Here is a 55,998-nt window from a genome sequence, read left to right as displayed (position 1 = left end):
AGTGCCGCTGCGCAGGACGCGTCGGCACCGGCGGCAGCCTCCGCGCCCGCAACGCCGGCCTCTGCCCCCCATGCGGCAGCGGCGGGGCCGCTGTCGCAGGCGACGCTGGCGCCCCTGGCCAGTGACGATTTCGATGCCAAGTCTGCGGCACTCGATGCGCTGCTGCAGGCTGCCCCGCACGATGCGGCGGCGCGCAAGCTGCTGCAGGCCCTGCAGAACGATGCGGTCTATGTGGCCGGAGCCTCGCACCGGCTCCTGATTCAGGATGGCAAGGCCTATGTCGATGCGGCCACGGGGCAGGCCGCGGCCGATCCGGGCAACGATGCCCAGGGCGTGCTGCTCAACAATGCCCTGCGCAGCAAGGTGGAGGGCGTCATGGCCTCGCTGCAGCTGCTGGATGCGGACCGCGCGGTGCGGGCCAAGGCGATCGGGGCATTGGCGGATTCGCCCGATCCCAAGCTGCTGCCTTTGCTCGATCAGGCGCTGCAGCAGGAGAAGGATGCCGAGCTCAAGACCCGGCTCGAAACCATCTGGGCGCTCAGCGCCCTCAAGGGCAGCGACCGCACCCTGCAGATCAAGGCCGTGACCCTGCTGGGCAAGGGGCAGAATCCGCAGGCACCGGCACTGCTGGAGCCGCTGGCGCGGCAAACCGACAACCCCGAGCTGGCGGCGGCGGCCAGGCAGGCGCTGCAGGACATCCACAGCAAGCAGCGCACGGGCGAGGTGCTGGGCAACCTCTTTCAGGGGGTGTCGGCAGCGAGCATTCTGCTGCTGGCGGCGCTGGGGCTGGCCATCACCTATGGGCTGATGGGCGTGATCAACATGGCGCATGGCGAGTTCCTGATGATCGGTGCCTATGCGACCTACTGGGTGCAGGGCATGTTCCGCCTGCATTTTCCCGGGGCCATGGATTACTACGTGCTGGCGGCACTGCCGGTGGCCTTTGTGGCCGCGGCGCTGGTGGGGGTGGTGATCGAGTGGGTGGTGCTGCGGCACCTCTACAACCGGCCGCTGGAGACCCTGCTGGCGACCTTCGGGGTGAGCCTGCTGCTGATTCAGGCCGTGCGCACGATCTTCGGAGCGCAGAACGTGGAGGTGGCCAACCCGCGCTGGCTCTCGGGCGGCTGGCAGGTGCTGCCCAATCTGGTGCTGCCCTACAACCGGATCGCCATCATCGTGTTCTCGGCGATGGTGCTGGTGCTGGCGTGGCTGGTGATCAACCGCACGCGGCTGGGGCTGTTCGTGCGGGCCGTGACCCAGAACCGGACCATGGCCGGCTGCGTGGGGGTGCGGGTGCCCAAGATCGACCGCTACGCCTTCGCCTTCGGGGCCGGCATTGCCGGGCTGGGCGGTGTGGCGCTGAGTCAGGTGGGGGCGAGTGTGGTGCCCGACATGGGCAAGGCCTACATCATCGACTCCTTCATGACCGTGGTGCTAGGCGGCGTGGGCCAGCTCGCGGGCACCGTGACGGGAGCGCTGGGGCTGGGCATTCTCTCGAAGCTCATCGAGCCGTACTGGGGCGCCGTGCTGGCCAAGATCGCGGTGCTGGTGCTGGTGATCGTGTTCATCCAGCGTCGTCCGCAAGGCATTTTTGCCCTCAAGGGCCGTAGCGTGGAGGCCTGAGACATGGGACAAGTCCTTTCCCCAACATCCTTTTCCCTGCAGGTGCCGATGCGCGAGCCGGTGCTGGGGCGGCGCGGCTGGGTTGCGCTGGCGCTCATCGTGGCGGCGGTGTGCATCTACGTGCCGGTGGCAGCCCTGGTGCTGCCGCCCGACAGTGCGCTGGCCCTGTCGGCCTACAGCCTCACGCTCATCGGCAAGATCCTGTGCTATGCCCTCGCAGCCCTCGGGCTGGGGCTGGCGTGGGGGTACTGCGGCATTCTGAGCCTGGGGCACGGGCTGTTCTTTGCGCTGGGGGGCTATGCCTTTGGCATGTACCTGATGCGCGAGATCGGCCGCGACGGCGTCTACGGCAGCGATCTGCCGGACTTCATGGTCTTTCTGGACTGGAAGTCCATGCCCTGGTTCTGGCATGGCACCGAGCATTTCTGGTGGGCGGCCCTGCTGGTGGTGCTGGTGCCGGGGCTGGTGGCGCTGGTGTTCGGCTTCTTTGCCTTTCGCTCCCGCATCAAGGGGGTGTACCTGAGCATCGTGACGCAGGCGCTCACCTTTGCGGCCATGCAGCTGTTCCTGCGCAACGAGACCGGCTTCGGCGGGAGCAACGGCTTCACCAATTTCAAGCGGGTGCTGGGCTTCGATATCACCTCGCCGGTGATGCGGGTGGAGCTGTTTCTGGCGAGTTTTCTGGCACTGGTGGGCGGTTACCTGCTGTGCCGCTGGGTGGTCACGAGCAAGCTCGGTCTGGTGGTGGAGGCCGTGCGCGACGCCGAAAGCCGGGTGATGTTCTGCGGCTACGACACGCTGCCCTTCAAGCTCTTCGTTTGGGTGCTTTCTGCCGTGCTGTGCGGGGTGGCCGGGGCGCTGTATGTGCCGCAGGTAGGCATCATCAACCCGAACGAAATGGCCCCGATCAAGTCCATCGAAATGGCCGTGTGGGTGGCCGTGGGGGGACGCGGCACGCTGATCGGGCCGATGGTGGGGGCCGTTCTCGTGAACGGTGCCAACACCATCTTCACCACCCACTGGCCCGATTACTGGCTGTTCTTCCTGGGGGCGCTGTTCGTGGCTGCCACTCTGTGGCTGCCGCAGGGCATCATGGGGCTGGTGCGCATGGGGCTGGCCCGGAACCACGCAGGGCAGGGGGTGTCGGTTTCTGTGAATTCCCCTGTGATTGCCGTAGGTACAGGTACAGCTCCTACGGGGGACTCCGCACGCACGGCAGCCGCCGAAACAGGGGCAGCCGGAGCCACTTCCGCGAAAGGAGAAACGGCATGAGCGATATTTCCGCAGAGGGGCGTCTGCTCGAACAGGGCAAGATCGACACCCTGCACGGTGCCATCCTGTACGTGGAGGAGCTGAGCGTGGTGTTTGACGGCTTCCGGGCCATCAACAAGCTCAACCTCAGCATCGACAACGGGGAGCTGCGCTGCGTGATCGGCCCCAACGGAGCGGGCAAGACCACACTCATGGATGTCATCACCGGCAAGACCCGCAGCCCCATGGCCGACATCAGCGGCAGCGTCTTTCTGGGGCAGACCATGGATCTGCGCAGGATGAACGAGGCTGCCATTGCGCAGGCCGGCATCGGGCGCAAGTTCCAGAAGCCCACGGTGTTCGAGGAGCACCGCGTGTGGGAGAACCTGTACATCGCCATGGCCGGCAACAAGCACTGGCTCACCACCCTGCGTGCCCGGCTCGATGCGGCCGGCAAGGCGCGCATGGAGCAGGTGCTGGCGCAGGTGCGGCTCGAATCCGAGGCCTATCAGATCGCCGGTACACTGTCCCACGGACAGAAGCAGCGGCTCGAAATCGGCATGCTGCTCATGCAGCAGCCGCAGCTTCTGCTGCTCGACGAGCCGGTGGCGGGCATGACCGACCAGGAAACCATGGAACTCGCCGAACTGCTCAACCAGCTGCGCGGCCACTGCTCCATGATGGTGGTGGAGCACGACATGGACTTCGTGGCGGCCCTTTCGGGCGACACGGGCAAGGTGACGGTGCTGGCCGAAGGCAGCACCCTTGCCGAGGGGACGCTGGCGCAGGTGCGGCAGGATCCGAAGGTGATTGAATCCTATCTGGGGCGCTGAACCATGCTGACCATCGACCATCTCAACCAGTACTACGGCGGCAGCCACATCCTGCGCGATGTGTCGCTGCAGGCTCCCAAGGGCAAGCTCACGGCGCTCATGGGCCGCAACGGGGTCGGCAAGAGCACGCTCCTGAAGTGCCTGATGGGCATTCTGCGGCCCCGCAACGGCAGCGTGAGCTGGGAGGGCCATGCCCTCGACCGTCTGGCTCCCTGGGACCGCGTGCGGCAGGGGCTGGCCTATGTGCCCCAGGGCCGCGAGATTTTTCCCCGCCTCACGGTGGAGGAAAACCTGCTCATCGGCGCCGCAAGCAAGCGTGCCCCCAAGGGGATTCCGTCCCACATCTACACGCTGTTTCCCGTGCTGCAGGACATGCGCCACCGGCGCGGGGGCGACCTCTCCGGCGGGCAGCAGCAGCAGCTCGCCATCGGACGTGCGCTCATGAGCGAGCCGCAGCTCCTCATCCTCGACGAACCCACCGAAGGCATCCAGCCCAACATCATCCAGCAGATCGGGCGCACGCTGCGCCAGCTGGTCGACGACATGGGCATGACCGTCCTGCTGGTGGAGCAGTACTACGATTTCTGCGAGGAGCATGCCGACCACTACGTGGTGATGAGCCGTGGCAGCGTGGTCGCCAGTGGTGACGGCGCCGACATGGCCGCCCACGGCGTGCGCGAGATGGTGACCGTCTGATGGCAGCCATGGCGCTGCCCCAGCCCGTGCCTCTGCCGGCCTGTGCGGACGCCCCGTGGGCCTGGCCGCCGGGGGATGCTGATGCCGCCTCGGGCGGCTGGCAGGCGGCGCTCGACCTGCGCGTGGAACACCGTGCAGGGCAGGGGGCCGTGCTCGCCCGGGCCCGCCACCAGGGGCCCCTGCGCGTGCAGAAGCCCCTGTACCCCGAAGGCCCCGACATCTGCCACACCGTGCTGCTGCATCCGCCCGGCGGCGTCGCGGGCGGCGACCGGCTGCACATCGCACTCGATGTGGGCTCCGGCGCCCATGCGCTGCTCACCACCCCGGGTGCCACGCGCTGGTACAAGGCGCAGGGCCGACCCGCGGTGCAGAAAGTCTCGCTGCGGGTGGCGCAGGGCGGCATTCTGGAATGGCTGCCGCAGGAAAACATGCTGTTTGCCGGCGCCCACGCCAACCTGGAACTGGACGTGCATCTCGAACCCGGCAGCCGTGCCATCGGCTGGGATGCCGTGGTGCTGGGCCGCTACGGAGCGGGCGAGCACTGGGCAGCGCTTTCCCCCCTGCAAGACGGCAGCGGCATTGCGGCCGGCGCGCCTCTCGCCCCCTCGCAGCTGACTCTGCACAATGCGGTATGGTGGCGCGATGTGCCTCTGTGGATCGAGCAGGGCCGTGTGCAGGCCGGCGAGGACGCCCTGGGCAGCCCCGCCGCCTGGGCGGGATTTCCCATCAGCGCCGCCGTGTGGGCCAGCGGGGAGGGCTGTACGGCCGCCCTGGCGGAAGCCCTGGCTGACGACCTGCCCTGGCAGGACGACGTGCGTGCCGGCGTGAGCCTGCTCGCCTCCCGCACACCGGGTGCCCCGGCCGTGCTGCTCGTGCGGGTGCTGGCCCGGCGCATGGAGGTGGCACGGGCCGTGCTGCTGCAGACCTGGCAGCGGGTACGGCCGGCCATGCTCGGGGTACCTGCGCGCCCGCCGCGGCTGTGGGCCACCTGAAGGACTGGAATCAAAGGACGAATCGCATCATGGAACTGACCCCCCGCGAAAAAGACAAGCTGCTCATCTTCACCGCCGCCCTGCTGGCCGAACGGCGCAAGGCACGCGGACTCAAGCTCAACTACCCCGAAGCCGTGGCGCTCGTCACGGCGGCCGTGCTGGAGTGGGCGCGCGACGGCCGGAGCGTGGCCGAGCTCATGCACCTCGGCACCACCGTGCTCACGCGCGACGACGTGATGGAGGGCGTGCCCGACATGATTCCCGACATCCAGGTCGAAGCCACTTTTCCGGACGGCACCAAGCTGGTGACCGTGCATCATCCCATCGTCTAAGGTCTAAGGAGTGTCCTCATGCACAAGCGTTTTCTCTCCGCACTGGTCCTGCTGGGCATGTCCGTGGGCGCCCAGGCGCATCCCGGCAGCGCGGCCCACCTGCATCTCGTCGACGGAAGCACGGCCCTGCTGGCCGGTTTCCTGCATCCGCTCACGGGGGCGGACCATCTGCTCGCCATGGGGGCGCTCGGGCTGTGGTGTGGCCTGATGCTGCGCCGGCAATGGCTGCCGCCGCTGGCCTTTGCGGGCAGCATGGCTGCCGGACTGGCCCTGACCCAGACGGCCCTGCGCCTGCCGGCCGTCGAGCCCATGGTGGCGGCCTCGCTCCTGGTGTTCGGGCTGCTGCTCGTGGCGCGGCGTGGCATGTCCCTGGCCTGGGCCATGGGGCTGGCAGCCGTGTTTGCGGTGTTCCACGGATATGCGCACGGGGAGGTGTTCCCGTCCGTGCTGCCGGCGGGCGTGTTCTCGGGCTACATGATGGGCATGGTGGCGGCTTCCCTGCTGCTGCATGCAGCCGGGGTGGCCAGTGGGCTGTGGCTGCGCCGCCGTGCGCCGGCGCCGTGGCAGGTCTGGGGGGCGCGGTTCGCGGGCGTCGTGACGCTGGGGTACGGCGCCGTGGTGCTGGGTGCATGAGGAGACGCCCATGACGCAGATCACATCCCCTTCCCGTCTGATTCCCGGTGAGCTGATGGCCGAGCCGGGCGAGATCGTGCTCAACGCCGGGCGGCCGGTGCAGACCGTCACGGTCGTCAACATGGGCGACCGCCCGGTGCAGGTCGGCTCGCATTTCCATTTCTACGAAGTCAACGACGCCCTGCAGTTCGACCGCGCCGCCACCCGGGGCTGGCGGCTCGACATTGCCGCCGGCACGGCCGTGCGCTTCGAGCCCGGGCAGGAGCGCACCGTCGAGCTGGTCCCCGTTGCCGGGGATCGCATCATCTATGGGTTCCAGGCCCGGGTCATGGGCAAGCTCTGAAGGACACACAGCATGGCAAGCATTTCCCGACAGGCCTATGCCGAGATGTTCGGCCCCACGGTGGGTGACCGGCTCCGGCTCGCGGACACGGGCCTCGTGATCGAGATCGAGAAGGACCACACCCTGTACGGGGAAGAGGTCAAGTTCGGCGGCGGCAAGGTCATCCGCGACGGCATGGGCCAGAGCCAGCGCCTCGCGAGCGACTGTGCCGACACGGTCATCACCAATGCCGTCATCATCGACCACTGGGGCATCGTCAAGGCCGACATCGGGCTCAAGCACGGGCTCATTTCCGGCATCGGCAAGGCGGGCAACCCGGACATGCAGCCGGGCGTGAACATCGTCATCGGCCCCGCCACCGAGATCATCGCCGGCGAAGGCATGATCGTCACCGCAGGCGGCATCGACACCCACATCCACTTCATCTGCCCGCAGCAGATCGAGGAAGCCCTCATGAGTGGCATCACCACCATGATCGGCGGCGGCACCGGCCCGGCCACTGGCACCTTTGCCACCACCTGCACTCCGGGGCCGTGGCACCTGGAGCGCATGCTGCAGGCGGCCGACAGTTACCCCATGAACATCGGCCTGCTCGGCAAGGGCAACGCGAGCCTGCCCGGGCCGCTGACCGAGCAGATCGCCGCCGGCGCCATCGGCCTCAAGCTGCACGAAGACTGGGGCAGCACCCCGGCCGCCATCGACAACTGCCTGTCCGTGGCCGATGCCACCGATACCCAGGTCGCCATCCATACCGACACCCTCAACGAAGGCGGCTTCGTCGAAACCACCGTGGCCGCCTTCAAGGGCCGCACCATCCACACCTACCACACCGAGGGAGCCGGAGGCGGGCACGCCCCAGACATCATCAAGGTCTGCGGCGAGGCCAACGTGCTGCCGTCCTCCACCAATCCGACGCGACCCTACACGGTCAACACCCTCGACGAGCATCTCGACATGCTCATGGTGTGCCACCATCTCGACGCCTCCATCGCAGAGGACATCGCCTTTGCCGAAAGCCGCATCCGCCGCGAAACCATCGCCGCCGAAGACATCCTGCACGATCTCGGCGCCTTCTCCATGATCTCCAGCGACAGCCAGGCCATGGGGCGCGTGGGCGAAGTCATCCTGCGCTGCTGGCAGACCGCCCACAAGATGAAGCAGCAGCGCGGCAGCCTGCCGCAGGACACCGCCCGGCACGACAATTTCCGCGTGCGGCGCTATGTCGCCAAGTACACCATCAACCCCGCCCGCACCCACGGCATCGGCCACGTGGTCGGCTCCATCGAAGTGGGCAAGCTGGCCGATCTGGTGCTGTGGCGCCCGGCGTTCTTTGGCGTCAAGCCGAGCCTCATCCTCAAGGGCGGCTCCATTGCCGCTGCCGCCATGGGCGACCCCAACGCCAGCATCCCCACCCCCCAGCCGGTGCACTACCGCCCCATGTTCGCGGGCATTGGCGACGGCATCGCCCCGTCGAGCGTCACCTTTGTCTCCGCCATGGCGCAGGAGGCCGACGTGGCCGCACGCTACGGGCTGCGCAAACGCACTGTGGCCGTGCGCGACTGCCGCACCGTCGGCAAGCGCGACATGGTGCTCAACGACCTGCAGCCCCACATCACGGTCGATCCCGAAACCTACGAAGTGGTGGCCGATGGCGAGCTGCTCACCTGCGAACCCGCCACGGAGCTGCCGATGGCGCAGCGCTATTTTCTGTTCTGACCCGCCGCTTCCATTTCCACACCCATTCCTTCATGCTCCTCGTATCCAAGCATCTGCCCCGTGGCCGGGGACTGGCTCCTGCCCTCGTGCGCCGCGCCGCGTACATCGCCCTCGACTGGGACACCCGCCAGAAAAGCCGCTTCTCCACCACCGATTCCTCCGGGCGCGAACTCGCGCTCGTGCTGCCCCGTGGCACCGTGCTCCGGGGCGGAGACGTGCTGCTCGCCGATGACGGCAGCCTCGTGGCCGTGCAGGCTGCCGCACAGGCCGTGCTGCGCGTCACGGCCGAGGCACCGCTCGGGCTGCTGCGTGCCGCCTACCATCTCGGCAACCGCCACATCCCGGTCGAAATCACGACCGACCACCTCCAGCTCGAAGACGATCCCGTGCTGCACGACATGCTGACCCGCCTCGGGGTTCAGGTCGCGCTGGTACAGGCGCCCTTCGAGCCCGAGGCCGGCGCCTACGGCGGCGGGCATCGCCACGGCCATGATGCCAGCTTTGCCGAGGACCAGGCCCTGGCCCAGAGCGTCTACGCCCTGCATGACCACGACCACGTCTCCGCACATGCCCATTCCCACGATCATTCCCATGGGCATGACCACGACCACCCTCACGGGCATGACGGTGAATGCGGCTGCGGCCATACCCACTCGCACCCCCACCCGCATGGCTGATCTGCGGGGGCTTTCCGACGCTGCGAGGGCCGATACTGCAGCCCCCTGCGCTCCCACATCGCGCCCAGCGGGAGAAGCGGACACGCCGCCAGCTCCCACCTTGTCCGCACTCTGCGCGCTCCTGCACCTGGCCTCCCCGCAGCTTCCGGTGGGCGGCTTCAGCTATTCGCAGGGGCTCGAAGCCGCCATCGCACATGGGCTGGTCACCGACGAGGCCTCGGCCCGTACCTGGATCGCGCAGGTGCTGGAGCTCGGATTCGCACGGTGCGAGGGCCCCCTGTGGCTTCTGCAGTGGCAGGCCTGGCAAGCCCACGACATGAGAGCCCTGCGTGCCTGGAACACCTGGTTTCTTGCCAGCCGGGACAGCAGCGAAGCCCGCGCCGAAACCCTGCAGATGGGCTGGTCGCTGCAGCGGCTCCTGCTGGCAGTGGAGTGGGGCGGTGCCTCCTTTGCCCCCACCCGCGCCGCCCTGGCCGCACTCCCCGATCCCGAGGAAGGCGTGGCCTACCCCACCGCCTTTGCCTGCGCATGTGCGGCCATCGAGGCAGCACCTGCACATGCCCTGGCAGCCTATGCGTTTGCCTGGCTTGAGAACCAGGTGGCCGCCGCCATCAAGGCCGTGCCCCTGGGGCAGGTCGCCGGGCAGCGCATCCTGCTCGCCCTGCATCCCCTGCTCGACCGCGCCGTGGCCGAAGCCGGTGCCCGCGCCGCGCACAGCCCCCCGCAGCTCGACACGCTCGCTCCCCAGTGGAGCGTGCTGCAGGCCCGCCACGAAACCCAGTATTCCCGCCTTTTCCGTTCCTGAAGGACACCCATCGCCATGAGCACGCCATCCCGCACCAAATCCCTTCCCCCGCTGCGCGTCGGCATCGGTGGCCCGGTCGGCTCCGGCAAGACCACTCTGCTGGAAATGCTCTGCAAGGCCATGCGCGACCGCTATGACCTCGTGGTCATCACCAACGACATCTACACCAAGGAAGACCAGCGCCTCCTTACCGTGGCCGAGGCGCTGCCCCCCGAGCGCATCATGGGCGTCGAAACCGGCGGCTGCCCCCACACCGCCATCCGCGAAGACGCTTCCATCAACCTCGAAGCCGTCGACCGCATGCTGCGCCAGTACCCCGATGCCGACATCGTCTTCATCGAAAGCGGCGGAGACAACCTGGCCGCCACCTTCAGCCCGGAACTGAGCGATCTCACCATCTACGTCATCGACGTGGCCGGCGGCGAAAAAATCCCCCGCAAGGGCGGCCCCGGCATCACCAAGAGCGACCTGCTGGTCGTCAACAAGACCGACCTCGCCCCCTACGTCGGCGCCAACCTGTCCATCATGGAAGCCGACACCCAGCGCATGCGCAGCCACCGCCCCTACGTCATGGGCAGCGTCAAAAGCGGCCAGGGCCTGCAGCAGGTCATCGACTTCATCGAGACACGCGGGCTGTTCAAGATGGCTGGGGATTGAATCCGCCTGGCTTTCACGATCGGAAAAGGCGTTTCAGGCACAAAAAAGCCAACCTGCAAGGTTGGCTGTGGTTCGCGGTGTCCGGAATCGGATGGCATGGCATCCGGAAGGCCAGACTGGAGAAGGGGGCTGGAGCAGGAGAAGGGAACGGAAATTTCAATCCAATCCATTGATTTGTAAAGAGTTTATCCCATGCTGATAGCGAGAAGACGCCACATCGTGTACTGGTTTCTCGCTCGCTGGCGAGCGCTAGGCACTCGTTTCATATTTCGCTATTATGGACAAATTCATTGAATTTTGACTTTAATAGCAAATATGCCTCGCAAGCCACCCGTTGTCTTTCCACGTGAACAGCGCCTGCTCTCCGAGCTGGGCGAACGGCTCCGCCTTGCCCGCAAGAGACGCAAGCTGAGCAATGCGGTGATAGCGCAACGCGCAGGGGTTTCCAGAACCACCGTGTACAAGGTCGAGGCAGGCGATCCTGGCGCTACCCTGGGCGCCTATGTCCGGGTACTGGCCGTGCTGGGTCTCGAAGGCGATCTCAATCTGCTGGCAGCCGACGACCGGATCGGGCGCAAGCTGCAGGATTTGGCGCTGGAGCCCTTACCCGGTGCCAGGCACCGAAGGGGCGATCCATCACCGACCCAGAATCGCGAGGGGTCTGCATGAGCAAACAGGACAACACGCTGGAAGTCTGGCTGGACGATGGCTTGGGCCCAGCATGCCAAGTCGGCACGCTTTCCCATGACCGAGGACAGATCCGCTTTCGCTACGAACCGGATTGGCTCAGGGATCCCCGCGCCTTTGCGCTGGACCCCGACCTCTCCCTGGACGAGCACCCCTTTTTCCCGAAGCCGGAACTGGGCAACTTCGGGGTCTTCCTGGACTCATCGCCGGATCGCTGGGGCCAGACACTCATGAAGCGTCGTGAAGCCTTGCAGGCGAAGGACGAGAAGCGTCCGCCTCGTACGCTCTACGCCTGGGACTTCCTCATCGGCGTGCAGGACCAGACCCGCCAGGGCGCATTGCGCTTTCGTCGGCCGGACACGGACACCTTCCTCGGTGACGAGAAGATGGCTGCTCCGCCAGTGACGACCCTGCGCGAACTGGAAACGGTCGCCTATCAGCTCAGCAACCGGCGCATGGATGACCTCGACGCCCTGCGCAGGTGGCTGGCCGTGCTTGTCGCTCCGGGGGCATCGCTGGGTGGGGCCAGGCCGAAGGCCAACTTCACGGAGACTGATGGCTCGCTCTGGATCGCCAAGTTCCCCGCGCGTGACGATGACCGGGACGTTGGGGCTTGGGAATATGCTGTTCACCAACTGGCCCGGAAAGCCGGCGTGGATGTCCCTCCGGCCAGGCTGATCAGGCTGGGCAACGGCTTTCACACCTTCTGTGTGCAGAGGTTCGATCGCGTGCAGGGTGCGCGATGCTTCTATGCCTCGGCGATGACGCTGCTGCGCAAGACGCAGAGCGAAGGCGCGAGCTATCTGGAACTGGCCCAGTTCATCCGGTCCCAGGGCGACGCAGAGCGTGCGGATGCGGACCTGGCACAGCTATTCCGTCGCGTGGCGTTCAATGTCGCGGTCGGCAACCGTGACGATCACTTGCGCAATCACGGCTTCGTGCTTGGCAGGACGGGATGGCGCCTTGCGCCGGCGTTTGATGTCAATCCGAACATCGACAAGGCGGAGCATGTATTGAACATCGACGATGTCGACAACCGACCGAGCCTGGAGACGGTTCTCGGTACGGCGGTGTTCTACGGGCTTGGCGACGCCCCTGCTCGGCAGGTGGTGGAAGAGGTAGCGACAGTGGTGGATGGCTGGCGGGATGCGGCGCGCAGGGCTGGCATCTCAGGTGCCGACATTGACCTGACGGCGGGGGCTTTCTCGGCCCATGCGGAGTTTCGTGCGCTTGCAGGCCGGCCCTGACGTCTGCTCACTTCAGAGCCCCGCACTGCCATCGGTCTCCTCATCGGGATCGGCACTGTGGACTCCTGTATTTTCGATGATGGAGTTCGATTACTCCCCGGGCTGCGCAGTTCATTGCTTCTGGGCGAACGCAGCCATGGAAGCCATGGCAATGGCAATCTGGGAATGGAGGCGGTGTTTCAGGCACAAAAAAGCCAACCTGCAAGGTTGGCTGTGGTGCGTGCGGTGTCCGGACGCAGATGGCATGGCATCCGGAAGGCCAGACTGAAGAGGGGGTCTGGAGCGGGCGAAGGGAATCGAACCCTCGTATGAAGCTTGGGAAGCTGCCGTTCTGCCATTGAACTACGCCCGCAGCGATCGCGCTATTGTAGCCTGTCTCCTGGCCCCCTGCGCACGGGGTGTCTGCAAGGGGGCACAGCCGCAAGGCCCGGCCTGGGGGCGCGGGTCTTGCGCGTGTGCAAGAGGCGGGTGGGGGCTCAGGCGTCGGTGGCGGGGCGGATGTCGCCGATGCACACGAGCTTCATTTCCAGGTATTCGTCCATGCCGTGGTGGGAGCCTTCGCGGCCGAGGCCGGACTGCTTGACGCCACCGAAGGGGATCTGCTCGCTGCTGATGAGGCCGGTGTTGACGCCGACCATGCCGTATTCCAGCGCTTCGCTCACGCGCGTGATGCGGCCGATGTCGCGGCTGAAGAAGTAGCTGGCCAGGCCGAATTCGGTGGCGTTGGCGGCGGCAATGGCTTCGGCCTCGGTCCTGAAACGGAACACGGGAGCGAGCGGCCCAAAGGTTTCCTCGCGGGCGCAGCGCATGTCCTGCGTGGCGTTGGCGATGACGGTGGGAGCGTAGAACTGGCCTTCCAGTGCCTGGCCTCCGGTGACGACGCGGCCGCCCTTGGCCACGGCATCGTCGATGTGGGCCTGCACCTTGACCAGGGCGGCAGGCTCGATCATGGGGCCGACGCTCACGCCCTTGGAGAAGCCGTTGCCGATCTGCAGCTTGCCGACTTCGGCGGCGAGCTTCTCGACGAAGGCGTCATACACCCCGTCCTGCACATACAGGCGGTTGGCGCAGACGCAGGTCTGGCCGGCGTTGCGGTACTTGCTGGCCATGGCACCCTGCACGGCGCTGTCGAGGTCGGCATCGTCGAACACGATGAAGGGGGCATTGCCGCCGAGCTCCAGCGCGAGCTTCTTGATGGTCGGGGCGCACTGTGCCATGAGGATGCGGCCCACTTCGGTGGAGCCGGTGAAGCTGAGGTGGCGCACCACGTCGCTGTCGCACAGGACCTTGCCGACGGCGACGGCCTGGTTGCTGGTGATGAGGTTGAGCACACCGGCCGGAATGCCGGCGCGTGCGCCCAGCTCCACGGCGGCGGTGGCCGTGAGGGGAGTGAGTTCGGCGGGCTTGACCACCACGGTGCAGCCGGCGGCCAGGGCCGGGGCGACCTTGCGGGTGATCATGGCGAGCGGGAAGTTCCAGGGGGTGATGGCGGCACAGACGCCGATCGGCTGGCGCAGCACGGCCAGACGCTTGCTGTTGTCGAAGGTGGTGACGGTTTCGCCGTTGCAGCGCTTGGCTTCTTCGGCAAACCATTCGACAAAGCTCGCGCCGTAGGCGACTTCGCCCATGGCTTCGGGCAGGGGCTTGCCCTGTTCGGCGGTCATGATGCGGGCCAGGTCTTCCTGGTGGGCCGTGAGCAGGTCGAACCAGCGGCGCAGGATCTGGCTGCGCTGCTTGGCGGTGAGGCCGCGCCAGGCGGGCAGGGCGGCTTCGGCGGCGTCGATCGCGTGCTGGGTGTCGGCAGCCGTCAGGTCGGCGACCTGGGCGAGTTCGAGTCCCGTGGCGGGGTCGATCACGGCAAAGGTGGTCTGTCCCTCGATCCACTGGCCGTTCACGTAGCCGGCGGTCTTGAGGAGGGTGGGGTCCTTGAGAAGCGAGAGGGGAGAGGAGGGGGTAGCGGTCATGGTGGGTCTGCAATCGGTACGGAAGAGGAAAGGAGGGCGGCAGGGAGACTGCCGCCCCGTCCTGGCGGTGGCGGGGTGGGCCAGCCCCGTGTCAGCCGCCGGTATGTGGCGGGTGAGGGGCTGCCCATCCGCACCTCATTCGGTGACGGGATGGAGCACGACCTCGGGAGGGCGGCGTCCGGTGCCGATGCCGAACTTCTGGGCGATGACACCCATGGTCACGATCACGGCGGCCAGGATCGAGGTATACACCACTTCGGTGCGGTAGGTGCCTTCTGCCACCATGATCACCAGGGCGACCGCGATGAAGCCGATGACGGCATAGGTGAGCCAGGGGAACAGCCACATGCGGAACTCCAGCTTGCGGCCTGCGGCCTCGAACTTCTGGCGCATGCGCAACTGCGAGAAGGCGATGGCCATGTACACATACAGGGCGACGGTGCCGGTGGCGGACATGAGCACGTCATAGACGTCCATCTTCTCGGTGGCGGTGAGGTAGATGGCCACGAAGGCGAACACGCTCGAAATCAGCACGCTCACCCATGGGCTGCCGGTGTGCTTGCCGGTGACGCCCATGATGCGGTGGGCATCGCCACGGCGGGACAGGGAGAACAGCATGCGCGAGCAGGTGTAGAGGGCCGAGTTGAAGCAGCTGCACACGGAGGTCAGCACCACGAAGTTGACGATGTCGCGGGCATGGGGGATGCCGAGGTTCATCAGCGTGACGCTGTAGGTGCCGTAGGTCGGGTCCTTGAACAGCGGGTCGGTGTAGGGGATCAGGCAGGCGGCGATGAAGATCGAACCCACGTAGAACAGCACGATGCGCCACACCACCGACTTGGTCGTCTTGACGATTTCCTTGCTCGGGTTGGCCGACTCGGAAGCCGCCACCGTCACGATTTCCGCTCCCATGAAGGCGAACATCACTCCCAATAGCGCGGTGACCAGCGCCCCGAATCCGTGAGGCATGAAGCCCTCGCTGGTCAGGTGCGTGAAGCCGCTGGACGAGGGGGTGCCCCAGGGCCAGAGGTGCATGATGGCCAGGCTGCCGATGATCAGGAAGACCACGATGGCCACCACCTTGGTGAGCGCGAACCAGAACTCGAATTCGCCGTAGTTCTTCACGTTCATCAGGTTCACGCCGATGAGCGACACGCTCACGATCAGCATGTAGCCCCAGATCGGGATAATCGGGAACCAGTTGTTGAGGATCTTGCCGGCCACGTAGGCTTCCCAGCCCATGAGCAGGGCCCAGAAGTACCAGTACAGCCATCCGATGGTGAAGCCGGCCCAGCGCCCGATGGCGCGGTCGGCGTAGGTGGAGAACGAGCCCGTGTCGGGGTGCGCCACGGCCATTTCGCCGAGCATGCGCATCACCAGCACCACGAGGATGCCGCCCGCGAGATAGGCCAGCACGGCAGCCGGTCCGGCGCTGGCCAGAACCTTGCCGGAGCCGATGAACAGGGCGGCGCCGATGACGCCGGCAATCGAGATCATGGTCAGGTGGCGCGGCTTGAGGCCGGCCTTGAGCGCGGTGCCACCTGATTCCGGAGTATGCGCAGTCATGGCAGTTTCTCCTTGTCTATAAGGAAGGAATGGAAGGGAAAAGGGAGTGAAGGTCAAGAGCCCCCGGCATCACGGCCCGGAGGGGCCGGCCGGGAGCAGGGGGAGCCGCTGCGCCACGGGGGCAGGCGGCTCCGCCCCGGGCATCCCGCATCGGGACGCCCCGCAGGGGAGGCAGGTGCCTGCCGCTCAGCGGTCGAGCGCGTCGAAGCAGTCCGACAGGATGGACAGCCCTTCGTCGAGTACCGCATCGCTGGCCGTGAGCGGCACCAGGAAGCGGATCACGTTGCCGTAGGTGCCGCAGGTCAGCAGGATCAGCCCGCGACGGCCAGCCTCGGCCGCGATGGCCTTGGTCAGATCGCTCATCGGCTGCTTCATGTCCTTGTCCTTGCACAGCTCGATGGCGAGCATGGCGCCCAGGCCGCGCACTTCGGCAATGACGGGGTGCCGCACGGCCAGTGCCTCCAGACCCTTGCGCAGGTGGGCGCCCACGGCCTTGCTGCGTTCGAGGAGGTTGTCCTGTTCAAAGGCGTCGAGCACGGCCAGGCCGGCTGCGCATCCCAGCGGGCTGCCGGCATAGGTGCCACCCAGGCCGCCGGGGCCGGGAGCGTCCATCATCTCGGCACGGCCCGTCACGGCCGATAGCGGAAAGCCGCCTGCCATCGACTTGGCGGTGGTGATCAGGTCGGGAATCACGCCGGTCTGCTCGATGGCATACCAGGTGCCCGTGCGTCCGGCGCCGGTCTGCACCTCGTCGACGACCATCACGATGCCGTGGCGGTCACAGAGTTCGCGGATGTGGGCCAGCAGCTCCTTGGGAGCGGGGTTGAAGCCGCCTTCGCCCTGCACCGGCTCGATGATGATGGCGGCCACGCGGCTCGGCTCGATGTCGTTCTTGAAGATCAGCTCCAGCGAGTGGATCGAATCCTCCACCGTCACGCCCCGGCTGGGAACCGGGAACAGGGCGTGGTACAGCTCGGCCGGGAAGGGGCCAAAGCCAGCCTTGTACGGCACGACCTTGCCCGTGAGGCCCAGAGTCAGCAGGGTGCGGCCGTGGTAGCCGCTCGTGAAGGAGATCACGCCGCTGCGGCCGGTGTGGGCACGGGCGATCTTGACGGCGTTTTCCACCGCTTCGGAGCCGGAGGTCAGGAACACCGTCTTCTTGGCGAAATCGCCGGGAGCCTTGGCATTGAGGCGTTCGGCCAGCGCCACATAGGATTCATAGAGCAGCACCTGAAAGCAGGTGTGCGTGAAGCGCTGCATCTGGGCTTCGACGGCGGCCATCACGGTGGCGTTGCGGTGCCCGGTGTTGAGCACGGCAATGCCGCCCGCGAAGTCGATGTAGCGACGGCCTTCCACGTCCCACACCTCGGCGTTTTCGGCACGGTCGGCAAAGATGTGGTACGAGTGGCCCACCCCGCGCGGCACGGCGGCTTCGCGGCGGGAGTACAGGGCGGCATTGGTCTGAGCGGTGGTCTCGGTCATGGTGGAAATCACTCCTTGGAACGGAAAAAATCGACACCCCCAATGTAGAAAGCCCTCCCTCCGGCCAACATATACACTTGCCCATCCTTGAAACCGTGGCTGTGTTGGCGGGTGCCACGGTACGGTCGTCCCGGGTGACGCGGCATGCCTCAAAAGCGTGTTTTTGGCACCAGTTATGCTTGTGTACGCTCCATGTTTGTACTTGACTCCAGTTACGGCACCTCTTTGGTGCAGCAGATCGTCAACGGCTTCCGGCAGTCGATCGAAGACGGCTCGCTGCGTGCGGGCTCCAAGCTTCCCTCCATTCGCCAGTTTGCCCAGACGCACGACGTGAGCGTCTACACCGCCGTCGATGCCTACGACCGGCTGGTGGCGCTGGGCTACTTTGTCTCGCGCCCCAATCTCGGCTTCTTCGTGCGCCGGCGGCAGGCCACGCCCGGCCCCGTCGCCGTGGCCGGGCCCTGCGACGCCTTCGACGCCAACTTCTACATGCGCCGCATCTTCGAGCACCGCAGCCTCAGCCTCAAGCCGGGCTGCGGCTGGCTGCCCGAGGAATGGCTGTTCGGCGAGGGCGTGCGCCGCAGCCTGCGCACGCTGGCCGCAGGCGACATCAGCATCAGCGGCTACGGCGAGCCCAAGGGCTATCTGCCCATGCGGCAACTCGTGCGCGACCTGCTGGCGGAGCGCGAGATCGCCGTCACGGCCGAGCAGCTCCTGCTCACGCAGGGCTCCAGCCAGGCGCTGGATCTGATCGCGCGCCGTGCGGTGCGGCCGGGCGACAAGGTGCTGGTGGACGATCCGGGCTATTCCAACCTGTATTTCGCGCTGCGCTTCATGGGCGCCGAGCTGCTGGGCGTGCCCCGGACCGAGGAAGGCTACGATCTCGAACAGCTGGAGGCCCTGATCCTGGAGCACCAGCCCAAGGTTTTCTTCACCCAGCCGCGCCTGCAGTGTCCCACCGGCATGTCGGCCACCCTCTCGCACATGTACCGGGTGCTGCAGCTCGCCGAGCGCCACGACCTGCTGGTGGTCGAAAACGACATCTACGCCGATCTCGACGACCGGCCCCGCGCCACCCTGGCAAGCCTCGACCAGCTGCGGCGGGTCGTCTACATCGGCAGCTTCTCCAAGACCATCTCTCCCAACCTGCGGGTGGGCTATCTGGCTGCCCATCAGGAACTGGTGGAGGAGCTCGCCCAGCTCAAGATGATTTCCGGGCTCACCTCCTCCGAATTCTCGGAGCGGCTGGCCTGCGGTGCCCTCATCGACGGGCGCTGGCGCAAGCACCTCAAGAACCTGCGCGAACGCCTGGCCGACGCCCACAGCCGCGTGTCCGCCCGCTTTCTGGACATGGGCTTCGAGACCTTCGCCACCCCCAAGGCCGGCATGTTCCTGTGGGTGCAGCATCCGTCGATCGACAATGCCAACGTGCTTGCCCTGCTGGCTGCCGAGAACGACATCCTGCTCGGCCCCGGTCATCTGTTCTCGCCCAGCTTGACGATGAGTCCGTGGCTGCGCTTCAATGTGGCGTTCAGCGAGGACGAGGCCGTGCTGCGCTTCCTGCGCCAGTACATCTGACCCCTCGGCCATCGGCCCTCCGGGCAGGCCGTTCCCGCTGCTGCATCGCCTGTGTCCGGCTGGCCACCGGGGCCCGCACTCCTATAATCCGGGCAGCATTCCCTTTTTCCCGTACCGAGAGCGCCCCCCGGGGCGTTTTTGCCGCATGACCACACCCATGACCGTTGCGGAAATCCGCAAGACCTTCCTCGACTTCTTCGCCAGCAAGGGCCACACCATCGTGCCGTCGAGCCCCCTGGTTCCCCTGAACGACCCGACCCTCATGTTCACCAACAGCGGCATGGTCCAGTTCAAGGATGTGTTCCTCGGCACCGACAAGCGTCCCTACCACCGCGCCACCAGCGTGCAGGCCTGTCTGCGTGCCGGCGGCAAGCACAACGACCTCGAGAACGTCGGCTACACCGCCCGCCACCACACCTTCTTCGAGATGCTCGGCAACTGGTCCTTCGGCGACTATTTCAAGAAGGAAAGCATCACCTGGGGCTGGGAGCTGCTGACCCAGGTCTACGGCCTCCCGGCCGACAAGCTCACCGCCACCGTCTACCACGAGGATGACGAGGCCTACGACATCTGGACCCAGGTCATCGGCTTGCCGCCCGAGCGCGTGATCCGCATCGGCGACAACAAGGGCGGCAAGTACAAGAGCGACAACTTCTGGATGATGGCCGACACCGGTCCCTGCGGGCCGTGCAGCGAAATCTTCTACGACCACGGTGCCGACATCGCCGGGGGCCCTCCCGGCAGCCCTGACGAGGACGGCGACCGCTTCATCGAGATCTGGAACCACGTGTTCATGCAGTTCGAGATGCACGAGGACGGCAGCCTCACGCGCCTTCCCGCCCCCTGCGTGGACACCGGCATGGGGCTGGAGCGTCTGGCCGCCATCCTGCAGCACGTGCACAGCAACTACGAGATCGACCTGTTCCAGAACCTCATCCGGGCCGCAGCGCGCGAAACCGGCTGCACCGATCTGGCCAATCCTTCCCTCAAGGTCATTGCCGACCACATCCGTGCCACGGCCTTCCTGGTGAGCGACGGCGTGCTGCCCGGCAACGAAGGGCGCAGCTACGTGCAGCGCCGCATCATCCGCCGCGCCATCCGCCACGGCTACAAGCTCGGCTGCAAGAAGCCTTTCTTCCATCGGCTCGTGCCCGATCTGGTCGCGCTCATGGGCGATGCCTATCCCCGTCTCAAGGCGCAGGAAGCCGAAATCGCCTCCGCCCTGCAGGCCGAGGAAGACCGCTTCTTCGAAACGCTCGAAAAGGGCATGAACATTCTTGACGAGGCCCTGGCCGGTGACCGCCAGACCCTTTCCGGCGACATCGCCTTCAAGCTGCACGACACCTACGGCTTTCCGCTCGACCTCACGCAGGACGTGTGCCGCGAGCGCGGCGTCACGGTCGACGAGGCCGGCTTCGAGAACGCCATGCAGCACCAGAAGGACACGGCCCGCGCAGCGGGCAAGTTCAAGATGGACAAGGTGCTGGAGTACGAAGGGGCCAGCAACACCTTCACCGGCTACGAGCACCTCGAAGAGGAGGCACAGGTCCTGGCTCTCTACGTGGACGGCGAATCCGTGTCCCAGCTCAGGACCGGCGATCAGGGCGTCATCGTCCTCGACGTGACCCCCTTCTACGCCGAAAGCGGTGGCCAGGTGGGCGACCAGGGCCTGCTGCGGGCCCCCGGGATCGAATTCCAGGTCACCGACACGCACAAGATCAAGGCCGACGTCTTCGGCCACCATGGCGTGCTGCTGCAGGGCGTGCTGCGCGTGGGCGACCGGGTGCGAGCCGAGGTCAGCCACGACCTGCGCTTCGCCTCCATGCGCAACCACAGCGCCACCCACCTTCTGCACAAGGCCCTGCGCGAAGTGCTGGGCAGCCATGTGCAGCAAAAGGGCTCCCTCGTCACCCCCGAGCGCACCCGTTTCGACTTTGCCCACGGCGCCGCCCTGACGCCCGCCCAGATTGCCGAAGTCGAGCACAAGGTCAATGCCGAGATCCTGGCCAACACCGACACCCGTGCCCGCGTCATGCCCATGGAAGACGCCCGCCAGACCGGTGCCATGATGCTCTTCGGCGAGAAGTATGGCGACGAAGTGCGCGTTCTCGACATCGGCTCCAGCACCGAGCTGTGCGGCGGCACCCATGTGGGGCGCACTGGCGACATCGGCCTGTTCAAGATCGTCACCGAAGGCGGTGTGGCCTCGGGCGTGCGCCGCATCGAGGCCGTTACCGGCGCGAATGCCCTGGCCTATCTGCAGGGGCTGGAGCACACCGTCTCCGAGGCGGCGCAGGCGCTCAAGACCCCGCCCTCCGAGCTGCTCGGCCGCATCGGTCAGCTGCAGGAACAGACCCGGCACCTCGAAAAGGAAATCGCCGCGCTCAAGGGCAAGCTCGCTTCGAGCCAGGGCGATGAACTTGCCGGCCAGGCTGTCGATGTCAAGGGGGTGAAGGTGCTGGCGGCTCGCCTCGAAGGCGCCGATGCCAGGACCCTGCGCGAGACCATGGACAAGCTCAAGGACAAGCTCAAGAGTGCTGCCATCGTGCTGGCTGCCGTGGAAGGAGACAAGGTCCAGATCGCCGCTGGCGTGACCAAGGACCGCACCGCGGCCCTCAAGGCCGGCGAGCTCGTCAACTTCGTGGCCCAGCAGGTGGGGGGCAAGGGTGGCGGCAAGCCCGACATGGCCATGGCAGGCGGCACCCAGCCCGCCCACCTCGACCAGGCACTCCAGGGCGTGCAGGCCTGGGTGGCCGAGCGGCTCTGATCGGCGCTCCACCCCTGTCAGGAATTTTCCATGCCCATCACCATCGTCACCGCATTCTTCGACATCGGTCGTGGGCAGTGGAATTCCCGGCAGGGGGGTAACCAGCCCTTCCTGAAAAGAACGACGGACACCTATTTCCGGCGTTTTTCCCATCTGGCGTCGCTTGACAACGAGATGGTCGTCTTCACCTCGCCGGATCTGGTGGACAGGGTCCGGCGGCTGCGCAAGGGCCGTCCCGGAGCCGTGATCGCTGTGGATTTCCCCCGCGAGTTCTCCGCACTGCGCGATCGCATTGCCGCCATCCAGCAATCGCCCGAATTCCAGGCGCGCATCAGCCCCGATCAGGTGGCCAACCCCGAGTATTGGAGCGCCGAATACGTTCTGGTGAACCTGCTCAAGACCACCTTTCTGCGGCGTGCCATCGAAGGCGGTCATGTCCATCACGAGATGGCCGCATGGCTCGATTTCGGGTACTGCCGCAAGGCCAGAACCCTGGCGGGCGTGGTGTCCTGGGACCATGACTTCGATCCCGAAAAGATCCATCTCTTCAGCATCCGGAAATGGACGCAGCCGCTGCCTGACCGCTCCCCCCGTGCGCTGGTCCGACACCCGGCTCTGCAGCATGTCATGGCGCACAACGAGGTGTACGTCATCGGCCCTTCCATCGTGGCCAGCCGTGCGCAGTGGCTGCATCTCGACGCGCTCTACCAGACTGTGCTCGGAGAGCTGATGCAGAACGGCTGGATCGACGACGACCAGTCGCTTTTTCTGGTGGCTTCCCTGGCGGAGCCTGAGCACTTTGCCATCCATGAACCCACTGGATGGTTCGAGATTTTCCGGCAGTACGCAAGCAGGTCCCGTCGCGTGGGCCCGGTCCGGGCCTTTCTGCGTTGCACCCGGCAGCACCTCGCATCCCTTCTGTAACCTGTGAGGCACCGGAGCGTAGCACTTGGGAGTGCGGCCTCACGGCGCTGCAGGCTGCATCCCGTGAGTCATCCCCATCCAGCCTTTTGCGTCTGCACCGTGCATTTCTGTGCATTCGGTCTTCTTTCCGACAGGCGGTAGTTCAGCGCCGACAGACGGTTCATGATTCGTCATCATGGTCCCTATCATGCAAGGTATGGATACAACCGTTTCAATCGATTGCCATGGCCTGCGGTGCGTCCGGAGGCTGCAGCGCCACGGATCGCGGCGACAGGAACGCGGATTCAGCCTCATCGAGGTGCTGATCGCGATTCTGGTGCTCAGCATCGGCCTTCTGGGCATGGTGGGCATGCAGTTCGCCTCGCTGCAGAGCAACCGGGATGCACGCCTGCAGTCCACAGCGGCAGACCTGGCCCGCGAGATGGCCGAGATGATGCGCGGCAACAAGGCCGTGGCAGTGCAGTCCGGCACCGCCAATCCCTATCTGGGCGACTACAGCAGCAGCCCTCTGGTGCCGTCCACCACGTCCTACTGTCTGGCCGTGGCCAATCACAACTGCGCGGACAACACCGAGATTGCCCGTGCCGAGCTCACCGAATGGCTGGCCCGCGTCGATGCCGCGCTGCCGGGCGCGCGCGTGGTCATCTGCCGTGACGATGCGCCGTATGACAGCTCCGGCAAGCCGCAATGGGCATGCACCAACAGCGGCACCTCCAATCCGGTCAACTACATCAAGATCGGCTGGTCGCGTCTGTCCACCGATTCCACCCAGACCGGCACCAGCCGGCTGCTCTCCGCTACGGCCACCACCAGCAGGCCCTGGCTGATCTTTCCGGTCACGGCCGGGCATGCGGACTGAAGGGAGCGGCTCATGCAACAGACCTTCGTCTTCCCTTATCGCCATCGTGCCCCTGCGGTGGCGCTGACCCGTGCAGGGCGTCGCACACGCGGGTTCACGCTCATCGAGCTCATGGTGTCCATGGTCATCGGCCTCCTCGTGGTGCTGGCAGCCGTGGCGGCACTGCTCGTGGCACGCAACGGCTTCACCGCCACCGATGCCGCCTCGCAGCTGCGCGACAACGCACGCTTTGCCGTGTTGGCACTCGACCGCATCGGGGTGCAGTCCGGCTTCAAGGACGTGGCCTTCGCCACCGTGACCGATCCCAACGACGCGTCGATCACCACCGACTATCCAGCGCCCATCACCGGCTTCAGCAATGCACGCCCGAGCATGACGGATCTCACCACCTCCACTAGCCTGACGAGCACCAGTGTCGGCTACGGCAGCGATGTGCTCATCATGCGGTTTCAGCCGGCATCGTCCCTGCCGACCACGGGTTCCACTGCCACGGATCAGTCCATGATCGATTGCTTCGGCTATGCACCAACCACCGCACCGAGCAGTGCGAAAGACAACTACGTCAGCGCGTTCAGCGTCAATGCAGATGCCACGGGCGAACCCACGCTGTACTGCGCGCGTTCTCCCAACGGCCTGGCTCCTTATGACAATCATCCCCTGATTCGGGGCGTGGAGCTGTTCAAGGTGCTCTATGGCGTGGACAGCGGTGTCACACCCAATACGGGGCCTGATCCTGCAACTGTTACACCACTCGATAGCGTGCCCAAGCGGTACCTGACCGCAGACCAGATGCTGGTTCCTAGCGATGAAGCTGCCACGGCCTCCAACTGGCGCAGGGTGCGCAGCATCCGGATCGGCATGATCCTCCGTTCCGATGCGGGGGCTGTCGAGATGCCCCAGACCCAGACGCTGTATCCCTTCGGGGCAGCCAAATCGGGGGCCGCCGCTGCCACCGGTTCCGCTTTCGTCGATTCGGCCAACATCAACAGCCAATTCAGTGCCCCTGCCGACGGCAGGCTGCGCCAGGTGGTGACCTTCACCATCCATCTCCGCAACGATCAGGGAGGCCGCTGATGTCGCGCATCTTCGCTTCCATGCCTCGGCGCACCCATGCCGCTCCCCGCAGAGGCGGTGCATCCCAGCGTGGGGTGGCCCTCATCGTGGTGCTGCTGCTCCTCGTCATCGTGTCCATCCTGGGAGCTGCCGCTGCGCGGCTGACGCTGATGGCCGAGCGCAGCGCCCGCAACGACCGCGACATGCAGATCGCGTGGCAGGCCTCCGAGGCGGCCCTGCTCGATGCCGAAATGGACATTCATGGTCCCGATGCCAGCAGTGGTGCCATCACAGGCAACCGCAGTGCCATTCTGGGCGGGAAACCATTGGATGTGAGTGGCGGTTGCGGAAAGGTAAGCGATGGCGCCAATCAGGCTGGACTATGTCAACTGGCACAGCCGCCCGACAAGCCCGCCTGGCTTACCGTGGATTTTCTCGATGACAGCAGCGCGGCACACAGTGTCGCCTTCGGCACCTATACCGGTCGCACCTTTGCCGCCGGCAACAGCAGCACCGTGTTCAACGGATCGGAGCCTGCCAGGGCCCCGCGCTATGTCATTGAAGCTATTCCAGATCTGCATATGTGCACCGATGCCAGCACAGCCTGCCGGCAGGTGGTGTACCGCATCACCGCCATAGGTTTTGGCCCCCGCGAGGACATTCAGGCTGTGACCCAAGAACTCTATCGGAATTGAGATACGCCATGCCATCCGACCTTACCTTCTCTCACGCCGTCGAGCAGCCCAAGTCCTCTTCCCGCAAGGGAGCGCTGCTGCGCTGGGTGCTGCTGGGAGCCCTGCTGGCCTTCATGGCCGGCATGGCGTTCTGGGTCCGCAGTCAGACCACTCCGCCGTCGATCCCCTCCATTGGCCTGACAGGTGCGCCGCTCTACAGCACCACCACCGGAGACAAGCCCACCATGGCATTAGCCCTGTCGGTGGAATACCCTACGGTAGGGGCACAGTATCGTGACAGCTACAGCAACACCAACGAGTATCTGGGGTATTACGACGCCGAATCCTGCTACACCTATGTGAACAGCCCTTCGGAAACTTCGGATTCCAGCAGGGTGCCAGACTACAAACGCTTTCAGCGCACAGGCGCTGCCACCAGCCGCATGTGCACCAATGCCTTCAGCGGCAACTTTCTGAACTGGGCCTCCAACTCTGCCATCGACATGCTGCGCCTCGCGCTTTCGGGAGGCGATCGCTACATTGACGAGGATGGCCTCACGATCTTGCAGCGTGCGGTACTGCCTAATGGGCCTTTCCCTCCTGATAACCAGGACTTCTGGAATAACAGTGCCTTTTTTCCTGCCAAACAATTGACGCGTTCTGGTGGTAGCAGCGGACGTAATTATTGGGGTGCAGTTCCTGATGCGGTGGCCGCTTCAGCAGGCACCACTGACCTATGGATTTCAAATATTCTCAATAGAATCTATTTTTCATCCTCTAAAACGGGAAGTGGCACTAACCCTACCGTAACTTCTGCACAAAGCGATCCCCCTGCTGCTGCAGTTCAATGTCCGACGACAGGGAGGGGGCAATCAAAGACTACTAAATGCACTATTACAGGCACTCAGGAGGTATGGCAGGGAAGCGAAAAATCTTGGACAGTGTATCAGGCATCTTCGTCTTTTTCCTGTACGGCAATTTCCTGTTATGTTATGCCGCAAGGAACTTCGGGGCTTTTTTCTAGTATGACATCCGAAGGATATTTTTATTCCAGAGTTCAAGTTTGCGATATCGATGGAAGTGGAAATCTTTTGGATATTCGTGATTATAATTTTTGTACTCGTTATCCATCTGGAAAATATAAGCCAACTGGTGTGATTCAAAAATACAGTAAAAATCTCAGAATTGCTGCTTTTGGCTATTCAATGGATAATCAATACAGTCCTGCGTCTTATCCGAAAACCACGCGATTCGGCGGGGTGCTACGTGCGCCCATGAAGTATGTGGGGCAGTCCACTTTCGACCAGTATGGGGTAGACAATACTCCTTCCACAGGAAATTCACGGGCAGAGTGGAATGCCACGACCGGTGTCTTGGTGAGCAATCCTGAAAACGATGCCATGGGGGTTAGTGGCGTGATCAATTACCTGAATCAATTTGGGAGAACTGGTGTACAGGGAATGTATAAAACACATGATCCTGTGACAGAGCTGTATCACGAAACTTTGGCCTATCTGCAGGGTCGGCAGCAACCGACTACGCCCGCCAATGGCATCTCGGCAGTGAACGGTCTTACGACTGCGATGTACGATGGATTTCCCATTTACGGCGATCCCAACAATGCCAACAGCACGGCCTGGGATGATCCGTATGCAGGGCGCAGCGCTACACAGGACTACTCCTGCCTCAAGAGCAATGTGGTGGTGGTTGGGGATATTTATACCCATGATGGCGGTTTTTCGAGGTTTCCTGGATACGGAAATACGACAGATGCAAAAGGTTTCCTGAATGCTGCCGACAACTATCCTGATTACAGATATTGGGCACAGAAAGTGTCTGATTTCGAGGCCAACACCACCAGCAGCTCCTATGTGGACGGGCAGGGAGCCACCCGCTCTGTTTCCAACCCCAACACCGCGAACACGGCGCTCGGTACGATTTCGGTTACAAATAATCGCAAGGAACTCTGGGGTCTGACCTACTGGGCGCACACGCATGATATTCGTGGCACCAACTGGACCAATCAAGCCAGCAAGCAACGCCCCGGCTTGCGTGTCAAGACCTTCCTTTTCGACGTCAATGAGAACAGTGGATCAAATGACGACACCTCCCGACGCACCTCCAACCAGTATTTCATGGCCGCCAAGTACGGAGGATTCAATTCCCAGCCGTCGCAGACGTCTACCGTCACGCCCTACAACACCTGGGGCAATCCCTTCAAGGACAATTCCGGCACCGCCAACAACAATGTCTGGCAGAAATCCACCACAGCAGGAGAGGCGGCCACCTATTATCTGCAGAGCAATCCGCGGCAGGTTCTGGCCGCATTCGACGATATCTTCTACCGCGCCAGTGCTTCGGCCTACAGCATCGCAGGGGTGTCGTCACAGTCGAGCGTCATCAGTTCTTCTGCAGGCACTCTGATCTATCAGGCGTCCTTCGATACTTCCAGCTGGTCCGGCGACCTGCAGTCCTTTGCAGTGACGCTCGACAGCTCCGGCACCCCCACGGTAGCCGGCAGCAGCACCTGGAGCGCCAGCCAGCAGCTCGGCAACCTCGCGACCCCTGCTTCTTCGCGCAACATCGTGATCGGCAGCAATTCCTCGACGGCAGGGGCCAACAATTTCACATGGGATAGCCTTACCAGTACCCAGCAGGCTGCCCTGAACAAGCCGGGCCCCGGTTCCTCTTCGGATGGCAACGGCCAGCTCCGCCTCAATTACCTGCGGGGAGACCGGACCAACGATGGTGTCCTGTTTCGCAACCGCAGCGGCAAGCTGCTCGGCGATATCGTGAATTCGGGTGTCATCTACAGTGGCAAGCCTGCCTCGGGCTACACCACTGCGGGTTACAAGGCCTTTGTCACCGACCATGCGGCACGCACGCCGGTGGTGTTCGTGGGGGCCAATGATGGCATGCTGCACGCCTTCAACGCCAGCACGGGTGCAGAAGTGTTCGGCTACATTCCAGGCTGGCTCACCAGCAAGCTGTCCCTGCTGACCAACACGACCTATAACGACAACCATCAGGGCTATGTCGACGCCACGCCAGCCGTGGCAGATGCCCAGCTGGGCACTACCGACACCTCCGCAAGCTGGAAGACCGTACTGGTGGGCGGCACAGGTGCAGGAGGCAAGGGCGTCTATGCCCTGGATGTGTCCGATCCCGGCAGCTTCACGGCGACCAATGCGCTCTGGGAGTTCACCTCCGCGGACGATGCCGACATGGGGCAGGTCATCGGGACACCCCGCATCCTCAAGTTCCGCACCAGCGATCCTTCGAGCACGACGGCCACCTACAAGTGGTATGCCGTGGTGGCGAGCGGTGTCAACAACTATGTGACGGATGCAGCTGGGTATTTCAGCTCCACGGGGAAGCCGGCGATCTTCCTGCTCGACCTCTCCAAGCCCTCAGGCACGGCCTGGCAGCTGGGGACCAACTATTTCAAGGTTTCCCTTCCCATCGACAGTACGCTGGCTGCGACGCAAGCCACCGGAGCCACCAATTTCAGCGTGGCCCTCAATGCCCAGGAAGCTGTGGGTCGCATGGTGGTGGGCGATCTGCAGGGGCGTGTCTGGCTGCTCAATTTCGACGGGCAGGGCAGCGCCAACTGGAACATGAACCAGCTCTCGGTCTTCACCCAGACCGTGAGCGGCAGCACGGTGGCCTATCCCATGTACATTGCCAAGGACGCCTCCGGCAATGTCCAGCCCATCACGGCACCGCCGGTCATGCTGCGTGGCCAGACGTCGGGCACCTACCTGATTGCCTTCGGGACCGGCAAGTATCTGGAAACCAGCGATCGCGCCACCACGGCACAGAATTCCTTCTATGTGCTGTATGACGATGGCACCGGCAGGTCGGATGGAGGGTCGAGCAATCCGATTCTCAGCGCCATCAAGGGACGCAGTCGTCTGAAGCAGGGTACGGTGGATACGACGGCCCATACCATTACGACTCCCACATTTACGTGGAAACGCTCCACCAGCGACAGCGACAGCGTCTATCGCTCGGGCTGGTATTTCGACTTCCCTTCCACCGGTGAGCGGCAGGTGGGGACGGTGACGGCCTTGGTCAACCAACTGATCTTCGGCTCCCTGATTCCCGACACCACGGCAGCCACCTCCGTCTGCACCACCTCGGGGGGGAGTGGCAACACCTACGACATTTCGCTCTATACCGGAAATGGCACCTATGCGCTGTCGAACGTGGGGCTGTATGGCGGCTCCCTGCTGCTCGATGCCGGAGATTCTTCCTATACCTCGACCGACAGCACCGGCAGGCGCACCAAGACACTCAAGAAGTGGCCCATCAACTTCGGTTCCTCGGGGCAGAGTGTAGGGACGCCAGTCACCCAGACCATCCTGGCCGGGCGCCTGAGCTGGCGGCAGATATTCAACTATGTCGATCTGAAGGATGCTTCATGATGACCCGTGCAAGAGGTGAACGTGGCTTCACCCTGGTCGAGCTGATGGTGGTGGTCGCCATCGTCGGCATTCTGGCAGCCATTGCCTACCCGTCCTACATGAATTCGGTGCTCAAGGGGCGCCGGGCGGAGGCCAGAACGGCCATTCTGCAGCTCCTGCAGCAGCAGGAGCGCTACATGACCCAGAACAACACCTACCTGTTCTTCAACAACGCGAGCGGCACCATCACCGATACCTCCGGCACGGCCACCACCGTGCCCTTCAAGACCTATTCCGGTGATTCGGATACCCATCCCTGGTATTACCTGTCGGCAGGCTCCTGTGGCGGCTCGTTCACGGCCCGGGACTGCGTGCGCATCACCGCGACGCCCAACAACTTCACCGATACGGAAGCCGGAACCCTGTCGGCCGACACCAATGGGGGCAAGACCTGCTCGGGGACGGCCGCTTCGTCCAATACCGCACTGTGCTGGCCATGATGAAGACGCATTTCCCCCGCACCTCCCGAGGTTTCACCCTGATCGAGCTGATGACGACACTCACCATCGCGGTGGTGCTGATGCTGATCGCCATTCCCAACTTCGTCGATTTTCGGCGCACTTCGGCGCTCATCTCGGCAGCCAACGAGCTGGTGGCCAGCATGCAGGCCGGACGGGGAGAGGCCATGAAGCGCAACCTCCGTGCCATTGTGGCGCCGACGGATGGCAGCAGCTGGGCCAACGGCTGGAGGGTCTATGTGGACACCAACAACGACCAGACCTACACCGCAGGCACGGATATTCTGATCCAGCAGACGGGAGCCTTGCCCACATACCTGTCGGTCACGGCCAACAGCACGGCCACGGGCACGGCACCCTATGTCATGTTTGACGGATCCGGGTTTCCACGTGCGTCGACCGGGGCGTTCGGTGCCATGACCATGAGCATCAACCGCAACGACAACAGTGCACTGGTCGATTCCCCATCTGGCACGCGTCGCGTCATTCTGGCGCCTACGGGCCGCATTCGGGTGTGCCGGCCGAGCTCATCCACCGACACGTCCTGTCTGGCTTCCAGCAATACGAACTGAGCCACCTCCTGCGGCTGCACTACCTATCCAGTGAGTCGGGTAGACCAGACCGTGTGAAGCGGGAAGGGGTCAGGCCCGTGAAGGCGGCATGCCATGCCAGATGCGGCGGACGGCTTCCAGATCCTCGGGCGTATCGACTCCGATGCCCGGTGCATCATGGCTGACATGCACCGCAATGCGATGCCCATGCCACAGTGCTCGCAGCTGCTCCAGCGCCTCGCAGGTTTCGAGCGGAGCTGGAGGCAGATGGGCAAAGGACTTCAGAAAGTTCACCCGGTAGCCGTAGATGCCGATGTGCCGCAGCGGGGCAGGAGCCGAAGAGAGCTGAGGGGCCTCCCCGGTGGGGGTGGATGTCCCATAGCAATCGCGCCACCAGGGAATCGGGGCGCGGCTGAAATACAGGGCCATGCCCCGCGCATCGCAGACCACTTTCACAATGTTGGGGTTGGTGAACTCCTGCCATGAAGTCAGGGCATGTGCCGCAGTGGACATGCTGGCATCGGCATGGCGCATCAGCAGACTCGCTACGGCAGCCGGGAGGGCAGGGTCCATGAGTGGTTCGTCTCCCTGCACGTTCACCACGATGCCGTCATCCGGCAGGCCAAGCAGCGAGCAGGCCTCAGCCAGACGGTCACTGCCGCTGGCATGGGTGACGGCGGTCAGTACGGCTTCGATACCGTGCTCGTGGCACGCTGCAATGATTTGCGGGTCATCCCCGGCCACAACGACACGCGGGATGGGCATGCCATTTCCAGCATCGACCGATACGCGCTCGGCTACCCGCACCACCATGGGTTTGCCGGCGATGTCGGACAGCGGCTTGCCCGGCAACCGGCTGCTGGCCATGCGTGCGGGAATGAGGATGGTATAGCCGGTCACCGGAGTGACCGTGCCGCTGGAGGAGGTGTTCATGCGGCCGGTGTCGATGCCTCTGCGGCGCGGGCTGCTTCCACCTCTTCGGCAGCAAGAGGACGGGCCTCGGCTTCCAGCATGACGGGAATGCCGTCCCGCACCGGGTAAGCCAGCCGGGCACTCAGGGAAAGCAGCTCCTGCGATTCGGGACGATAACGCAGCGGCCCCTTGGTGACGGGGCAGACCAGCAGCGCGAGCAATTGGGGATCCATGGCAGGTGATCCAATGTGTGAATGACGAATCCGACCATTGTACCGATGCCTCGGGGAGGCCTCTTTGACCAGTCTACGGCACGCTGGGCGCAGCGGCGCGTCCCGGATGGGCCGCATGAGAGAGCCACCAGGCATTGAGGGCTGCGAAAAAGGCCTTTTCAGGCTCCAGCACCAGGGGGACGGCCCAGGCTGACGGATCGACATCCCAGAGCTTGACGGCATCCTTTTCGGTGCAGAGCACCGGCAGGGAGGTGGACATCCATTGCCGTGCCAGGGAGGCCAGGGCATCCTGGCCGACGTGATCCGGCAATGCGTGGCGCTGGGCCATCGAGAGCCCCTGCTGTTCCAGCATGGAAAAGAAGCGCTCAGGCTGGGCAATGCCCGCGACGGCGATCACGGGTTGCCCGCTGTCGCGCCAGTGCGCCAGTGGGCAGGTAGTGCCATTGGCCCGCATGGCCTGGGCATGGAGCGTGCGCCTGGAGTGGTAGACGGCCTGTCCCGGTACGACCGGCACGGGCGTGGTCGGGGGAGCGGTGTACAGCACCATGTCCACACGCCGGGGCCAGGGCTCGCGCAGGGGACCTGCCGGCAGCAGGAGCCCATTGCCGATGCCGCGCTCGTCCATCACGCAGATTTCCCCGTCACGCTGCAGTGCGTGGTGCTGCAGCCCGTCGTCACACAGGATGAGCCGCACCTGGGGGTGGAGCCTGAGCAGGGTATGCCCTGCCTGGGTCCGGTTGGCACAGACCACCACGGGAGCGCCGGTGCGCAGATGGATCAGCACCGGCTCATCGCCTGCCGTCATGGCGTCGCTGTCTGCATGAACCACCACCATCTCGGGAGCCTTGGGGCTGCGGCCATAGCCGCGCGAGACGATGCCCACGGGCACCCCCAGGGAGTGAAAGTACTGTGCCACCGCGATCGTGGTGGGGGTCTTGCCTGCTCCTCCTGCAACCACATTGCCGATGACCAGCACGGGAACGGGGAGGCGCGGAGTCTCGGGATGTGCCAGTGCATGGGCACGCGCCCTGCGCTCGGCCATTCCATACAGACGAGACAGGGGGGTGAGCAGACGCACCATGGCACCATGTCCCTGCCAGAGTGCAGGAAGGACACGGTGCCACCACGGGAGAAACGGCAGGCTCATGGCCATGGATCCCGCGTGGGGCGCGGCTACTGCGCCGCCTTCTGGGTGGCAAAGGTGACGCGTGTCAGCCCGAGGCTGCGGGCCACTTCCATCACGGTGATGACTGCCTGATGGGTGGAGTGGGCATCCGCGCTGATGATGAGCGTGCTGTCGGGCGACGCCTGCAGCTGCTGCAACGCCTGCGTCAGGGCGGCAGGAGAGCGGTCATCCAGGACGCTCTGGTTGACGGCATACTGGCCGTCGGCCGCCACCGACACGATGATTTCCTTGGGATGCTCGCGCGTGGCATCTGCGCTGGCCACCGGCAGCTGCAGCTGCAGTTCGTTGAACTTGCTGTAGGTGGTCGTGAGCATCAGGAAGATCAGGATCACCAGCAGCACGTCGATGAACGGGATGAGATTGATCTCGGGCTCTTCGCGGGGACGGGTTCGGAATTTCATGGGAGTGCCCCGGGGCTTACTTCTTGAGGAACTGGGTCAGATGGCGCACGAAGCGTTCAGAGCCCAGCTCCATGCCCAGCAGATAGTCATCGACCCGGGCCCGGAAATAGCGCCAGAAGATCAGGGTGGGGATGGCCACCATCAGGCCAAATGCCGTGTTGTAGAGAGCGACCGAAATGCCATGGGCCAGCTGGGTGGGATTGCCCCCCGCAGCATTCTGGGAACCGAAGATTTCGATCATGCCGACCACTGTGCCGAATAGCCCCATCAGCGGAGCCGCCGAGGCAATCGTCGCCAGCGCCGGGAGAAAGCGCTCCATGCTGTGCGCGGCACGACGGCCAGCACCTTCCATGGCGCTGCGCAGATCGGATTCGTTCAGGTTGGGGTCCGCATTGATGGCACGGATGCCGGTGGCCAGCACCTGTCCGTAGAGAGAGCTGTCTTCGAGATGCTGCAGGGTGTCGGGGGCCGGGAGCTTCTCTCGGGTCGCCGTCAGGGCCTCGTCGAGCAGGTTCTTGGGGGCGATCCGGGCGCGCTGCAGACTGATGAACCGTTCAATGATGAGGGCGACGCCGAGGATCGAGCAAATCACCAGGGGCCATATCGGCCAACCAGCGGCCTGTATGATCGAAAGCACAGAGATCTCCTAGGAAAGAGGACATCGGGACACGACGCGACCCCTGCGCTTGCAGCGGTGCGTGGCGTGTGCCGACAGTTCGGAACCAGCGTTGATTATCACCCAGCTGCCACGACCTCCAGAGGCGATCGGTGCGGCAAGTTGTCCACGCAAAATGTGGATAACTGTGTGGACAACGGGGTGAAAACCTGTTTTGCCCAACGGATGATGGCGGAAAAGTTACTTTGATTACAAAATGTGCAGCAAAAAATATCAACAAAAACAAATAGTTGCTACGAGTTTGCTGGCTTTCGGCACGGTTTCTGGCAGGCATGCGGGCTGCTTTTTTTCCAGGGGGGCGCAGCATGTCTGACTCTCTGGAGAGAATTCCGGCGCGCAGGATCTGGCAGGTCGGTGCACTGTGTCATGCCATTGCCGACGCCTTGGAGGCACGCTTTGGATCGGTGACGGTGCAGGGTGAACTCGCCGGGGTGAGCCGTGCCGCGAGCGGGCATTGGTACTTCAGCCTCAAGGATGCCGCTGGCCAGTTGCGCTGTGCCATGTTCCGCCGGGCTGCCAGCCTGCTCGACTGGCAGCCGCAGGAAGGCCAGCAGGTGGAGGTGCGCGGGCGTCTGGCCGTGTACGAGGCGCGTGGCGAGCTGCAGCTCATCGTCGAAAGCATGCGGCGTGCCGGGCAGGGGGCTCTGTACGAGGATTTTCTGCGCCGCAAGGCTGCCTTGCAGGCATTGGGATGGTTCGATGCCGCGCGCAAGCGTGTCGCCACCCCCTATCCCCGTGGAATCGGACTCGTCACCTCCCTGGGCGCTGCCGCCTTGCGGGATGTGGCGTCGACATGGGCCCGGCGCGCGCCGCATGTGCCCGTGGTGCTCGTACCCGCGCTGGTGCAGGGGCAGGGGGCTCCTGCCGATCTGGTGCGTGCATTGCAGACCCTGTACCGTTTGGTGGAGCGTCAGCGACAGGGGACCGCTCCCGCAGGCATTGCGCCCATCGACACCATCGTGCTGGTGCGAGGAGGGGGGTCTCTCGAAGACCTCTGGGCCTTCAACGATGAGGGGGTGGCAGAAGCCATCATTCACAGCCCCGTGCCCCTGATCACGGGCGTGGGCCATGAAACCGATTTCACGATTGCCGATTTCTGCGCCGATCTGCGAGCTCCTACGCCTACGGCCGCTGCAGAGCTTGCGGCGCTTCCCCGGGAGGACATCCTGCATCAGGTCACTCTGGAAGGGCAGCGACTGGGGCAATGGGTGGAACGCCGACTGCAGAACGAGGCGCAGCGCCTGGATCGGCTGGGCTGGACACTGGAACGTGCATGCGGACGGTTCAGGACGCAATCCCAGCGTCTGCAACAGATCGAGGGGCGCATGCAGCATGTGCTGCCCCGATGGCTGGGCGTGCACCGGCCCCGCTGGGAGGCATGGCGGCAGCGCCTGGAGCAGGCTGTGCGGCAGCAACGCATCACGCGCGAGCAACGGATGCAGCTGTCCCTGTGGCAGACGCGCATGCAGCGCGTGCTGCATCTGCAGCATGCGATGGCTGTCTCGCATCTTCGGGAGCTGGAGCGGCGGCTTCACGACAGCGTGCACACTGCGCTGGAAGCACAGGTTGCCTCGCTCACGACGCTCGAAACCGGCCTGCGGCTCATGAACCCGCAGGCCCTGCTGCAGCGAGGCTATGCACTGCTGCAGGACGACCAGGGGCATCTGTTGTCGCATCGTCGGGATTTTCGGCTGCAGCAGCAGGTACACGCCAGAATCAGCGACGGCGAAGTCCTGCTGACACCCCTGCCGGTGCAGATCCCGCTGCAGGGAGAGGAGGGGGAATGAAGCGCAGTGCCTGTCACCCTGCGGGTCCAGCTGGGGCAGAACTACGTCTTGCAACAGGGACAAGAACCCCTCGGGACAGCGTTGCACTTTCCCTATGCGACAATGATTCGGTCGAGCCGCGCATGGCGTGCCGGGAGTGATGGCAGACCATGCGCAGAGCTCGCATGAAATGCGGCAGGTGACGCGGGGCCTGTGCATTTCCACCCACTCATTCATCCCCACAAGGAGCCCAATCATGGAACACAAGCTTCCCGAACTGCCGTATGCACTGGATGCGCTCGCACCTGCCTATTCCAAGGAAACCATGGAATACCACTATGGCAAGCACCACAAGGCCTACGTCGACAAGCTCAACGAGCTGCAGAAAGGCACCGAGTTCGAGAGCATGGCCCTCGAAGACATCGTCAGAAAGTCGTCCGGCGCGCTGTTCAACAATGCAGCGCAGCACTGGAACCACTCCTTTTTCTGGAACTGCCTGACGCCCAACGGGGGTGCAGCTCCTGCCGGCGCTCTGGCGGATGCCATCAATGCCAAGTGGGGCAGCCTGGATGCCTTCAAGGAAGCCTTTACCAAGTCCGCCGTCGGCAACTTCGGTTCTGGCTGGACGTGGCTGGTCAAGAAGGTCGATGGTTCGCTGGACATCGTCAACACCAGCAATGCCGCTACTCCGCTCACTACGGGTGACAAGGCCCTGCTGACGGCCGATGTGTGGGAACATGCCTACTACATCGACTACCGCAATGCCCGTCCCAAGTTCCTGGAAGCCTATTTCGGCAAACTGGTCAACTGGGCCTTTGCAGAGCAGAACTTCGCCTGATGGACCGATAGACCAGGTCAGTCATCGACAAAGCGGGCATGCGCACAGCATGCCCGCTTTTTTTCGCACACGGACAGGTGGCAGAGCCGGTATCGACGCCTGCATGAAAAACGCCTTCCGACAAGGGAAGGCGTGGGGGCCGGAGAAGCCGCCGGCAGACAGAGAGAACAGAAGGGAGGAGCGCTACTCCCTCCCGCGCCTTCTGCAGATGGTGCGTCAGGCGATTTCCTGCACGAACTTGCGGGCTTCGGCCTGCAGCTCGCCGGTGGCATGATCTGCCACTTCCTGTGCCATGGCGCGTGCTCCATCCTTGTCGCCAATGGCCAGGAATTCGCGCGCCAGGGCCAGCTTGGTCGTGAGTGCATGCATGGCTTCGGCTTCCGGGGCAGCCGCAGGTTCGGGCGCGACACCGTTCTTCTGGATTTCGGGGGCATGGTCCAGATCGAGGGACAGTCCCTTCCAATCGAAGTCCAGCGGCTGTTCGCTGTCAGCAGCGTCACTGGCGGTGGGTGGGATGCTCGCTGCCGGTGCGGTGGGCTGCTGGGTGGCCACAGGGACTGCCACAGGGACTGCCACTGGCATGTCCATGGGCGTTGGTGCGACTGCCGGTGCTTCTGTGGGCAGCACCACGCTAGCGGGAGTCAGCGAGGCAGCCGCATGGCTGGCATCGAGTTCGTTGAAGTCGAGAGTGAGACCGGTGGTCTGAGCCGGTACATCGGTAGGTGCCGGCTGGGTATCCGGAGGCAGGGTATCGACATACGGCTTGACCGGGGCCTTCGGCGGAGCGGAGGACACTGCGGCAGCCTGTCCGGGAAGCAGCGATGCAGGCACACTTTCGGGAAGTTCGGTCGAGCTGAGCACGGCTCCCGAATCGGAAGCCGGGGTGCTGCTGGCTGCCGGTGCCGATGCATCGGTATACAGGGGGTTGCCAGGTTCCAGCGCGAGACCGTTCTTGCGTGCCAGATCCCAGTCCGGGCCTGCGGCCTGGGTCAGGTTCTTGAGTGTCTGGGCGGTCTGTGCATACGCCTTGGCGTCGCGGCGACGATGGTAGATTTCGAGCAGCTTGGCCAGAATGGCCACCCGGCCCGGATACTTGACCAGCGCATCCTTGAGGATTTCTTCGGCCTGCAGGTCACGCCCGTAAGCCATGTACACATCGGCTTCGGAAATGGGATCGACATCGGCCTCGGCATCGAGCTGACTGGGCGAATACAGCATCGAGGACTGGTTGATGTCGGTCTGCACGCCGGAGTCGGAGGTGTCCACATCCTTGCCCCCCGAGGCGTGGAAGAAGGAGTCGGGAGCGAAGTTGCTTTCGAGGAAGGAGCTTTCCTGGGTTTCCGCCTCTTTCTTGCGCTGACGGGCCCGGAAGGCGATCAGTCCCCCCACCAAGGCCAGCACACCGGCACCGCCTGCGAGCAGCAGGGGGTTGTCGAGGAGACTGGAGAAGAATCCCGGTTCTTCCTTCACGGGAGCGGGAGCAGGCGTGATGTGCTTCTTCTTGAGGGGAGCAGAGGCTGTCTTGAGCGGCGCCTTGGCTGCGGATGCTGTGGAGGCTGCGCTGCTGGCTGCACTGGCCGCGCCGCTGGCGGCCTGCAGGGCTGCGGGCGTGGTGGCGACCAGCGCACCTGCCTTGGGGGCAGAAGCAGCCTGGCCTCCTGTGGAGGACGCTGCGCCAGCGGCTGCACTGAGCTTTTTCAGATCGTCCAGGTTCTTGTTGAGCTCGTTGGTGCGGGAGTTGTTGGCTTTTTCCTGGGCAGCCTTGGCAATCCGCTCCTCGGTCTTGTTCTTGCCCTTGAGCGCTCCCTTGGACAGGGTCAGGGCATCCGGTGCGGCAGCATGTGCGGACTGGGTGTCCTGCACCTGTGCCTGCACTGCTCCGCCACTCTGGCGTGCGTTGGTCGTAGCCTGAGTGGTGGTGGTTTCGGCGAGCTTGTGGCGATAGCTGCGGAAGTCGGCACTCTGCGCGGCGATTTCACGGCTGGCCTGGGGCGCGGCTGTGGAAGTGGCCTGCGATGCCGAGGGCATCTGGATCACGGCACCCGATTTCAGGCGGTTGACGTTGCCGTCGATGAAGGCGTGGGGGTTGGCGCGCAGCATGGCCACCAGCATCTGATCGAGCGACACATTGGCGGGCTTGCGCATGGCTGCCAGGCTGCCGGCTGTGTCGCCAGGGCGTACACGAACCACTTTGGCACCATGCGAGGCATGACGAGAGGCCTTGCCGGCAGGGGCGGCAGGCCGTGCCGCGGCGTGACGGGCTGTGGCAGGGCGAGGAGCGATCTCTGCAGCCCGAGGGGGAGCTGCACGGTGCCGGGGGGCGGAGACCTCTGCGGCTGTCACGGCGGGGGCAGCGCGGTGGGCACGGCTGGGAGGATCCAGCAAAATGGAGTAGTCGCGAACCACCTGTCCAGAGCCGTCGTTGGCCTGCAGGACCACGTCCAGGAACGGATCGCTCAGGGGTCTGTCGCTGGTCAGGCGCAGCACCGTGCGGCCATTGATGCGCTGTACGCTCGAACGGATGCTGCTGACTATGGGGTTGTAATCCAGTCCACGCTTGGAATAGTTGGCTGCAGGTGCCAGCCCGGCGCGCAGTTCGCCGGGGCGGGCATCCAGGATTTCCACTTCAGCGTGCAGGGGCTGGCCCAGTGCGGATTGCACATGCAGCTTTCCGAACCCCAGGGCGTAGCTGTTGGTGCTGATTCCGGCCATGACGAGGGCAGCCGCCACGGCAATGCGTGACAGAGGGCTGCGCACGGATGCATCGCCTGCATCGGCGGGGGAAAAGTGCGTGGTGCAATGGTTCATGGGCGTGTGTGAGACAGGGTGAACGAGGTCTTGAAGTGGGAGCCGGCATCGCAACCGACCTGCACTGCCAACCTTCAGTGCCGGATCAGCCTATTGTCACCGAGTGATTTGTAAAATGAAACGTTTCGTTGCAGATAGGCTACGACGAAAGGGATATCCGCTCCCTCCTGCGTGCAGGCTGGCCTGTTTCTGCTGTCAGGACGATCCGTCGGGGTAGTGTAGGACAAATATGCGGTTGCCATGCACCCATGCAAAAAGCCTTCATCGACAGCGAGTCGATGAAGGCTTCAGGGGACAAAGTTCACTCGGTCCGGTGCCCTGTACCTGGCTCCCGTTCCGGTGGATGGAGGGGGAACACGCAGGGAGGAGATCAGTCTTCCAGCAGGATGCGCAGCATGCGGCGCAGCGGTTCGGCCGCGCCCCAGAGCAGCTGGTCACCGATCGTGAAGGCGCCGACATATTCCGGCCCCATGGCGAGCTTGCGAATGCGTCCGACCGGAATGGTCATGGTGCCGGTCACAGCCACGGGAGTGAGATCACGGAGCGTGTCTTCCTTGTTGTTGGGCACGACCTTTGCCCACGGATTGTCGGCAGCGATCAGCGCCTCGATGTCTGCCACAGGCACGTCCTTCTTGAGCTTGAAGGTCAGCGCCTGGCTGTGGCAGCGCATGGCGCCCACACGCACGCAGTACCCGTCCACGGGAATGGGGGCTGTTCCGAAGCCTTCGCCCAGTCCCATGATCTTGTTGGTTTCGGCCATGCCCTTCCATTCCTCGCGGGAGTAGCCGTCGCCCAGGTCCTTGTCGATCCACGGAATCAGGCTGCCGCCGAGCGGCACGAGGAAATTGGCAGTTTCTGCGGCAGTCAGCGCACGCTGCTTGGCGATGACCATGCGGTCGATTTCCAGAATGGCGCTCTTGGGATCCTGCAGCAGGGACTGGACTTCGCCATGCAGGGTGCCGAACTGCGTGAGCAGCTCGCGCATGTGCTGGGCGCCACCTCCGCTGGCTGCCTGGTAGGTCTGGGTGCTCATCCATTCGACCAGTCCGGCCTTGTAGAGGGCCCCTACACCCATGAGCATGCAGCTCACGGTGCAGTTGCCGCCGATCCAGTTGTTGCCCCCTTCGGCCAGTGCCTTCTTGATGACGGGCATGTTCACGGGATCGAGCACGATCACGGCATCGTCCTTCATGCGCAGGGTGCTGGCTGCATCGATCCAGTGCCCCTTCCAGCCTGCGGCGCGAAGCTTGGAGAAAATCTCCGTGGTGTAGTCGCCGCCCTGGCAGGAAAGAATCACGTCGCATCTGCGGAGCGCTTCCAGATCGTAGGCGTCCTGCAGGGTTTTTTCGTTCTTGGCCATGTCGGGCGCAGCGCCGCCCGCATTGGAAGTGGAGAAGAAAACCGGTTCGATCAGATCGAAGTCCTTTTCTTCCTTCATGCGGTCCATCAGAACCGAACCCACCATGCCACGCCAGCCTACGAGGCCGACCAGATTGCCAACTTTCATTGCGTACACGCCTTTCTCAGTGATGACCTAAAAGTGAGGGCCCGGAAAGACGAGGCAGGATCCGGGCGCACGAAAAGCAAACCTTTTCAGGCAGCGCCAGAACGATCATCGGATGGGAAAAAGGAACCTGTGCCCGGCTCGTCTGGGCCGGGGAAAGTGGCGCACGACGAACCTGGACTGGATCAGCCCTTGATGGTTGTCGTTTTGGTGATGCAGATCGATGCAAATGCACTTGCACCTGCAACCGGCGAGGGCTGCAGCGTGTGAATGGAATATTGCATGCGGATCATGCCTTGATTATAGGCAGTTGCAATGCCGGGCGGCGTGCAGCGGCTGCAGGATTGTTGCGTGGGCGCGAATCCTTGCCCCATTGGCATGCCTGTGCACACTGTGGAAGTTCAGGCGCCAGTGCTTCCGCACTGTCGGATGCGGCCGACCCGGCAGGTGGCGGAGCATTCCCCTACACTGTGCAGCCATGAAGATTTTGCTCGATGCTTTCTGGCGGGCGGTGGCGTACTGTCTGCACCCCCGCGTGATTGTGCTGTCCCTGCTGCCCCTCGTGCTGCTCATCGCTGTGGCACTGGCTTTTGCGCAGTGGGGATGGATGCCGGCGGTCGATGCCGTGCGCCAGGCCCTGGAGGGTACGGCGGTGCAGACGGTGATCGACCGTGCGGTGGAGTGGCTGCACATGCCGCAGCTCAAGGCGGTGGTGCCGGTGCTGACGGTGATCTTCGCCATCACGCCGCTGCTGGTGCTGGTCTCCCTGCTGGCCATCGCCTTTTTCATGACTCCCCCTCTGACGCGCATGGTGGCCGAGCGGCGTTTCCCGCTTCTGGAGCAGCGCCACGGAGGCTCCTTCTTCGGCAGTGTCGGATGGTCTCTGGGGCATACCGCGCTGGCGCTGGTGGCGTTGGGACTGAGCATTCCCCTGTGGTTCGTGCCCCCCCTGGTGCTGATCGTGCCGCCGCTCATCTGGGGCTGGCTCACCTATCGCGTCATGGCCTACGACACCCTGGCAGATTTTGCTTCCCGCGAGGAGCGGCGGGCCCTCATGCGCAGCCATCACGTGGAATTGCTGGTCATGGGCATCATTGTCGGACTGCTGGGGGCAGCGCCCGGGGTCGTGTGGAGTTCGGTGGCATTCTTTGCCGTAGCCTTTGTGCTGCTGGTGCCGGTGGCCGTGTGGATCTATGCGCTGGTCTTTGCCTTTTCCTCCCTGTGGTTTGCCCATTACTGCCTGGCGGTGCTGCAGCAGATGCGTCTTGCTGCCGATGCCGAGCAGGCAGCCAGAACCGCCGCAATGGACGTCATCGATGTGTCGGCGCGTACCATGGGAGAGGGAGAGCCCCCGCAAGGCAGGGGCCTCGTGTCGCGTCTTTGACCAGGCAGGGCTGTGGAATGCCTGCCGCCCTCTGCCAAACGGGAACTTTCATCGGGAGAAAACATGAATTCACCTGCATCCGCAATATCGACTGAATCCCTTCAGACCGGCTCCTTGCCAGAGGGAGTGGTTCCGCCTGCTCCCCATGCCTCGATGCCCACTTTCGGGCTGCTGGTCCTGGGGGACGAGCTGCTGTCGGGCCGGCGTGCCGACAAGCATGTGCCCAAGGCCATCGAGCTGCTGGGCGCGCGGGGCCTGGCACTGTCCTATGTGCACATGATCGGGGACGACCGTGCACGCATCGCCGATCAGCTGCGGCGGTCATTTGCCAGTGGCGATGTGGTGTTCAGCTGTGGGGGCATTGGCGCCACCCCGGATGACCACACGCGGCAGGCTGCGGCAGAAGCACTGGGCGTTCCGCTCGCCATGCACCCGGCTGCCCGGGCGCAGATCCTGGCGCGCATGCGCGACGTGGCCAGCGAAAAGGGCGAACCTTTCGACGAAGAGCGTGCCGACAATCTCCAGCGTCTCCAGATGGCCATGTTCCCAGAGGGGGCCAGCATCATTCCCAATCCCTACAACCGCATTGCCGGGTTTTCGGTCGGACATGTGCACTTCATGCCGGGTTTCCCGGTCATGGCGTGGCCCATGATGGAATGGGTGCTCGACACGTTCTATGCACGCTGGTTCGAAAGGCGCCATTGGGTGGAACGTTCCATCATCGTGCGCAAGGCCTACGAGGCGGCCCTGACTCCCCTGATGGAGCGGCTGGAGGCCGCCTATCCCGGCATCAAGGTCTTCAGTCTGCCGAGCGTGGATCACCCCGTATATGGCCCGCACATCGATCTGGGGGTCAAGGGAGGGGATCAGCAGGCGGTGGATGCGGCCTTTGAGGACATGGTGCGCAGCCTTGGCGCCATGGGATGTGATCTGGGCCCCGAATTGCGCCGATGATTTGCACCTGTTTGGTGCAAATGCCTTTTTGTGGTGCCTTCCGGTTGCTGTATTCAGAGGGAATCGCGTGGGCGAACCCTTCCGTTTTTTTGCGGCCGGTCAACCCGGAGGCAGGAAAAAACCGCAACACAAGGCACAATAGCAGGTGGACGAAATGACCGTAAAGGCGGTTCCCCTTCGAGTCCCCGGCGGGGTATCGGAGTGCACGGAGCATCCTGTGTACATTCCTGTCTCATGGTACGTTGGCACGTTTTGTGCATGCCCGTTGCGCCGCAGGCCGCCATGAAGTTGGTTTTCTGAATAATTGTGTAACCCTCTTGAGGAGATTCCAGATGGCAAAAACCGTCGCTGAAGTGATGAGCATGGTGAAGGAGAACGAGGTCAAGTTTGTCGACTTCCGCTTCACCGACACCCGTGGCAAGGAGCAGCACGTGACCGTGCCCATCTCCGCCTTTGACGAGGGCAAGTTCTCCGAAGGCCACGCGTTCGACGGTTCCTCCGTCGCAGGCTGGAAGGGCATCGAAGCATCCGACATGCTGCTCATGCCCGATGCAGAAACTGCGGTGGTCGATCCCTTCTTCGAGGAAACGACGCTGGTGCTGACCTGCGACGTGCTCGAACCGGGCGACGGCAAGGCCTATGACCGCGATCCCCGCTCCATCGCCAAGCGCGCTGAAGCGTACCTCAAGGCTTCCGGCCTGGGCGATGCCGCCTACTTCGGACCTGAACCCGAATTCTTCATCTTCGATGGCGTGCGCTTCAGTACCGAAATGGGCCGCACCATGTACGAAATCGACGAATACGAGGCTCCCTGGAACAGCGGCCGCGACTTCGACGGCGGCAACAAGGGCCACCGTCCCACCATCAAGGGCGGCTACTTCCCCGTTCCCCCCGTCGACAGCACGCAGGACATGCGCGCCGAGATGGTCATGATCCTCGAATCCCTGGGCATTCCGGTCGAAGTGTTCCACCATGAAGTGGCGGGCGCAGGCCAGAACGAGATCGGTACCAAGTTCAGCACGCTGGTGCAGCGCGCCGACTGGACCCAGCTCCAGAAGTATGTGGTGTGGAACGTGGCCAACGCCTATGGCAAGACCGCAACCTTCATGCCCAAGCCCTATGCAGGTGACAACGGCAGCGGCATGCACGTGCACCAGTCCGTCTGGAAGGATGGCAAGAACCTGTTCGCAGGCAACGGCTATGCAGGCCTGTCCGATTTCGCCATCTACTACATCGGCGGCATCATCAAGCACGCACGCGCCCTGAACGCCATCACCAACCCCTCCACCAACAGCTACAAGCGTCTGGTGCCGCACTTCGAGGCTCCCGTGAAGCTGGCTTACTCCAGCCGCAACCGCTCTGCCTCCATCCGCATCCCGCACGTGATGAGCGACAAGGCACGTCGCGTCGAAGCCCGTTTCCCCGACCCGATGATGAACCCCTACCTGGGCTTTGCTGCCCTGCTGATGGCCGGTCTGGATGGCGTGGAAAACAAGATCCATCCCGGAGAGGCTGCCACCAAGGATCTGTACCATCTGCCGCCCGAAGAGGACAAGCTGGTGCCGACCGTGTGCCACAGCCTGGATCAGGCCCTCGAAGAGCTGGACAAGGACCGTGCATTCCTGACCAAGGGCGGCGTCTTCACCGACAGCATGCTCGACGCCTACATCGAGCTCAAGATGAGCGAAGTGAACAAGCTGCGCATTCAGCCGCACCCGGTTGAGTTCGAAATGTACTACTCGCTGTAAGCCGGTGGTATTCGCAAAAAAGCGGCGCAAGCCGCTTTTTTGTTGCCCGAAATGTAAAACCTGGACAGTGTCTCTTGGTTTTTCTTTGTAACTGTCAGATACTCATGTCACCACTGGTCAGTCGATGGGTGGTGTGCGTTGTCCATCTGGTCATTGACGGAAGTCGAGAGAGTCAAGCATGAAGAAACTGGGATTGCTCTTGTCGTTGGGAGTGCTGGGCGTGGGAGCCGTGCTGCCTGCCCAGGCACAGAGCCGTATCTATCGGTGTGGCAACGAATACACCAACAGTGCCGAGCGCATCCGTCAGGGGGGATGTGTAGCCCTGCGTGGCGGCAATGTGACCGTGGTGCGGGGTGGAACGATTCATGGGGTGACGGGGGGCAGTGCATCCGTGGTGCCTGCAGTGGCGAGTCCGCGCATGCGTGCGCAGAGCCGTCCTGCTCCTCTGAGCAACACCCCCACGCCACGGCGCATCGAGGATACGACCCAGCGTACCCGCGAGGCAGGGGCTCGCGCCATTCTGCAGGCCGAGTGGCAGCGCACGACCCAGAAGCTGGCCGATCTGCGCCGGGAATACAACAACGGCGAGCCTGAGCGCATGGGCTCTGAAACGCACAACTACCAGAAGTACCTGGAACGTGTGGCGGGCCTGCGTGCCAGCATCCAGCGTGCCGAGAGCGATCTGGCAGGGCTGCGCCGCGAACTGGGACGTGCGGGCGGGTAAGACCGCGTGACGCAGGGAGAGACTTCGCCTTCCTGCCATGCTCCCTTTGCAGGACGCAACCGCGCTGCAGGCTTTTGCCCTGGCTGCGCGGTTTTTGTTATTCCAGCCCGAGTTCCTGAATCTTGCGCGTGATGGTGTTGCGCCCGATGCCCAGCCGGTGAGCGGCCTCGATGCGGCGCTGGTGCGTCGAATGCAGGGCCGTGCGGATGAGGGTGCGTTCGCATTCGCCGATGAGCGCTTCCCAGATGTCGTTTCGTCCCTGCTCGAGCAGCAGCTGGGCTGCATGGGCCAGGCCCTGCTTCCAGTCTGTCGCCAGGGTTTGGGTGAGGTCCATCAGGGCATGTCCATCGGTGGTGGGCCAGCCTTGTGGCAGCGACATGGGCTCGGTCACCGGAGCGGAGACGGGGATCACCGTACCGCCTGAGACCGACGGACTGCCTGATGCAGTTGTGTCCGTGCCTTCGGGGGGCAGCGAAGAGCGCAGGGCAGCGGGGGCCGTGTTGAAGGACAGTGCGGCATCGGAGGCTGCCGAGGGGGCCGGGGCGCCTGCAGTGGCCGATTCGGTAAGGACTTCGGGAGGGAGATCCTTGACCTCGACGATCTGTGACGGGGACATGACGGTCAGCCAGTGGCAGATGTTTTCGAGCTGGCGCACATTGCCCGGAAAGCTGAAGGCGGAGAGGCGCTGCATGGCCTCGTCGCTGAGCCGCTTGGGTTCGACGCCCAGCTGCTGGGCACTGGTTTGGAGAAAATGACGCACCAAAATGGGGACATCTTCCCGGCGTTCATGCAGGGCCGGCAAACGCAGACGGATCACGTTGAGGCGGTGGAAGAGATCCTCGCGGAATTCGCCCAGGCGCACGCGGTCTTCCAGATTCTGGTGCGTGGCGGCGATGATGCGGACGTTGGCCTTGATGGCGCTGTGGCCACCGACACGGTAGAAGTGCCCATCGCTGAGCACACGCAGCAGGCGTGTCTGCAGCTCGAAGGGCATGTCGCCGATTTCGTCGAGGAAGAGGGTGCCGCCTTCGGCCTGTTCGAAGCGTCCACGGCGCTGGGCCTGTGCGCCAGTGAAGGAGCCTCGCTCGTGGCCGAAAAGTTCGCTTTCGAGCAGGTCCTTGGGAATGGCGGCCGTGTTGATGGCCACGAAGGGCCCCTTGGCGCGGGGGGAATGGCGGTGCAGGGCACGGGCCACCAGCTCCTTGCCCGTGCCGCTCGCACCGGTGACCAGCACCGTCACATGGCTCTGGCTGAGGCGGCCGATGGCGCGGAACACATCCTGCATGGCAGGGGCCTGTCCCAGGATTTCCTGGGGCATGACGTTTTCGTCGGCCTCTTCGGTGAATTCCTCGCGCTGGCTTTCCTGGGCGGCACGGCGAATGAGCTCGACGGCCTTGGGCACATCGAAGGGTTTGGGCAGGTATTCGAAGGCACCGCCCTGAAAGGCCGATACGGCGCTGTCAAGGTCGGAAAACGCCGTCATCACGATGACGGGCAGTGCGGGCAGGCGCTCCTGCACGCGGTTGAGCAGGTCCAGTCCCGAGAGGCCCTCCGGATCCGGCATGCGGATGTCGCTGACCAGCACCAGGGGCTGGCCATACTGGGCGGGCTTGTCGAGTGCGGCCAGCACCTGGCTGGGGCACGAGAAGCTCGTCACGGGAAGCTGGTCGCGTGCCAGCGCCTTCTGCAGCACGAAGCGGATGGACTCGTCGTCATCCACGATCCAGATTGATTTCATTGTCACCTTGGCCTCGCAATCCTGTGGCATTTTGCACAATTATGGTGCACATCGGTGCGATGCCCTGGCGGCTCCAGGACTAGAGCAGGGGAATCAGCACCCGGAATATGGTCTGGCCAGGCTCGCTTTCGCATTCGATCAGGCCGTGATGCTGCTGCACGTAGGTTTGTGCGAGCGTCAGGCCCAGACCGGTTCCGTTGGCGCGACCGGTGACGAGAGGGAAGAAGATCTGTTCAACAATGTCAGCCGGAATGCCTGGTCCGTTGTCGATGACAAGCAATTCCAGTGCCAATTTATGGCGCTGTTTACCCAAGGTAACCTGTCGGGCTACCCGCGTGCGCAGGGTGATGCGTGCATCACCGCGCGCAATGCGTTCCCCCAGGGCCTGTGCGGCGTTGTGGGCGATGTTGAGCACGGCCTGGATGAGATGTTCCCGGTCTCCGCGGAATTCGGGGATCGAGGTGTCGTAGTCGCGCACCACGGTGAGGCCATGCGGAAATTCGGCGACGATGAGTGCGCGCACCCGTTCGCAGACTTCGTGGATGTTGACTTCTCCCAGAGTGGGGGCGCTCCGATGTGGTGCGAGCAGGCGGTCCACCAGGGCCTGCAGGCGATCGGCTTCGCGGATGATGACCTGGGTGTATTCCTTGAGGGCCGGATCGGGCAGATCCATTTCGAGGAGCTGGGCTGCACCCCGCAGGCCCCCCAGGGGGTTCTTGATTTCGTGGGCCAGGCTGCGTACCAGGGTCTTGTTGGCCATGGACTGGGTGACCATGCGGTCTTCCCTGTCATGACGGACCTGGGCTTCGAGCGGGAGGAGTTCGACGATGACCTGATCCGGATCGTCGGTCTGGGCGACCACGACGTGCACGGGGAGGGGGTCCTGCCCCTGGCGCATGAGCCGGGCTTCGTAGCGCAGGGCGGCGTAGTCGTTGCTGCTGGCCCCCCGGATGGCCTGCAGGAGTACGCCGGGGCGGGCAAAGAAGCTGGCCAGAGTGGTGCCCAGCAGGGTGTGGCGGGAGTGGCCCAGTGCGTCTTCGAGAGCCGCGTTGGCGAACAGCACGGCACCTTCCGGATTGACCACCGATACGAGGGTGGCCAGCATGTCGAAAGGGGCGTAGCGTGCTTCGAGGACCGGATCGGTGGGAACGGTGACCACGGGAGCGCCCGGAGGACGCAGTTGCGGGGACGGATGACGGGGCAGGATTTCGGAATGGGGAGGACGCGTCTCCCGGCGACCAGGGGGGCTCGATCTGTTCATGGACGGGATGGTAATGCAGAACCCCGGGATTGATACAGCTTGTAACAGCATATCCTGCCCGATCCGTGGGGCATGTGTCGTTGTCCCCACGGGTCTTCTTGCTCCTCAGGACTGGGGCGGAGCGGAGGCGAGCGCGAGGGCTGTGCGCAGGATGCCCTGCAGGGTACTGGCGTCAAGGGCGTGCGCCTTGCCGAAGCCGCCGTTGAGGCTCGCGGATTCGGGCATCAGGCGCCAGAAGGCGAAGTCGGCAAAGTCGACATAGAGGGCTGCCTTGGGCTGCCAGGCCACGAAGGCGTCGCGGTGGATGGGCTTGTCCACATCCGGGATGCGCACGGCACGGCAGTCGACGCTGATGCGGGGGTGCGCCAGAGGGTCCCCGCCGCCGGATTCTCCCAGAAGCAGGCAGCAGCGCGGGTCATGCGACAGTGCGGCGAAATGCGCGGACAGGCCGGAGATCAGGATGAGGGGAATGCCCTCGGCATCCCGGCCCACGGCCACCCGGCTCACCTGGGGCCAGCCGTTGGAAGGAGACAGAAAGGCGAGGGCGCCCTGATGGGCATGAGCGAACAGGGAGGCAGCCAGGGACAGGGCCCGATCATCGACGGGTGTGAGAGCTTCTTGGCGAGAGCGCATGGTCAGGAGCAGGAAGAGGAGGGCAGAAGGGGATCAGGGCATAATCGGCACACACAGCGAGGGAGACACCCCCTCATTTCCGGGCACCGCACGATCCACGAGAAGTATATGGCGACCACCTCCAGCAAGACCCCCTCCACCTCTCTGCCCGAACAGGCAGAAGCCGATCAGCCCAAGAGCGTGGACGAAGGACACCTCCGGATCATCAAGAAGTACCCGAACCGCCGGATGTACGACACCGAGACCTCCAGCTACGTGACGCTCGCCGAGATCAAGGCGCTGGTGATGGCGGGGATCCCCTTTGTGGTGCGTGACGCCAAGACGCAGGATGACCTCACCCGCAGCATTCTGCTGCAGATCATTCTGGAGGAGGAGGCTGGGGGCAGTCCGCTGTTCAGCGAGACAGTGCTTGCCAATCTGATCCGGTTCTATGGACACACCATGCAGGGATTCTTCGGAGCCAGTCTGGAGAGCAATATCCAGGCTTTTGCCGACATGCAGAAGAAGATGATGGAGATGGCGCCCGGGTTCGGGGGGCGCGATGCATGGCAGAAGATGATGCACATGCCCATGCAGGGCATGCAGCAGATGCAGGACCAGATGCAGCGGCAATACCAGAAGAGCCTGCAGCAGTGGCTGGCGGCCTTCCAGCCCAAGCGCTGACCGGGCAGGGGCTGCGGCGCGGGCACCACAAGGGGGTGCAGCTGGGCAGATGCGTGCCGGGCTGCAAGCTGCGACAATAGCGCCCCATGACTGCACCGTACGTATCTTCTACCCCCAAGATCGGTTTTGTGAGCCTGGGCTGCCCGTGAGCTAGGCTATGTATATATAAAATGGGAATAAAAAAGCCACCTGGTCAGGTGGCTTCCCTCTGTGTGGAGTAGGTCAGGCGGCGCGCTTGATTGGCTCGGATAGCACGCGCAGATGCCCCTGGCCCTTGAGAAAATTGCGGTGGCAGTTGACCGCCACTGCTTCGGCCTCGCGTGCCACTGCCGCTCCGGCAGCAATCACCTTGCCGTCCACGATGATCGCCAACTCGGCCGGCTTGCCGTTGACGGTGACGCTTAGGCCTTCGTGGGCGACGGCCTGGATGCGGACGCCATCGATGGCGCCAGTGCGTTGTTCTCCGATCATGATCAGTGCTCCGCTTTCATCCATTTCTTCATTCCCGCACAGACGATGGCCGCGTACTCCGCTCCCTCTCGCCCGGCACGCTGTATTTCATGTGGCTGGCTGTGCTCCAGCATCTGGTCCCACAGCTCAATCGCGTTCAGGACCTGGCTACGCTCCTCGCCGTTGAATCCAAACCGGGCGCCTTGATGCTCGCGACGGTATGCTTTGACACACGCATCAGCTACGCGCTCGCCTAAGATCGCGCCGTTGTCCGGGTCGATGGCCAGCCCGCGTGCCCGTACTGCGCAGCCGAGTGCCAACAGCCGGGCTTTGTCATCATCGGAGGGATGGCCGGCGTCGACTGCTGACATGGCGTCATAAATCGGCGCCATTTCGCGCAGAACTTCGTCTTGTGTCAGTGGCTGGGTGCGACGCATGATCCAGCCGAGCGCGTCAGTGTGGTCGATATTGCGGCGCTCGTGCTTATGCCTGGCTGCTTTGCGGTGCTTGGTTTTCATGCTGTCACCTCTTCCAGTTCGGACACGTGGTACCCGGCGTGCACAATTTTTGAGTGGATGTGGAACATCACGTTAAGTACTTCCGGGCCAATGATGTCGGTCATGCTGTGGCTCCGATAGTCTCAATGCGGCCATCGCGGTAATACAGCTTGTTGCCACGGCGGCTAGGAATGGCGGCATAGTCCATTGCACCCGGGCGCATGGGTGGAGTGCTCATGTCGCCGGTGCGGACCAGATTGAATTGCTTGCCGATGGGGCTGTAGTCGGGAGCGACAAAGCGCCTGCCGGCACGTGCGCCCTCTTTTGGGTCGGATGTCAGCGCATATTGGCCTCGACCGATCAGCACAACCTTGTTTTCCTCGACCAGTTGCTGCAGGACATGGCGGATCAGCTTCTCGCTGTGTGGCAGGCCACTGGCCATCTGGCGCGGTGTTGTAGCTCCTCGGCGCACCCTGACCAATACGTCTTCACGAGCGATGGCGTAGTCGGTGCGGTAATTAACCATGCTGCAGCTCCGATGCGGTGGATGCAGGGCGTTCCAGAAAATGGATGTGCTGCACCTGGCGGAACGTGAGCTGCAGTTGCTGCATGTCGACATCGATCTTGAGCAGAGAGCCCGTGGCATATCTGCGCGCTGCAGCCTCGGCGCCCTGTGCGTCGGCAAAGCAGAATTCTTGCTCGACATGCACAGGCTTGTCCTGTCCCTCCACGTTCAGCTTGAGACGCAGGACCGGGATGCTGCGCAGCGTCCCCGGCTCGATGGCGATACGAACTTCTGGCGGTGCAATCACGCGCCCGATGATGTGGATGGGCTGGTCGCTCATGGCTGCTTCTCCTGTTGAGGTGAATAGGTGCGTGTCCAGTGCTGCTGCACGAGCAGCAGCTCCAGGCGGGCGAGGGCGTTCCAAGCCGCGTGCGCCGCGTGCAGCAGGCGGGTGTCCTGGTCCTGCAGTTCACCCGTGGCCTCGGCCAACAGGTGGCGATACATGGCATCTGTGTAGCGCTCGATGCCGTTTGGTACGGATTTCCAGCCATCTGGCGTGTACTTCTCGGCGCCGTAGGTTGCGACATGGCCAACGGCCTGCAGCGCGCGAGGGAAGCCCTGCATCACCAGTCCCAGGCGGTTCTTCCCAGCGTCAAGCTTGGCACCGGGCTGGTGCGGATTGCGGCCATGCGGATCTGTCTCAGTGCTCATTCAGTGCTCCCCACCAGCTCAGCAGCCTGATTGCCATGGCGCACATCCTCGGCAGTCCAGCGGTCCGGCTGGATACGCTGCAGCTCGGCCAGCGCGCATTGCATTCCGGCGCGCCCGGTCAGGTGGCCGCACTTGGCATCGAGGTGGGCTTGCATGGCTGCGGTCTCGGCGTCCTGGACGTCCATGGCCGTGTCTTCCGCCTCTTGCTGGGCGCCGGTAGCGTCTGTGCATCCACTCACTGCGCATATCAGGATGCAGGCGATGACAATCGCGCCGATGATGGCGATGATGCCGGGCCACTGATTGGCAGCGCCATCCTGTTCCCTCGTAGGGAGGTTTAGGGGGAGCAGGTCGGCGTCATAGACCGCATTGGCGCGGTCGCGGTCGAGGTCTTTGGGGGCGGTCATGGCTGCACCTCCACGAACTTATGGTTGTCGTCCAGTCGGTAGGCTGTACCAGCCTCGATGCCGTCTTCGCCGACGTATGCGATGGCGGTGCGGTAGCGCTCTGCTTTGTAATCCCAGTAACGGATGCGAAGCTCTCCGGTTTCGCCAGCCGTGGCCGTGCCCGAGTTGCCAGCCGTGGCCGTGCCCAAGTCGCCAGCCGTGGCCGTGCCCTTGTAGCCAGCCGTGGCCGTGCCCTTGTCGCCAGCCGTGGCCGTGCCCAAGTCGCCAGCCGTGGCCGTGCCCTTGTAGCCAGCCGTGGCCGTGCCCGAGTTGCCAGCCGTGGCCGTGCCCGAGTCGCCAGCCGTGGCCGTGCCCTTGTAGCCAGCCGTGGCCGTGCCAAGCGCTCCGACTGCTGCGGCTGCGCCATCCCCTACCTGCAGGCTTGCGCCGATCACCGCAACACTGGCAGCTTGCGGCTCATGTTTGATCAGGTAGGCTGCAGCTTCCGCCTTGTCTCCGACGAAACGGAGGACGCAGCGTTCAAATTTGCACTTGCCGACGAGCATCTGGATGCCGGCAGATTCAACTTCCAACACCAGCCAGTTAGCGTGTTCGTGTTCCCAGTGCGAGACACAGTCGTGTTCACCATGGCCGTACAGCCATCCGTGCAGGCCATTGCCGCATTCAGTGTTCGCTTTCCAATCAGGGGCTACCACTTCCGCCCCGACTGTCATCGGCCACTGGAATCCGCCGTGGCTGGAGCCATCAGGACGGCATACGCGCAGGACGAGGGAGGTTTTCGCGCTCATGCCACACCGCCTTCCTGCAGCTGCTGCACCTCGTACACGCGTTTGCCGGTGACGGCAGCTGCCGTGGCGCGGGCGTAGTCGGCGTGCGGTGCGCGGAACTGGATCGTCGGCAGGCGGCCTGCGCTGGCCGCGATTTCTACCTGGTCGGCCGGCATGTCTGCCGGAATGAGGGCGCAGCGGTAGCGCCTGGTGCGTTGGACTTGCATTGCCATAATTGCTCCTGGTTATTGCTGCGAAAAGCCAGTCAGGGCCACGGCGGCGTTGTCCAGCAGGTTGCCGCCCTGACTAGCCTTACTGCTTTGCAGCTTGTTGGCATGAGTGGTACTATACCCGAAGGTAATTACCTGAAGACGTACCTAGTGGTAATTATTTATGTATCAATATGCAACTGTGCCGATGGGAAACAAGGAGTGGTCATGGATGAGAACAGCCGCCGCATGCTGGACTGGGCTGAACAGCAGGGGCACGAAAACATGCGGGTGCGCATGCAGGTGACAGAGGCTTTGGCAAAAGAGGCGCACGCCACGCTGACACTGGCCATGGCGGCCTTGTCTGGCGGGGTGGGTTATGCGGTGCGACTTTTGGGGGCGGGCGCGCTACAGCCGGCCGGCTGGGGCTTGCTGGTGGTGACGGCGTGGGTGGCAGTGGTGGCGGGCCTGCTGCTGGGCAAGTGCATCATGAGCCGCGATTTGCAGATCGGGGCCAACGAACCCAAGAATCTGTACAAACCGGCCTACGAGGTGGACGATTTGCGTGCTGCCGAGCTGGAGGGTTTGCAGCGCCGTATTGAGCACAACACCGCCCGCAACCGGGCCGTGGCCTGCTGGCTAGATCGTTGCAGGGGCATGCTGGTGGCAAGCCCGTTGGTGTTTATTGCGGCCTGGGCTGTGGCGGTGGCCGGTTAAACGGCTCTTGTGGGCTGCGCCGCTCCGGGGTAGGGTCCGGCTGTACGGCAGCCGCTCGCGCAAGAACCAGAAGCTGCTTGACGGTGTGCGGGCCGCCGTGGAGAATGCGGCATGCTGATCGCTCACCGCATCGCGCTCGACCCGAACAACGCGCAGGCCACGTACTTTGCGCGCGCGGCGGGCACGGCGCGCTTCGCCTACAACTGGGCGTTGTCCGAGTGGCAGCGGCAATATGAGGCGTGGAAGGCCGACAACGCTTTGCCCAAGCCCTCGCAGGCGGCGCTGCGGCGGCAACTGAACGCCGTCAAGCGCGAGCAGTTTCCGTGGATGCTCGAAGTCACGAAGAACGCGCCGCAGATGGCGATCATCCAGTTGGGGCAGGCGTTCCAGAACTTCTTTGCGGGCCGCGCCCGGTATCCGCGATTCCGCAAGAAGGGCGTGCACGACCGCTTCACGCTCACCAACGACCAGTTCGACATCGACGGTTCCCGCATTCGCATCCCCAATCTGGGCTGGGTGCGCATGCGCGAGACGTTGCGCTTCGCTGGCAAGATCATGTCAGCCACGGTCTCCCGTGTGGCCGACCGCTGGTTCGTCAGCATCACCGTAGACACGCCCAATAGTTCGCACCTGCCGAAAGCCGAAAACCAAGGCGAGGTGGGTGTCGATCTGGGCGTGTCGGCATTGGCGACGCTCTCGACGGGAGAAACGATCCCAGGTCCGAAGCCCCACAAGGCGCTGCTGGACCGCTTGCGCAGGCTCTCGCGCAGCCTGAGCCGCAAGCAGAAGGGATCGGCTAACCGCCACAAGGCCAAGGCCAAACTGGCGATGCTGCACGCGAGCATCGCCGCGATCCGCTCGGACGCCCTGCACAAGCTCACCACGGACCTCACGCGCAGGTTCCACACCATCGGCATCGAGGACCTGAACGTGCGCGGCATGATGAGGAACCGGCATCTGGCACGCTCCATCGCCGACATGGGCTTCTTCGAGTTCCGGCGGCAGTTGGAGTACAAGGCCGCGATGCGCGGTGGTCAGGTCGTGGTGGCGGATCGCTTCTACGCCAGCAGCAAGACGTGCTCGGCGTGCGGGTACAAGCTCGCCGATCTGCCGCTGGCGGTGCGCTGGTGGACGTGCTCGGCGTGCGGTGTGGTCCACGACCGCGACGTGAACGCGGCGGCGAACCTAAGGAACATGGCCGTGAGTTCCACGGTTGCAGCCTGTGGAGAGGAAGGCGCTGGCTCGGGTCGCAAGACCCGAGTGAAACCGGCTTCGACGAAGCAGGAAGTCAGCGGCGGATTTGCTCAGCAATGAGCAGGTTTGCATAGGTCTGACGGAACGGTCCGGCTGCGACGGAACGGGAAGTGTGGCTATCGTCATAGCCCGCCTGGCCCCGACTTGTCGCGCACCCGCGCCAGTGCGTGATGGTGGGCCCCACCAACGATCGTCATAGCCCGCCTGGCCCCGACTTG

53 protein-coding genes and 1 tRNA gene (1 of these 54 only partly in view) are annotated in these 55,998 nt (G+C 64.0%); 32 read left to right on the top strand and 22 right to left on the bottom strand.

All coding sequences use genetic code 11. The annotated features are described in order from the left end of the window. From urtB to ACE3P9_RS07155, 14 genes are all read left to right on the top strand, one after another. Positions 1–1,623, top strand: the 3' portion of a protein-coding gene (urtB, locus tag ACE3P9_RS07220; protein ID WP_374492860.1) for an urea ABC transporter permease subunit UrtB. 60 nt of this gene lie to the left of the window's left edge; only the last 1,623 of its 1,683 coding nucleotides appear in the window; its start codon lies off the left edge, out of view; it ends in the stop codon at positions 1,621–1,623. 3 nt (positions 1,624–1,626) lie between these two features. Beyond that, entirely contained in the window at positions 1,627–2,895 is a 1,269-nt protein-coding gene (gene urtC / locus ACE3P9_RS07215; protein ID WP_374492858.1) for an urea ABC transporter permease subunit UrtC, read from the top strand. Further along, a complete protein-coding gene (gene urtD / locus ACE3P9_RS07210) occupies positions 2,892–3,707 on the top strand; it encodes an urea ABC transporter ATP-binding protein UrtD (RefSeq protein ID WP_374492856.1) in 816 nt (271 codons plus the stop codon). Before urtC ends, urtD begins: the two co-directional genes overlap by 4 nt. Before the next feature lie 3 nt (positions 3,708–3,710). Beyond that, on the top strand, positions 3,711–4,403 hold the full coding sequence (gene urtE / locus ACE3P9_RS07205) for an urea ABC transporter ATP-binding subunit UrtE (protein ID WP_374492853.1): 693 nt from the start codon (positions 3,711–3,713) through the stop codon (positions 4,401–4,403). Between the two features lie 8 nt (positions 4,404–4,411). Continuing rightward, entirely contained in the window at positions 4,412–5,395 is a 984-nt protein-coding gene (locus ACE3P9_RS07200) for an urease accessory protein UreD (protein WP_374492852.1), read from the top strand. 29 nt (positions 5,396–5,424) lie between these two features. Continuing rightward, complete coding sequence (locus tag ACE3P9_RS07195) at positions 5,425–5,727, top strand: urease subunit gamma (RefSeq protein ID WP_374492850.1); 303 nt, start codon at positions 5,425–5,427, stop codon at positions 5,725–5,727. An 18-nt stretch (positions 5,728–5,745) separates the two neighbouring features. Beyond that, positions 5,746–6,360, top strand: a complete 615-nt coding sequence (locus ACE3P9_RS07190; RefSeq protein ID WP_374492849.1) for a HupE/UreJ family protein — start codon at positions 5,746–5,748, stop codon at positions 6,358–6,360. Between the two features lie 37 nt (positions 6,361–6,397). Further along, the gene (locus ACE3P9_RS07185; protein ID WP_374492985.1) at positions 6,398–6,703 is read left to right on the top strand and encodes an urease subunit beta; all 306 of its coding nucleotides are present in this window, start codon (positions 6,398–6,400) and stop codon (positions 6,701–6,703) included. A 12-nt stretch (positions 6,704–6,715) separates the two neighbouring features. Further along, a complete protein-coding gene (gene ureC, locus ACE3P9_RS07180; protein ID WP_374492847.1) occupies positions 6,716–8,419 on the top strand; it encodes an urease subunit alpha in 1,704 nt (567 codons plus the stop codon). A gap of 32 nt (positions 8,420–8,451) precedes the next feature. Further along, complete coding sequence (ureE, locus tag ACE3P9_RS07175) at positions 8,452–9,096, top strand: urease accessory protein UreE (RefSeq protein ID WP_374492845.1); 645 nt, start codon at positions 8,452–8,454, stop codon at positions 9,094–9,096. Beyond that, positions 9,089–9,901, top strand: a complete 813-nt coding sequence (locus ACE3P9_RS07170) for an urease accessory protein UreF (RefSeq protein WP_374492983.1) — start codon at positions 9,089–9,091, stop codon at positions 9,899–9,901. Before ureE ends, ACE3P9_RS07170 begins: the two co-directional genes overlap by 8 nt. Positions 9,902–9,916: 15 nt before the next feature. Then, positions 9,917–10,558, top strand: a complete 642-nt coding sequence (gene ureG / locus ACE3P9_RS07165; RefSeq protein ID WP_374492843.1) for an urease accessory protein UreG — start codon at positions 9,917–9,919, stop codon at positions 10,556–10,558. A 315-nt stretch (positions 10,559–10,873) separates the two neighbouring features. Next, positions 10,874–11,227 carry a helix-turn-helix domain-containing protein gene (locus tag ACE3P9_RS07160; RefSeq protein WP_374492841.1) on the top strand — a complete coding sequence of 118 codons (354 nt, stop codon included), beginning with the start codon at positions 10,874–10,876 and terminating at the stop codon, positions 11,225–11,227. After that, positions 11,224–12,492, top strand: coding sequence for a type II toxin-antitoxin system HipA family toxin (locus ACE3P9_RS07155; RefSeq protein ID WP_374492839.1), 1,269 nt, complete (start codon positions 11,224–11,226; stop codon positions 12,490–12,492). Before ACE3P9_RS07160 ends, ACE3P9_RS07155 begins: the two co-directional genes overlap by 4 nt. Before the next feature lie 278 nt (positions 12,493–12,770). On the opposite strand, the gene ACE3P9_RS07150 is transcribed toward ACE3P9_RS07155, so the two are convergent. From ACE3P9_RS07150 to gabT, 4 genes are all read right to left on the bottom strand, one after another. Then, positions 12,771–12,844 (bottom strand) — tRNA-Gly (locus ACE3P9_RS07150). A 124-nt stretch (positions 12,845–12,968) separates the two neighbouring features. After that, positions 12,969–14,456 (bottom strand): NAD-dependent succinate-semialdehyde dehydrogenase, encoded by a 1,488-nt coding sequence (locus ACE3P9_RS07145; protein ID WP_374492837.1) that lies wholly within the window; start codon positions 14,454–14,456, stop codon positions 12,969–12,971. A 135-nt stretch (positions 14,457–14,591) separates the two neighbouring features. Continuing rightward, complete coding sequence (locus ACE3P9_RS07140; RefSeq protein WP_374492835.1) at positions 14,592–16,022, bottom strand: amino acid permease; 1,431 nt, start codon at positions 16,020–16,022, stop codon at positions 14,592–14,594. Between the two features lie 186 nt (positions 16,023–16,208). Then, positions 16,209–17,504: a 4-aminobutyrate--2-oxoglutarate transaminase gene (gene gabT / locus ACE3P9_RS07135; RefSeq protein WP_374492833.1), complete on the bottom strand. Its 1,296-nt coding sequence runs from the start codon at positions 17,502–17,504 to the stop codon at positions 16,209–16,211. Positions 17,505–17,696: 192 nt separating this feature from the next. On the opposite strand from gabT, the gene ACE3P9_RS07130 reads away from it, so the two are divergent. The 9 genes from ACE3P9_RS07130 to ACE3P9_RS07090 all read left to right on the top strand — a co-directional run bounded on the left by ACE3P9_RS07130 (position 17,697) and on the right by ACE3P9_RS07090 (position 30,855). Beyond that, entirely contained in the window at positions 17,697–19,082 is a 1,386-nt protein-coding gene (locus ACE3P9_RS07130; RefSeq protein ID WP_374492831.1) for a PLP-dependent aminotransferase family protein, read from the top strand. 145 nt (positions 19,083–19,227) lie between these two features. Then, positions 19,228–21,849, top strand: a complete 2,622-nt coding sequence (alaS, locus tag ACE3P9_RS07125; protein ID WP_374492829.1) for an alanine--tRNA ligase — start codon at positions 19,228–19,230, stop codon at positions 21,847–21,849. A gap of 30 nt (positions 21,850–21,879) precedes the next feature. Further along, positions 21,880–22,773 (top strand): WlaTC/HtrL family glycosyltransferase, encoded by an 894-nt coding sequence (locus ACE3P9_RS07120; RefSeq protein ID WP_374492828.1) that lies wholly within the window; start codon positions 21,880–21,882, stop codon positions 22,771–22,773. Between the two features lie 196 nt (positions 22,774–22,969). After that, complete coding sequence (pilV, locus tag ACE3P9_RS07115) at positions 22,970–23,632, top strand: type IV pilus modification protein PilV (RefSeq protein WP_374492826.1); 663 nt, start codon at positions 22,970–22,972, stop codon at positions 23,630–23,632. A gap of 12 nt (positions 23,633–23,644) precedes the next feature. Then, positions 23,645–24,706 (top strand): PilW family protein, encoded by a 1,062-nt coding sequence (locus ACE3P9_RS07110; RefSeq protein ID WP_374492824.1) that lies wholly within the window; start codon positions 23,645–23,647, stop codon positions 24,704–24,706. Then, a complete protein-coding gene (locus ACE3P9_RS07105; protein ID WP_374492822.1) occupies positions 24,706–25,380 on the top strand; it encodes a PilX N-terminal domain-containing pilus assembly protein in 675 nt (224 codons plus the stop codon). The genes ACE3P9_RS07110 and ACE3P9_RS07105 overlap by 1 nt, the downstream gene beginning before the upstream one ends. Positions 25,381–26,942: 1,562 nt before the next feature. Then, positions 26,943–29,786, top strand: coding sequence for a pilus assembly protein (locus ACE3P9_RS07100; protein ID WP_374492820.1), 2,844 nt, complete (start codon positions 26,943–26,945; stop codon positions 29,784–29,786). Continuing rightward, a complete protein-coding gene (locus ACE3P9_RS07095) occupies positions 29,786–30,265 on the top strand; it encodes a type IV pilin protein (RefSeq protein ID WP_374492819.1) in 480 nt (159 codons plus the stop codon). The genes ACE3P9_RS07100 and ACE3P9_RS07095 overlap by 1 nt, the downstream gene beginning before the upstream one ends. Continuing rightward, the gene (locus ACE3P9_RS07090) at positions 30,262–30,855 is read left to right on the top strand and encodes a GspH/FimT family pseudopilin (protein WP_374492817.1); all 594 of its coding nucleotides are present in this window, start codon (positions 30,262–30,264) and stop codon (positions 30,853–30,855) included. The genes ACE3P9_RS07095 and ACE3P9_RS07090 overlap by 4 nt, the downstream gene beginning before the upstream one ends. 69 nt (positions 30,856–30,924) lie before the next feature. Here ACE3P9_RS07090 and kdsB read toward each other — a convergent pair whose 3' ends face one another. From kdsB to ACE3P9_RS07065, 5 genes are all read right to left on the bottom strand, one after another. Then, on the bottom strand, positions 30,925–31,767 hold the full coding sequence (gene kdsB / locus ACE3P9_RS07085) for a 3-deoxy-manno-octulosonate cytidylyltransferase (RefSeq protein WP_374492816.1): 843 nt from the start codon (positions 31,765–31,767) through the stop codon (positions 30,925–30,927). Beyond that, positions 31,764–31,979, bottom strand: a complete 216-nt coding sequence (locus ACE3P9_RS07080) for a Trm112 family protein (protein WP_374492814.1) — start codon at positions 31,977–31,979, stop codon at positions 31,764–31,766. The genes kdsB and ACE3P9_RS07080 overlap by 4 nt, the downstream gene beginning before the upstream one ends. 73 nt (positions 31,980–32,052) lie before the next feature. Beyond that, positions 32,053–33,060 (bottom strand): tetraacyldisaccharide 4'-kinase, encoded by a 1,008-nt coding sequence (lpxK, locus tag ACE3P9_RS07075; protein WP_374492813.1) that lies wholly within the window; start codon positions 33,058–33,060, stop codon positions 32,053–32,055. Between the two features lie 92 nt (positions 33,061–33,152). Continuing rightward, complete coding sequence (locus ACE3P9_RS07070) at positions 33,153–33,566, bottom strand: ExbD/TolR family protein (RefSeq protein ID WP_374492812.1); 414 nt, start codon at positions 33,564–33,566, stop codon at positions 33,153–33,155. A 16-nt stretch (positions 33,567–33,582) separates the two neighbouring features. Then, a complete protein-coding gene (locus tag ACE3P9_RS07065) occupies positions 33,583–34,203 on the bottom strand; it encodes a MotA/TolQ/ExbB proton channel family protein (protein ID WP_374492811.1) in 621 nt (206 codons plus the stop codon). A 344-nt stretch (positions 34,204–34,547) separates the two neighbouring features. Here ACE3P9_RS07065 and xseA point away from each other — a divergent pair, with 344 nt between their 5' ends. Next, positions 34,548–36,029, top strand: a complete 1,482-nt coding sequence (gene xseA, locus ACE3P9_RS07060) for an exodeoxyribonuclease VII large subunit (protein ID WP_374492810.1) — start codon at positions 34,548–34,550, stop codon at positions 36,027–36,029. Between the two features lie 235 nt (positions 36,030–36,264). Then, complete coding sequence (locus ACE3P9_RS07055) at positions 36,265–36,846, top strand: superoxide dismutase (protein ID WP_374492808.1); 582 nt, start codon at positions 36,265–36,267, stop codon at positions 36,844–36,846. Between the two features lie 216 nt (positions 36,847–37,062). On the opposite strand, the gene ACE3P9_RS07050 is transcribed toward ACE3P9_RS07055, so the two are convergent. Both ACE3P9_RS07050 and asd read right to left on the bottom strand, forming a co-directional pair. Next, complete coding sequence (locus ACE3P9_RS07050) at positions 37,063–39,654, bottom strand: FimV/HubP family polar landmark protein (protein WP_374492807.1); 2,592 nt, start codon at positions 39,652–39,654, stop codon at positions 37,063–37,065. 370 nt (positions 39,655–40,024) lie between these two features. Next, positions 40,025–41,161 carry an aspartate-semialdehyde dehydrogenase gene (asd, locus tag ACE3P9_RS07045; RefSeq protein WP_374492805.1) on the bottom strand — a complete coding sequence of 379 codons (1,137 nt, stop codon included), beginning with the start codon at positions 41,159–41,161 and terminating at the stop codon, positions 40,025–40,027. A 475-nt stretch (positions 41,162–41,636) separates the two neighbouring features. On the opposite strand from asd, the gene ACE3P9_RS07040 reads away from it, so the two are divergent. From ACE3P9_RS07040 to ACE3P9_RS07025, 4 genes are all read left to right on the top strand, one after another. Beyond that, positions 41,637–42,542: an EI24 domain-containing protein gene (locus ACE3P9_RS07040; RefSeq protein ID WP_374492803.1), complete on the top strand. Its 906-nt coding sequence runs from the start codon at positions 41,637–41,639 to the stop codon at positions 42,540–42,542. 153 nt (positions 42,543–42,695) lie between these two features. Further along, entirely contained in the window at positions 42,696–43,496 is an 801-nt protein-coding gene (locus tag ACE3P9_RS07035; RefSeq protein ID WP_374492982.1) for a competence/damage-inducible protein A, read from the top strand. 332 nt (positions 43,497–43,828) lie between these two features. Next, positions 43,829–45,244 carry a type I glutamate--ammonia ligase gene (gene glnA / locus ACE3P9_RS07030; RefSeq protein ID WP_374492801.1) on the top strand — a complete coding sequence of 472 codons (1,416 nt, stop codon included), beginning with the start codon at positions 43,829–43,831 and terminating at the stop codon, positions 45,242–45,244. Between the two features lie 178 nt (positions 45,245–45,422). Beyond that, positions 45,423–45,968 carry a hypothetical protein gene (locus ACE3P9_RS07025; RefSeq protein WP_374492800.1) on the top strand — a complete coding sequence of 182 codons (546 nt, stop codon included), beginning with the start codon at positions 45,423–45,425 and terminating at the stop codon, positions 45,966–45,968. A gap of 97 nt (positions 45,969–46,065) precedes the next feature. On the opposite strand, the gene ntrC is transcribed toward ACE3P9_RS07025, so the two are convergent. From ntrC to ACE3P9_RS07010, 3 genes are all read right to left on the bottom strand, one after another. Beyond that, a complete protein-coding gene (gene ntrC, locus ACE3P9_RS07020; protein WP_374492797.1) occupies positions 46,066–47,706 on the bottom strand; it encodes a nitrogen regulation protein NR(I) in 1,641 nt (546 codons plus the stop codon). Positions 47,707–47,785: 79 nt separating this feature from the next. After that, positions 47,786–48,811 (bottom strand): nitrogen regulation protein NR(II), encoded by a 1,026-nt coding sequence (gene glnL, locus ACE3P9_RS07015; RefSeq protein WP_374492980.1) that lies wholly within the window; start codon positions 48,809–48,811, stop codon positions 47,786–47,788. A gap of 261 nt (positions 48,812–49,072) precedes the next feature. Next, the gene (locus tag ACE3P9_RS07010) at positions 49,073–49,600 is read right to left on the bottom strand and encodes a HugZ family protein (RefSeq protein WP_374492795.1); all 528 of its coding nucleotides are present in this window, start codon (positions 49,598–49,600) and stop codon (positions 49,073–49,075) included. A 108-nt stretch (positions 49,601–49,708) separates the two neighbouring features. On the opposite strand from ACE3P9_RS07010, the gene phaR reads away from it, so the two are divergent. Continuing rightward, positions 49,709–50,263, top strand: coding sequence for a polyhydroxyalkanoate synthesis repressor PhaR (gene phaR, locus ACE3P9_RS07005; RefSeq protein ID WP_374492793.1), 555 nt, complete (start codon positions 49,709–49,711; stop codon positions 50,261–50,263). A 222-nt stretch (positions 50,264–50,485) separates the two neighbouring features. Here phaR and ACE3P9_RS07000 read toward each other — a convergent pair whose 3' ends face one another. The 8 genes from ACE3P9_RS07000 to ACE3P9_RS06965 all read right to left on the bottom strand — a co-directional run bounded on the left by ACE3P9_RS07000 (position 50,486) and on the right by ACE3P9_RS06965 (position 53,827). Beyond that, entirely contained in the window at positions 50,486–50,734 is a 249-nt protein-coding gene (locus ACE3P9_RS07000) for a hypothetical protein (RefSeq protein WP_374492792.1), read from the bottom strand. Between the two features lie 2 nt (positions 50,735–50,736). Continuing rightward, positions 50,737–51,231: a hypothetical protein gene (locus ACE3P9_RS06995; RefSeq protein ID WP_374492791.1), complete on the bottom strand. Its 495-nt coding sequence runs from the start codon at positions 51,229–51,231 to the stop codon at positions 50,737–50,739. 100 nt (positions 51,232–51,331) lie between these two features. Further along, positions 51,332–51,736, bottom strand: coding sequence for a hypothetical protein (locus ACE3P9_RS06990; protein ID WP_374492788.1), 405 nt, complete (start codon positions 51,734–51,736; stop codon positions 51,332–51,334). Further along, the gene (locus tag ACE3P9_RS06985; protein ID WP_374492786.1) at positions 51,729–52,055 is read right to left on the bottom strand and encodes a hypothetical protein; all 327 of its coding nucleotides are present in this window, start codon (positions 52,053–52,055) and stop codon (positions 51,729–51,731) included. Before ACE3P9_RS06985 ends, ACE3P9_RS06990 begins: the two co-directional genes overlap by 8 nt. Then, the gene (locus ACE3P9_RS06980) at positions 52,052–52,426 is read right to left on the bottom strand and encodes a dATP/dGTP diphosphohydrolase domain-containing protein (protein ID WP_374492785.1); all 375 of its coding nucleotides are present in this window, start codon (positions 52,424–52,426) and stop codon (positions 52,052–52,054) included. Before ACE3P9_RS06980 ends, ACE3P9_RS06985 begins: the two co-directional genes overlap by 4 nt. After that, positions 52,423–52,833, bottom strand: coding sequence for a hypothetical protein (locus ACE3P9_RS06975; protein WP_374492783.1), 411 nt, complete (start codon positions 52,831–52,833; stop codon positions 52,423–52,425). The genes ACE3P9_RS06980 and ACE3P9_RS06975 overlap by 4 nt, the downstream gene beginning before the upstream one ends. Continuing rightward, positions 52,830–53,621: a hypothetical protein gene (locus ACE3P9_RS06970; RefSeq protein ID WP_374492781.1), complete on the bottom strand. Its 792-nt coding sequence runs from the start codon at positions 53,619–53,621 to the stop codon at positions 52,830–52,832. The genes ACE3P9_RS06975 and ACE3P9_RS06970 overlap by 4 nt, the downstream gene beginning before the upstream one ends. Next, positions 53,618–53,827, bottom strand: a complete 210-nt coding sequence (locus ACE3P9_RS06965; protein WP_374492779.1) for a hypothetical protein — start codon at positions 53,825–53,827, stop codon at positions 53,618–53,620. Before ACE3P9_RS06965 ends, ACE3P9_RS06970 begins: the two co-directional genes overlap by 4 nt. A 210-nt stretch (positions 53,828–54,037) precedes the next feature. Here ACE3P9_RS06965 and ACE3P9_RS06960 point away from each other — a divergent pair, with 210 nt between their 5' ends. Continuing rightward, positions 54,038–54,526, top strand: coding sequence for a hypothetical protein (locus ACE3P9_RS06960; RefSeq protein WP_374492777.1), 489 nt, complete (start codon positions 54,038–54,040; stop codon positions 54,524–54,526). A gap of 111 nt (positions 54,527–54,637) precedes the next feature. Beyond that, entirely contained in the window at positions 54,638–55,840 is a 1,203-nt protein-coding gene (locus ACE3P9_RS06955) for an RNA-guided endonuclease InsQ/TnpB family protein (RefSeq protein ID WP_374492775.1), read from the top strand. The last annotated feature ends 158 nt before the right edge of the window (positions 55,841–55,998 follow it).

It is taken from the genome of Allobrachymonas sp., from assembly GCF_041912815.1.
In the GTDB taxonomy this organism is placed as follows: Bacteria; Pseudomonadota; Gammaproteobacteria; order Burkholderiales; family Burkholderiaceae_C; genus Brachymonas.
Note: the sequence above shows the minus strand (reverse complement) of the source record. Positions and strands in the feature narration are given on the sequence as shown.

What these genes read in the sequence shown, in the direction of transcription:
- urtC (WP_374492858.1), top strand. Translation starts at nt 1,627, where the DNA reads ATGGGACAAGTCCTTTCCCCAACATCCTTTTCCCTGCAGGTGCCGATG.
- urtD (WP_374492856.1), top strand. Translation starts at nt 2,892, where the DNA reads ATGAGCGATATTTCCGCAGAGGGGCGTCTGCTCGAACAGGGCAAGATC.
- urtE (WP_374492853.1), top strand. Translation starts at nt 3,711, where the DNA reads ATGCTGACCATCGACCATCTCAACCAGTACTACGGCGGCAGCCACATC.
- ACE3P9_RS07200 (WP_374492852.1), top strand. Translation starts at nt 4,412, where the DNA reads ATGGCGCTGCCCCAGCCCGTGCCTCTGCCGGCCTGTGCGGACGCCCCG.
- ACE3P9_RS07195 (WP_374492850.1), top strand. Translation starts at nt 5,425, where the DNA reads ATGGAACTGACCCCCCGCGAAAAAGACAAGCTGCTCATCTTCACCGCC.
- ACE3P9_RS07190 (WP_374492849.1), top strand. Translation starts at nt 5,746, where the DNA reads ATGCACAAGCGTTTTCTCTCCGCACTGGTCCTGCTGGGCATGTCCGTG.
- ureC (WP_374492847.1), top strand. Translation starts at nt 6,716, where the DNA reads ATGGCAAGCATTTCCCGACAGGCCTATGCCGAGATGTTCGGCCCCACG.
- ureE (WP_374492845.1), top strand. Translation starts at nt 8,452, where the DNA reads ATGCTCCTCGTATCCAAGCATCTGCCCCGTGGCCGGGGACTGGCTCCT.
- ACE3P9_RS07170 (WP_374492983.1), top strand. Translation starts at nt 9,089, where the DNA reads ATGGCTGATCTGCGGGGGCTTTCCGACGCTGCGAGGGCCGATACTGCA.
- ureG (WP_374492843.1), top strand. Translation starts at nt 9,917, where the DNA reads ATGAGCACGCCATCCCGCACCAAATCCCTTCCCCCGCTGCGCGTCGGC.
- ACE3P9_RS07160 (WP_374492841.1), top strand. Translation starts at nt 10,874, where the DNA reads ATGCCTCGCAAGCCACCCGTTGTCTTTCCACGTGAACAGCGCCTGCTC.
- ACE3P9_RS07155 (WP_374492839.1), top strand. Translation starts at nt 11,224, where the DNA reads ATGAGCAAACAGGACAACACGCTGGAAGTCTGGCTGGACGATGGCTTG.
- ACE3P9_RS07145 (WP_374492837.1), bottom strand. Translation starts at nt 14,456, where the DNA reads ATGACCGCTACCCCCTCCTCTCCCCTCTCGCTTCTCAAGGACCCCACC.
- ACE3P9_RS07140 (WP_374492835.1), bottom strand. Translation starts at nt 16,022, where the DNA reads ATGACTGCGCATACTCCGGAATCAGGTGGCACCGCGCTCAAGGCCGGC.
- gabT (WP_374492833.1), bottom strand. Translation starts at nt 17,504, where the DNA reads ATGACCGAGACCACCGCTCAGACCAATGCCGCCCTGTACTCCCGCCGC.
- ACE3P9_RS07130 (WP_374492831.1), top strand. Translation starts at nt 17,697, where the DNA reads ATGTTTGTACTTGACTCCAGTTACGGCACCTCTTTGGTGCAGCAGATC.
- alaS (WP_374492829.1), top strand. Translation starts at nt 19,228, where the DNA reads ATGACCACACCCATGACCGTTGCGGAAATCCGCAAGACCTTCCTCGAC.
- ACE3P9_RS07120 (WP_374492828.1), top strand. Translation starts at nt 21,880, where the DNA reads ATGCCCATCACCATCGTCACCGCATTCTTCGACATCGGTCGTGGGCAG.
- pilV (WP_374492826.1), top strand. Translation starts at nt 22,970, where the DNA reads ATGGATACAACCGTTTCAATCGATTGCCATGGCCTGCGGTGCGTCCGG.
- ACE3P9_RS07110 (WP_374492824.1), top strand. Translation starts at nt 23,645, where the DNA reads ATGCAACAGACCTTCGTCTTCCCTTATCGCCATCGTGCCCCTGCGGTG.
- ACE3P9_RS07105 (WP_374492822.1), top strand. Translation starts at nt 24,706, where the DNA reads ATGTCGCGCATCTTCGCTTCCATGCCTCGGCGCACCCATGCCGCTCCC.
- ACE3P9_RS07100 (WP_374492820.1), top strand. Translation starts at nt 26,943, where the DNA reads ATGTACGATGGATTTCCCATTTACGGCGATCCCAACAATGCCAACAGC.
- ACE3P9_RS07095 (WP_374492819.1), top strand. Translation starts at nt 29,786, where the DNA reads ATGACCCGTGCAAGAGGTGAACGTGGCTTCACCCTGGTCGAGCTGATG.
- ACE3P9_RS07090 (WP_374492817.1), top strand. Translation starts at nt 30,262, where the DNA reads ATGATGAAGACGCATTTCCCCCGCACCTCCCGAGGTTTCACCCTGATC.
- kdsB (WP_374492816.1), bottom strand. Translation starts at nt 31,767, where the DNA reads ATGAACACCTCCTCCAGCGGCACGGTCACTCCGGTGACCGGCTATACC.
- ACE3P9_RS07080 (WP_374492814.1), bottom strand. Translation starts at nt 31,979, where the DNA reads ATGGATCCCCAATTGCTCGCGCTGCTGGTCTGCCCCGTCACCAAGGGG.
- lpxK (WP_374492813.1), bottom strand. Translation starts at nt 33,060, where the DNA reads ATGGTGCGTCTGCTCACCCCCCTGTCTCGTCTGTATGGAATGGCCGAG.
- ACE3P9_RS07070 (WP_374492812.1), bottom strand. Translation starts at nt 33,566, where the DNA reads ATGAAATTCCGAACCCGTCCCCGCGAAGAGCCCGAGATCAATCTCATC.
- xseA (WP_374492810.1), top strand. Translation starts at nt 34,548, where the DNA reads ATGTCTGACTCTCTGGAGAGAATTCCGGCGCGCAGGATCTGGCAGGTC.
- ACE3P9_RS07055 (WP_374492808.1), top strand. Translation starts at nt 36,265, where the DNA reads ATGGAACACAAGCTTCCCGAACTGCCGTATGCACTGGATGCGCTCGCA.
- ACE3P9_RS07050 (WP_374492807.1), bottom strand. Translation starts at nt 39,654, where the DNA reads ATGAACCATTGCACCACGCACTTTTCCCCCGCCGATGCAGGCGATGCA.
- asd (WP_374492805.1), bottom strand. Translation starts at nt 41,161, where the DNA reads ATGAAAGTTGGCAATCTGGTCGGCCTCGTAGGCTGGCGTGGCATGGTG.
- ACE3P9_RS07040 (WP_374492803.1), top strand. Translation starts at nt 41,637, where the DNA reads ATGAAGATTTTGCTCGATGCTTTCTGGCGGGCGGTGGCGTACTGTCTG.
- ACE3P9_RS07035 (WP_374492982.1), top strand. Translation starts at nt 42,696, where the DNA reads ATGCCCACTTTCGGGCTGCTGGTCCTGGGGGACGAGCTGCTGTCGGGC.
- glnA (WP_374492801.1), top strand. Translation starts at nt 43,829, where the DNA reads ATGGCAAAAACCGTCGCTGAAGTGATGAGCATGGTGAAGGAGAACGAG.
- ACE3P9_RS07025 (WP_374492800.1), top strand. Translation starts at nt 45,423, where the DNA reads ATGAAGAAACTGGGATTGCTCTTGTCGTTGGGAGTGCTGGGCGTGGGA.
- ntrC (WP_374492797.1), bottom strand. Translation starts at nt 47,706, where the DNA reads ATGAAATCAATCTGGATCGTGGATGACGACGAGTCCATCCGCTTCGTG.
- glnL (WP_374492980.1), bottom strand. Translation starts at nt 48,811, where the DNA reads ATGCTGGCCACCCTCGTATCGGTGGTCAATCCGGAAGGTGCCGTGCTG.
- ACE3P9_RS07010 (WP_374492795.1), bottom strand. Translation starts at nt 49,600, where the DNA reads ATGCGCTCTCGCCAAGAAGCTCTCACACCCGTCGATGATCGGGCCCTG.
- phaR (WP_374492793.1), top strand. Translation starts at nt 49,709, where the DNA reads ATGGCGACCACCTCCAGCAAGACCCCCTCCACCTCTCTGCCCGAACAG.
- ACE3P9_RS07000 (WP_374492792.1), bottom strand. Translation starts at nt 50,734, where the DNA reads ATGATCGGAGAACAACGCACTGGCGCCATCGATGGCGTCCGCATCCAG.
- ACE3P9_RS06995 (WP_374492791.1), bottom strand. Translation starts at nt 51,231, where the DNA reads ATGAAAACCAAGCACCGCAAAGCAGCCAGGCATAAGCACGAGCGCCGC.
- ACE3P9_RS06990 (WP_374492788.1), bottom strand. Translation starts at nt 51,736, where the DNA reads ATGGTTAATTACCGCACCGACTACGCCATCGCTCGTGAAGACGTATTG.
- ACE3P9_RS06985 (WP_374492786.1), bottom strand. Translation starts at nt 52,055, where the DNA reads ATGAGCGACCAGCCCATCCACATCATCGGGCGCGTGATTGCACCGCCA.
- ACE3P9_RS06980 (WP_374492785.1), bottom strand. Translation starts at nt 52,426, where the DNA reads ATGAGCACTGAGACAGATCCGCATGGCCGCAATCCGCACCAGCCCGGT.
- ACE3P9_RS06975 (WP_374492783.1), bottom strand. Translation starts at nt 52,833, where the DNA reads ATGACCGCCCCCAAAGACCTCGACCGCGACCGCGCCAATGCGGTCTAT.
- ACE3P9_RS06970 (WP_374492781.1), bottom strand. Translation starts at nt 53,621, where the DNA reads ATGAGCGCGAAAACCTCCCTCGTCCTGCGCGTATGCCGTCCTGATGGC.
- ACE3P9_RS06965 (WP_374492779.1), bottom strand. Translation starts at nt 53,827, where the DNA reads ATGCAAGTCCAACGCACCAGGCGCTACCGCTGCGCCCTCATTCCGGCA.
- ACE3P9_RS06960 (WP_374492777.1), top strand. Translation starts at nt 54,038, where the DNA reads ATGGATGAGAACAGCCGCCGCATGCTGGACTGGGCTGAACAGCAGGGG.
- ACE3P9_RS06955 (WP_374492775.1), top strand. Translation starts at nt 54,638, where the DNA reads ATGCTGATCGCTCACCGCATCGCGCTCGACCCGAACAACGCGCAGGCC.